This window comes from Streptomyces sediminimaris, assembly GCF_047049295.1.
Taxonomy (GTDB): Bacteria; Actinomycetota; Actinomycetes; order Streptomycetales; family Streptomycetaceae; genus Streptomyces; species Streptomyces sediminimaris.
Genome location: NZ_JBJWOT010000001.1, coordinates 3,591,010 through 3,646,780, shown reverse-complemented (window position 1 = coordinate 3,646,780; position 55,771 = coordinate 3,591,010). Strand labels below are relative to the sequence as shown.

The following is a 55,771-nucleotide window of genomic DNA, read 5'->3' as shown; positions in this document are numbered from 1 at the left end:
GCTTGGACGCCCCGGTCCAGGCCGCGAGCCCGGTCGGCGGGGCGGCCGGCCGTGCGGGCGGCACCTCGCGCAGGTCGTCCTCCATCGCCCGCACCGCCTCGCGCAGCCGCGGCAGCAGCGTGTCGCGCAGGTCCGCCGCCGTGTGCCGGCTGGTGTGGCTCACCACGTTCGCCGCGCACACGATCCGGCCGGTCCGCGGATCCCGTACCGGTACCGAGACGGCGACCAGTCCCGGTTCGATCAGCTGGTCGTCCAGCGCCCAGCCGTCCGCGGCCGCCGCGGCGGCCCGCTGAGCGAACTCCCCGTCGGCGCCGGCGCGCCGGAGCGGCGGCACGGCGGGGAAGTCCCTGTTCTCCGGGTCCGCCTCCCGCCGCTCGTGCCACGCCCGCCACTCCCGCTCCGTCCACTCCGTGGCGAACAGCGGGCCGGGCGCGGTGCGTTCGGCCGGGAGCAGGTCGCCGATGCGGAAGCTGAGGGACATCGCGCGGCGGCGGGTGGCCTGGTGGATGAAGCGGATGCCGTCGCGGTCGGCGACCGCCAGCGACACCGACTCGTCCAGCTCGTCGGCGAGGGCGTCGGCGCGCGCGTCCAGCAGCGCGGGCAGGCGCAGGGCGGAGAGGTAGGCGTTGCCCAGTTCCATCAGCCGGGGGGCCAGCACCACGTCCCGGCCGTCGAGGCGGACGTAGCCCATGCGGCCGAGGGTGGCGGCGATCCGGTCGACCGTGGAGCGGGCGAGGCCGGTGGCCCGTTCCAGCCCGCTCGGGCTCAGCGTCCCGCCCGCCTCGGTCAGCCGCAGCAGCACGGTGATCCCGCGCACGAGCGGTGTGACCGCCTCGGCCGGTACGGCGGCGGGCGAGTCGGCCGGTACGGCGGCGGACGACGCGGCGGCGGCGTCCGCCGTGGGCTTCGCGGGCATCGGATCTCCGGTACGGCGGTCGGGGCACGCCCACGGTAATGCGCGCACCGGCCCTCTCACCCCCGCCCTCTCCCTGCCCCCGCTCACTCCCGTCCGGGCCGCCCCGCTCACCGCCGTACCACCCGCACCCGGTAGTTCCCGGGCCGGTCTCCCCGCTCGACCGTGATCCGGATGCCCCGCCTGCGGTCCTCGAACGTCTCGCCCGGGGTGAAGGGGGCGTCGGAGAGTTCGGCCTGGACGTTGGGGCTGCGGGTGCAGCCGCCGCTGTCGCGCCGGGAGTCGAAGACCCGCACCGGTCCCATGCCGGTGTCCACGCCGGAGTCGACCCGGTAGATCAGCACACCGGGCCGGCAGACGACGGCGTCGTTGCCGGCCCGGACGCGCACCTCGACGGCGTAGACCGTCCGGGAGTCGACGGGGACGAAGACCAGCTTCGGGCCGCCGGCCCGCTCCAGCGGGGTCAGCGTGTAGTCCGTCGTGCCGGTGGCCGCGCAGCTGACCTGGGAGTCGTCCAGCCAGCCCAGCTTCCATTTGTGCCAGCCGAGCAGGTCGTTGTCGGCCCCCCAGTCCTCGCTCATGATGTCCCAGTGCCCGACCGCGCCGCCGCCCTGCTGGGTGTAGAGGTCGGGCAGGCCGAAGACGTGGCCGTTCTCGTGCGGCAGCACCCGGTAGCCGGTGCTGGCGTAGTTGCCGGAGCCGTCGTCCTGGCGGGAGTAGACGAAGGAGGCGTTGGCGACGGGGACGCCGTCGGCGACCGGGGCGTCCGGGTTGCCCGCGAAGGTCACCGACAGGACGGTGTCCAGGGCGGACGGGCCGGCGTTCGGCGTCACCAGCACGTTCAGGAAGTCGTACGCGCGGAAGTCGACCTGCGGGTCGGCGGCGCTCACGATGTCCTGGACGAGCTGCCGGTAGCCCTCGTCGAAGGGGGCCCCGCGTTCTATGCCGTACGCCTTGAACGGCTTCGGCATGCGCAGCCAGTGCCGGATCGGGGTCTCGGGGCGGTAGTCGAGGCGGCCGTAGGAGGCGGTGCGGAACCACTGCCGGGTCTTGGGGAAGAACTCGCGGAAGCGGTCCATGGCCTTGCCGGGACCGGGCGCGTCGGGGAAGTCGACCATCAGGGTCAGCGCGTGCACGGTGCCGGTGGAGCGGGCGTAGCCGGTGCCGGTCGGAACGCCCTCCGAGAGCTGGACCGTGCGGCCGCCGTCGATCATGCACGGGCCGAGCTTCGTGGTGCGGACCGGGGCGACCGGTCCCGCCCCGGCCGCCGTGGAGCGCGTCACCGGGTGCCCGCCGCCCGCCGAGGTGACGACCGTGAGGATCAGGGCGGCCACGGTCGCGAGGGCGGCCGCGCGGCGGGGCCGTATCCGACGACTGAGCTGCATCTCGCGGGCCCTTCGTCCTGGCAGCCGCCGGTCTCAGGCTGCGCCCTTTCGATCACCCTGGTTCGGGGGCTGTGCGGGCGCTCGCTGGATGGGCCGAACGTGGGTTTCCGGACGCGGGAGGGACCCGTCGCGGCTCATGTGAGCCAGGTCACAGGAATTCTTCGCGGGGAGGGGAAATAACCGGGGAAGGTCTCCCCGTTTAACCCTGCGTACGAGCGAAACGGGGACTTGCTCCCCGGATCGCGTCAGCCACCGAACCGAGGAGTGCGCCGTGCAGACCGCGACCCCCGTGCGGCCCAAGGTGACCCGGCCGCGTGCCGACGCCCTGCGCAACCGGGAGCGGATCGTCGCCGCCGCCCGCGAGATGTTCACCGAGTTCGGCCCCGACGTGCCGCTCGACGAGATCGCCCGCCGGGCCGGTGTCGGCAACGCCACGGTGTACCGCAACTTCCCCGACCGGGACGCACTCGTCCGCGAGGTCGTCTGCTCCGTCATGGACCGCACGTCCGAGGCGGCCGAGTTCGCGCTCGCGGAGACCGGGGACGCCTTCGAGGCACTGGAGCGCTTCGTGCACACCTCCGCCGACGAGCGGATCAGCGCCCTGTGTCCGATGATCCAGACCACCTTCGACCAGAACCACCCCGACCTGGAAGCCGCGCGCGAGCGCTGCGAGCAGCTCGTGGCGGAGCTGATGGACCGCGCCAAGCGGGCCGGGCAGCTGCGCCACGACGTGGGCGTCGGCGACCTGATGATCGTCGTGGCGCAGCTCAGCCGGCCCCCGGCCGGCACCGACTGCGTCGTCAACGACCGCTTCGTACACCGCCATCTGCAGCTGTTCCTGGACGGACTGCGGGCTCCGGCCCACTCCGTCCTGCCGGGCACAGCCGTCACCGTGGAGGATCTGCGCCGGCCCTGCACCGATTAGTTCCGGACTCCCAGCGAGTCCACCCTCAGGAAACTCACCGGCCGTCTCGGTAGGCGAGCCGTCCCCGTACGACACCTTTTTTCCGTCACGAAGTCCCGAAGTGGGTACCTCCATGTCTGAAACAGCCGCAAAGGCTCGCGGCCCGGTCGAACAGACCGGTGACGCCAACCGCTGGAAAGCGCTCGTCTTCATAGCCCTCGCCCAGCTGATGGTCGTGCTCGACGCGACCATCGTGAACATCGCCCTGCCCTCCGCCCAGGCCGACCTGGGCATCTCGGACGGCAACCGGCAGTGGGTCGTCACGGCCTACGCCCTGGCGTTCGGCGGCCTGCTCCTGTTCGGCGGCCGGATCGCCGACCTTTGGGGCCGCAAGCGCGCCTTCGTCATCGGCCTGACCGGCTTCGCCGCCGCCTCCGCGCTCGGCGGAGCGGCCCAGTCCGGCGCCATGATGTTCGGCGCCCGCGCCCTGCAGGGCGTCTTCGGCGCCATGCTCGCGCCCGCCGCGCTCTCCCTGCTCGCCGTGATGTTCACGGACGCCAAGGAGCGTGCCAAGGCGTTCGGCATCTACGGCGCGATCGCCGGTGGCGGCGGCGCCGTCGGCTTCATCCTCGGCGGCGTGCTCACCGAGTACCTGGACTGGCGCTGGACGTTCTTCGTGAACATCCCGTTCGCCGTCGTCGCCGCGCTCGGCGCGTACTTCGTCATCCGTGAGCCGGAGGGCGGCCGCAACCGCAACCCGCTCGACATCCCCGGCGTGCTGCTGTCCACCGTCGGCCTGGTCTCGCTCGTCTACGGCTTCACCCGCGCCGAGTCCGACGGCTGGGGCGACTCCCTGACGGTCGGCCTGTTCGTCGCCTCCGCGGTGTTCCTGCTGGCCTTCGTGGTCACCGAGTCCCGGGTCAAGGCGCCGCTGCTGCCCCTGCGCGTGGTCACCGACCGCAACCGCGGCGGCATCTACCTCTCGCTCGGCATCGCCATCATCGCGATGTTCGGCACGTTCCTCTTCCTGACCTACTACCTGCAGGTCATCAACGGATACTCGCCGATCAAGACCGGCTTCGCCTTCCTGCCGATGATCGCGGGCATGATGGTCGGCTCGACCCAGATCGGCGCCCGGCTGATGACCCGGGTCCCGGCCCGGGCGCTGATGGGCCCCGGCTTCCTGGTCGCCGCGGTCGGCATGCTGCTGATGACGCAGCTGGAGATCGGCTCGTCGTACGCCTCGACGATCCTGCCCTCGATGCTGCTGCTCGGTCTCGGCATGGGTACGGCGTTCATGCCGGCCATGTCCCTGGCCACCCTGGGCGTCGAGCCCCGGGACGCCGGTGTCGCCTCCGCGATGGTCAACACCTCGCAGCAGGTGGGCGGCGCCATCGGTACGGCCCTGCTGAACACGATCGCCGCCTCCGCGACGACCGCGTACATCAAGGACCACATCGCCTCCGCGACCTCCAAGTCGCAGGCGCAGCTGGTGCAGATGCAGGGCGCGGTGCACGGCTACACCAACGCCATCTGGATCGCCGTCGGCATGCTGGTGCTCGCCGCCGCGATCGTCCTGACCCTGGTCAACGCCGGCCGCCCCGGATCGGCCGCCGTGGCCGGGTCCGAGGAGGGCGTCGAGGACGAGGTGGCCGTTCCGGTGGTCGCCCACTGACCCGGCCGGTCCGGCCGTACCCCTTCGGAACCACCCGTACGCGAGAGGAAGGGGACGCCTCCCGCGTACGGTCCCGGGATCTGCCCCGGCCCGCTGAGTGAGCGGCTCAGCGCAGCCAGGGCAGATCCGCGCCCGCATCGCCGGGCTGGAGGCCCTCGGCGACGATCTGCATGATCTCGCCGAGGGCTCTCTGCTGCTCGGGGGTGAGCCGCTCGAACACCGCCTGCCGTACGGCCGCCACATGGCCCGGCGCGGTGCGGGCCAGCACCTGCGCGCCCGCGTCCGTCAGCACCGCGAACTGGCCCCGCTTGTCGGAGGGGCAGTCCTCGCGGCGCACCCAGCCGTTCTTCTCCAGCCGCGCGATCGCGTGCGAGAGCCGGGAGCGGGTGATCTTCGACCGCATCGCCAGCTCGGTCATCCGCAGCCGCCCCTCAGGGGCCTCGGCGAGCCCGACCAGCAGCCCGTAGTAGATGTGCGGCATGCCGGCGTCCCGCTGGAGCTGGCGGTCGAGGTGGTCCTCCAGGAGCGTGGTGGCGTGCAGGTACGAGCGCCAGACGCGCTGCTCGTCGTCGCTGAGCCAGCGGGCCTTCCCGGAGGGTGCTTCCCGGGCGGGCTCGGACGGGGGTGCCGTGTTCATGCGTCCACTGTAACGAGTTCCTCATTGAAACTTAAACAAATGGCGCGTAGGCTCGGCCGTACAAAGATTTAGAGTTCAAGCAACCGCTCCGGAGGGAGCCGCCGCCGTGTCCGCCGCCACCCAGGAGCGCATGCCCGCCCTCTACCTCAGCCACGGCGCCCCGCCGCTCGCGGACGACCCGGTCTGGCCCGGTGAACTCGCCGCCTGGTCCGCCGGACTGCCGCGCCCCACGGCGATCCTGATGGTCTCCGCCCACTGGGAGGAGGCCCCCCTCGCGCTGGGCGCGGTGGAGCCGGTCCCGCTCGTGTACGACTTCTGGGGCTTCCCCGAGCACTACTACCGGGTGACGTACGAGGCCCCGGGCGCCCCCGCGCTCGCCGCGTCCGTGCGCAAGCTGCTGCGCGCCCCCGGCACGCCCGTGCAGGACATCCCGGACCGGGGCCTGGACCACGGCGCCTACGTCCCGCTCGTCGAGATGTTCCCGGCCGCCGACATCCCGGTCCTGCAGATCTCCCTGCCGACGCTCGACCCGGCGCGGCTGATGGAGATCGGCCGCCGGCTCGCTCCGCTGCGCGACGAGGGCGTACTCATCGTCGGCTCCGGCTTCTTCACCCACAACCTGGCCGCGCTGCGCCACACGGGCGCCGGGGTGCCGGGCTGGTCGGCCGAGTTCGACGACTGGGGCCACCGCATGCTGGACGCCGGCGACGTGGACGCGCTGCTCGACTTCCCGCACCGCTCACCGGCCGGCCGGCTCGCCCATCCGCGCACCGAGCACTTCGCCCCGCTCTTCGTGACGCTGGGCGCCGCGGACGCGTCCGGCGACCTGGACACGCAGAGGTCGGTGATCGACGGGTTCTGGCTGGGGCTGGCGAAGCGGTCGGTGCAGTTCGGCTGAGGTGCCGCTGTCCCCGTCGGGCGTCCCGCGGACCTACAGCTCCTTCTCGTACCAGGCCACGTCCCAGTACCGTCCGAACTTGCGGCCGACCTCACGGTAGGTGCCCAGATGGCGGAAACCGAAGCGTGCGTGCAGCCGCGTGGACGCCTCGTTGGGCTGCGCGATGCCCGCGTAGGCGCGGTGCAGGTCCTCGTCCGCCAGTGCCTCGAAGAGCGCCTTGTACAGCAGTGTGCCGATGCCGCGCCGGCCCGCGTCCGGGGCGAGATAGACGGTGACCTCCACCGAGGTCCGGTAGGCGGGCTTGGCGCGATAAGGGCTGGATGTGGCGTAGCCCAGAATCTCCTGTGTGTCACCGTCCGTGGCAACCATCAGGCGGTGCGGGCCGTCTTCAGGGTGGGAGAGCAGCCAGGGGCGGCGCTCCTCGGGAGTGAAGACGGCGGTGTCGAAGGTGATGGGCGTCTCACGTACGTAGTGGTTGTAGATGTCGGTGAGGGCTTCGAGGTCCGCCTCGACTCCCGGCCTGACCTGCACCTCTGAGCGCTTCGACGTCACCGGCCCTCCTCCTGTGGCCGGACAGGGTACTGCATGATCAGAAAAATGGGGTGCCGGGTTGGGAATTCTGTCCGGATTCCAGTCGTTGTTTCCTTTGGATGCTGGGCACCCGAGAAAAGTGCTCAGAGGTACTCGACGGTGAGTGCCCGCGTCCGAAGGATCACCCGCCAGCCCACCATCGCAAGGGAGCACGCATGGCAACCCGTGCCGTCGCCCGTCGTCAGTCCGCCACCGGCGAGACCGACGCGGCAAGCAGTGTTCGCGCCCGCGCCGGCGAGATCGCCGACCGTGACCTGGTCGGGATGTATCTCGACGAGATCGCGCGCACACCGCTGCTCGACGCCGCCAAGGAGGTCGAGCTGTCCCAGGTCATCGAGGCGGGTGTGTTCGCGCGGCAGGTTCTCGACGGGTACGAGGAGTCCAAGACCGAAGCCACCCGCGAGGAGCTCGAGGCCCTCGTCGCCGAGGGCGAGCGGGCCAAGGACATCTTCATCCGCTCCAACCTCCGTCTGGTCGTGGCCGTGGCCCGCCGTTACCCCCGTAGCGGCCTGCCCCTGCTCGACCTGATCCAGGAGGGCAACGCCGGCCTGGTGCGCGCGGTCGAGAAGTTCGACTACCGCAAGGGCTTCAAGTTCTCCACGTACGCGACGTGGTGGATCCGTCAGGCCATCACCCGCTCGATAGCCGACCAGTCGCGCACCATCCGCCTGCCCGTCCACCTGGTGGAGGAGCTGGGCCGGATCCGGCGTGTGCAGCGCGAGTTCAACCGCGAGCACGGCCGCGACCCGGAGCCCGCGGAGATCGCCGCCGAGCTCGGTTCCAACGCGGACCGGGTGACCGACGTCCTGGACTGGGCCCGCGACCCGGTCTCGCTGAACATGTCGGTGGACGACGAGGGCGAGACCCAGTTCGGCGACCTGCTCGAGGACACCTCGGCGGTCTCCCCCGAGCAGTCCGTGCTGACCCTGCTGCGCAGCGAGGAGCTCGACGACCTCATCGGCCGCCTCGACCCGCGCACCGCCTCCATCATCAAGATGCGCTACGGCATCGACGACGGCCGCGAGCGGACGCTGACGGAGGTCGGCAAGGAGCACGGCCTCACCCGTGAGCGGATCCGCCAGATCGAGAAGCACGCTCTGCTGGAGCTGAAGAAGCTGGCGCGCGACACCGGCTTCGAGGCGGTGGCCTGAGTCCGCCCGGCGCCGCGTGGCCGCCGGGCGGCGCGGGACGCCCGCCGCCGCGCACGCCCGGTGGCGGAAGACCGCGCAAACATGGCTCTGCAACGCCGCTTCAAGTGTAGGAACCAAGGGAAAAAGACTTCTGGGCACAGGAGTTCGGCCCGGAACCACCCCCTGAACCACGTCCCGACGCACACCCCCCCCGGCGCCGGGACTTCCCAGAGCCGGGCCTCGGCGCCTTCCCCCCGGGCGCCGAGGCCCGGCTTCTTTCGCGCGGGCACGCCGGTGGACGGGGCACCCCGGACCTGAACCCCGGGGTGGCCCGCCGGATGGCAGATTGTGCCACAGCGGCATAGCCTGCAGGTGTGAGTAGTCCCACCCCCGCACCGAACTCCCGTTCCGCCCCGGCGGAGCGGACCTCCCTCACCGAGCGGCGCAAGGCCGCCACCCGCATGGAGATCGCCCGGGCGGCCGCGCGACTGTTCGTCGGACAGGGACTCCGCGCCACCCGCGCCGAGGACATCGCCCGGGCCGCCGGGATCGCCCCGCGCACCTTCTACCGCTATTTCGCGTCGAAGGAGGAAGCCGTCGCGCCGCTCTACGCGGCGGGCGCCCAGCGCTGGAAGGAGGCGGTCGCCGCCGCCCCCGGGGGGCTGCCCCTGCCACAGGTCCTGGAGCACGCGGCACGCCACACCCTGACCCCCGGCGCGGGGGTCTCCGCGGCCTCCTGGGAACTGGTCCGCACCCTGATCCGCCTGACCGACACCAGCCCCGCGCTGGGCAAGGTGTGGGCGGAGGTGTGCCGCGAGGCGGAGGCGGAGCTGGCCGAGGTGCTGGCGGATCGGGTCGCGGACGAGGAGCCCGGCAACGCCGGTGGGAAGGGGCCCGACAACGTTGGCAGGGAGGCGGCCGGCACCGGTGCCTCCGCCGCGCTGCGCTTCGCCGCCGCCGTGGCCGGGGCGGCCGTACGGGTGGCGGTGGAGACCTGGGCGGCCGGCACGGCACCGGCGAGCGGACCGCAGGGCCCGGCGACCCTGGCGCTGCGCAACCTGGCGGCGCTGCGGGAGTTTCCGTGGACGGAGCTGGCGGGGCGGTAGCGCGGGCGGTCCGGTGGCGGCCGGTGGCGTCAGGAGTGTGGCGCGGGCGGGTCCTGCCCGTCGGCCGCTCGCGTCAGGCGCCCGCCCAAGTCCCGTGCGCACTCCACCAGTTCCGTCGGCCGGTGGACCGTGAAGCCGAAGCCCAGCAGGGCGAGCCGCACCGCCAGCCAGTCGGCCGCGTCGCCGGTCCGGCCGCGCAGCCGGCAGGTGCCGTCGGGCAGGGCCTCCGGCACGCCCAGCCACGCCGGGACCCGGGCGGCGACCGCCTCCGCGCTCGCGGCGAACGTCACCTCGAAGCCGTAGGACTGCTGGTGACGCTGCATCGAACGCCGCAGGTACTCCGCCGCGTCCCCCGTCGGCAGCTCCCGCGGGGTGAACCGCGCACCGGTCGCGAAGGGCTCGCTCACCCGGTCGACCCGGAACGTGCGCCAGTCGGCGCGGTCGAGGTCGTAGGCGACGAGGTACCAGCGGCGGCCGGTCGAGACGAGCCGGTAGGGCTCCGTCAGGCGGCGTGACCCGGTCCCGTCACCGGCGCGGTAGGCGAAGCGCAGCCGTTCCCGGCCGGCCACCGTCGACGCCATCACGGTCAGCGTCTCGGGCGCGATGCTCGCCCCGTCCCCGCTGGTCAGCGGCGTGGTCGCGGCCTGCAGGGTGGAGACGCGGTGGCGCAGGCGCGAGGGCAGCACCTGCTCCAGCTTGGCCAGCGCCCGTACGGACGCCTCGTCCACGCCCTCCAGGGCGTGCCCGGCGCCCGCCCGCAGCCCGACCGCGATCGCCACCGCCTCCTCGTCGTCGAGCACCAGCGGCGGCATCGCCTTGCCCGCGACCAGCCGGTAGCCGCCGTCGGCGCCCATGGTCGCCTGCACCGGATAGCCCAGCTCGCGCAGCCGGTCGATGTCGCGCCGCACGGTGCGCCGGGAGACCCCGAGCCGGTCGGCGAGTTCGCCGCCGGGCCACTCGCGGGGGGTCTGGAGGAGGGAGAGGAGCTGCAGGAGCCGGGCCGGGGTGTCCGTCGTCATGAGTTCGAGAATGCCCCATGAGTAGGACATGAACTGTCCTACTGGGGTCGTAGCTTCGCTTCATGACCTCCACCCAGACCACCACAGCAACGCGTGAGACCCCTGCCGGGAACGCGGGGGATACCGCGGACCGGCGCCGCTGGTTCGCCCTCGCCATCGTGATGACCGCGGCCTTCATGGACCTGGTCGACGTCACGATCGTCAACATCGCGATCCCGTCCATCCAGCGCGAGGCCGGTGCGTCCGTCAGCCAGATCCAGTGGATCACCGCCGGCTACGCGCTCGCGTTCGCCGCCGGTCTGATCACCGGTGGGCGGCTCGGCGACATCCACGGCCGCAAGCGGCTGTTCCTCATAGGGATCGGCGGCTTCACGCTCGCGTCGGCGCTGTGCGGCTTCGCCGCCGGTCCGGAGATGCTGGTCGCCTCCCGCATCCTGCAGGGCGCGATGGCGGCGATGATGGTGCCGCAGGTCCTGTCGATCGTGCACGCCACCTTCCCGGCGCACGAGCGGGGCAAGGTCTTCGGCCTGTTCGGCGCGATCGTGGGGCTGGGAGCCGTCTCGGGACCGCTGCTCGGCGCGCTGCTGACGGAGTGGAACCTGTTCGGCCTCCAGTGGCGGCCGGTCTTCCTCATCAACCTTCCGGTCGGCATCGCGGCCCTGGTCCTGGGCGGCCGCTTCATCACCGAGTCCAAGGCACCGCGGGCGCTGAGGCTGGACCTGGTCGGCGTCGCCCTGGTCACCCTCGGCCTGACGATGCTGCTCTATCCGCTGACCCGCGGCCGTGAGCTGGGCTGGCCGCTGTGGGGGTACCTCTCGATGGCCGGCGCGCTCGTCGTCTTCGCGGCGCTGGTGAGGTACGAGCGGCGCAAGGCGGCGCGGGACGGCTCGCCGCTGGTCGAGCTCTCCCTGTTCCGGGTGAAGAGCTTCGCGGCCGGCATCGCCGTGCAGACCGTCTTCGGGGTCGCGCTCGGGGTGTTCTTCCTGGTGTGGACGCTGTACATGCAGATCGGCCTGGGCTGGAGCCCGCTGCGGGCGGGGCTGACCGGCGTGCCCTTCTCGATCGCCGTCTCCACGGCGGCCGGCCTGTCCGTGCAGCAGCTGGTGCCGCGCTTCGGCCGCCGGGTCCTCCAGGCGGGCGCGCTGCTGATGGCGGCGGGCGTCCTGCTCTACATCTGGGAGTCGGGCCGCTACGGAACCTCGATCGCCTCCTGGCAGATGGCGCTGCCACTGGTGGTGATGGGCGTCGGCATGGGCCTGATCGTGGCCCCGCTGACGGACGCGGTGCTGTCGGAGGTCCCGCGCGAGCACGCCGGGTCGGCGTCGGGGCTCATCAACACGGTGCAGCAGATGGGCAACGCGCTCGGCCTCGGGCTGGTCTCGGTGGTGTTCTTCGGCGAGATCGGGAGCCGCCTGACGCCGCAGCAGGTGGGGCCGGCCTTTGTGAACGCCTTCCAGCACGCGCTGGGCTGGGTCGCGGGCGTCATGGGCGCGATCTTCCTGCTGATGTTCGCCCTGCCGAAGCGGTCCGCACAGCATGCCGAGGGCGGCGAGGGCGGCGAGGGCGGCGAGGGCGGCGGCGGCGAGGGTGCGCAGGCGCCGGACGCCGTGCTCGCGGGCTCGGCCGGGCGTGCCGGGGCGCCCGAGACGGTGGGCTGAGCAGGGGTTCTCGGCCCGCCTCCCGCGGTGTTCGGGGGGCGGGCCTCTCGCATGTCACCTTGCCGTCCGTGTACGGCCCCGCCTTTACGGATGCCCGATTGTGTCTGTGTTGTGCCCGAACCTGTTTACTTCTCGGAAACGCGGGCGTAGTCTCCGAGCGAAACCACAAGTTCGGGCACGAGTCGGAGGCGAACGGACATGTACGCACCGGAGCGGCAGCAGGAGATCCTCCGGCTCGCCCGTGACGGCGGCAGGGTGGACGTGGTGTCCCTGGCCGAGGAGTTCCAGGTGACGGCGGAGACGATCCGCCGGGACCTGAAGGCCCTCGACCGCGCGGGGCTCGTCCGCCGGGTCCACGGCGGTGCCATACCGGTCGGGCGCCTCGACTTCGAGCCGGACCTCGCCGAGCGCGAGGGCACGGCCGCCGACGAGAAGGACCGGATCGCCAAGGCCGCCGTGGCGGAACTGCCCGTCGAGGGCACGCTGATCCTGGACGCCGGCACCACCGTGGCGCGCCTGGCGGCCGCCATCCCGCTGGAGTCCTCGCTCACCGTCGTCACGCACAGCCTGCCGATCGCGGCCCGCCTCGCGGACCACCCCGGCATCCAGCTCCACCTCGTCGGCGGCCGGGTACGGCACCGTACGCGCGCCGCCGTGGACGCCTGGGCGCTGCGGGCGTACGGCGAGATCCGGGCGGACGTGCTGTTCGTGGCGGCCAACGGCTACTCCGCCGAGCACGGCCTGACCACCCCCGACCTGGCCGAGGCCGCGGTCAAGCGCGCGGCCCTCGCGGCGGCCCGCCGCGTCGTGCTGCTCGCGGACTCCGCAAAGCACGGCCAGGAGCACTTCGCCCGCTTCGGCGACCTGGGCGACGTGGACCTGCTGATCACCGACAGCGGGCTGAGCCCGGAAGACGCCACCGCCATCGGGCGCGGCGGCACGGAAGTAGTGCGCGCATGATCCTCACCGTCACCCCCAACCCGTCCCTGGACCGTACCTACGAGGTCCCCGCACTGGAGCGCGGCGAGGTCGTCCGCGCCACCGGCGAGCGGGTGGACCCGGGGGGCAAGGGCGTCAACGTCTCGCGGGCCGTCACGGCCGCCGGGCGGCGTACGGTCGCGGTCCTGCCGCTCGGCGGCGCGCCGGGCGCCCTGGTCGCGGACCTGCTCGACGCGCAGGGCATCGAGGTCGCGCCGGTCCCGGTCGCCGGGGCCACCCGCTCCAACATCGCGCTCGCGGAGGCCGACGGCGTACTGACGAAGATCAACGCGCCGGGCCCGGAACTCACCGCCGAGGAGCAGGAGCTGCTGCTGGAGACGGTGCGCGCGCAGTCCCGCGACGCGGACTGGATCGCCTGCTGCGGCAGCCTGCCGCGCGGACTCGCCCCGGCCTGGTACGCCGACCTGGTCGCGCGGGCGCACGCCGCGGGCGTCCGGATCGCGCTGGACACCTCCGGGGCCGCCCTGCTGGAGGCGCTGCGTGAGCGGCCCGACGTGGTGAAGCCCAACGCCGAGGAACTCGCGGAGGCCGTCGGGCGCCCGCTGGCCACCGTCGGCGACGCGGCGAAGGCGGCGGAGGAACTCCGGGAGATGGGCGCGCGCGCCGTCCTCGCCAGCCTGGGCGCCGACGGGCAGCTGCTCGTGGACGACGCGGGTGTCTGGTTCGGCAGCGCGCGTGTGGACGTCGTCCGCAGCAACGTCGGCGCCGGCGACTCCTCCCTGGCCGGTTTCCTGATCGCGGGCGGCAGCGGTCCGGAGGCGCTCGCCTCCGCGGTGGCGCACGGCGCGGCGGCCGTGCGGCTGCCGGGCAGTGTGATGCCGACCCCGGCCGACCTGGACCCCGCCGCGGTGACGGTCACGGCCGACGTGCCCGTCGACCGTGCGCTGAAGGAGCCGGTGTCATGAACCCCCACACCGCGCCCGCTGCTCGTGGAGTCCCCGCTCCTCGTACGGCCCTTTCTCGTCGGACGGTCCTCGCTCGTCGGACGGTCCTCGCTCGTCGTACGGCCTCCGCTGCTCGTACGGTCCTCCCCCCTCGGGCGGCGTCCGTTCTCCGTACGGCGTCCGTTCTCCGTACGGCGTCCGTTCCCCATACGGCGCCTCTCTTACTCGCCACCGCCGACCGGCCGCGGGATCTCCCCGGACCCGCAGCCCCCGGCCCCGATGCGACCACCCCCCGAACCCCCCGCAGCACCCCCGTCCCCTTCCCCGCCCACCCGACTGACCGGGCGATACGCGTGCTAAGGAGCCCGCGATGAGTGACATGATCACCGCGGACCTGGTCGATCTCGACCTGTCCGCCGACACCAAGGAAGCGGCGGCGCGCGCCCTCGCCGAGCGCATGGCGGCCCTGGGCCGGGTGACCGACCTGGACGGCTTCCTCGCCGACGTGGCGGCCCGCGAGGCGCAGATGCCCACCGGCCTGGACGGCGGCATCGGCATCCCGCACTGCCGCAGCGAACACGTCACCGAGCCCACCCTGGCCTTCGGGCGCAGCGCCGCCGGCATCGACTTCGGCGCCGCGGACGGCCCCGCCGACCTGATCTTCCTGATCGCCGCGCCGGCCGGCGCCGACGACGCCCATCTGACGATCCTGTCGTCGCTGGCGCGGCAGCTGATGAACAGCGAGTTCACCGACGCGCTGCGCGCGGTGGCCGACCCGGCGGCGGCCGCCGCGCTGATCCGCGGGGACGAGGCACCGGCGGCGGGTCCCGAGGACTCCGCTGCGGTTTCGGAGGCGGCCTCCTCCGAAACCGCAGCGGGCAGCACGGCCCCGGCACCGGGCGCCCCGGCCGTGGCCGAGCGGCCCTTCCGGGTGGTCGCCGTCACCTCCTGCCCGACCGGCATCGCCCACACCTACATGGCGGCCGAGTCGCTGGAGAACGCGGGCCGTGAGGCGGGCGTCGAGGTCACCGTCGAGCCCCAGGGCTCGGCGGGCTTCACCCGGCTCGACCCGGCCGTCATCGCGGCGGCGGACGGCGTGATCTTCGCGCACGACGTCCCCGTGCGCGAGAAGGAGCGCTTCGCCGGCAAGCCGACCGTCGACGTCGGCGTGAAGGCGGGCATCAACCGCCCCGGCGAGCTGATCTCCGAGGTGCGCGGGAAGGCGGAGCGCGGCGAGGTCACGTCCGGCTCCGCGCCCTCCTCGCCGGTCGAGCGCGGCGGCGAGGCCGGTGAGGGCTACGGCACCAAGCTCCGCAAGTGGCTGATGTCCGGCGTGAGTTACATGGTCCCGTTCGTCGCGGCCGGCGGCCTGCTGATCGCCCTCGGCTTCGCGATCGGCGGCTACAAGATCAACAAGGCGCCGTCGGTCATGGACCACTTCGTGTGGACCCAGGGCGACAGCTGGGCCGCGCTGCTCTTCCAGATCGGCGTCGTCTCCTTCGGCTTCCTGGTCCCGGTCCTGGCCGGCTACATCGCCTACGGCATGGCGGACCGCCCCGGTCTCGTCCCCGGCTTCGTCGGCGGCTCGATCGCCCTCACCATCAACGCCGGCTTCCTCGGCGGCCTGGCCGCCGGTCTGATCGCCGGTGGTGTGGTGATGGCGATCCAGAAGGTGAGGATCCCGGCGGCGGTGCGCGGCATCATGCCCGTGGTGGTGATCCCGCTGATCTCCTCGGCGGTCGTCGGCTTCCTGATGTTCGTCGTGATCGGCAAGCCCATCGCCTCCGCCCAGAAGGGCATGACCGACTGGCTGAACGGCCTCACCGGCACCAACGCCATCCTCCTCGGCGCACTGCTCGGCCTGATGATGTGCTTCGACCTCGGCGGTCCCGTCAACAAGGTCGCGTACACCTTCGCCACCGCCGGCATCGCCGTCTCCAGCCCGAGCGACTCCGCGATGAAGATCATGGCCGCGGTCATGGCCGCCGGCATGGTCCCGCCGCTCGCGATGGCACTGGCCACCACGGTCCGCGGCAGGCTCTTCACCCAGACCGAGCGCGAGAACGGCAAGGCGGCCTGGGTCCTCGGCGCCTCCTTCATCTCCGAGGGCGCGATCCCCTTCGCCGCGGCCGACCCGCTGCGCGTCATCCCCTCCTCGATGGTGGGCGGCGCGATCACCGGCGCCCTGTCGATGGCCTTCGGCGCCACCCTGCGCGCCCCGCACGGCGGCGTCTTCGTGGTCCCGCTGATCGGCAACCCCTTCCTGTACCTGATCGCCATCGCGGTCGGCACCTGTGTCACCACGGCACTGGTGGTGGTCCTGAAGGGCATGCGCAAGCCGGCACCGGGGGCCGCTACCGCCGGCGCCGCGGACGGCACGGCCACGGCGCCGGCCGGGGCGAAGCAGCCGGTGGCGGTGTGAGGGGCAAGATCCCCCGCATGTCGCTTTGGTGCCCTGTGAGTTGATCAAGGCGGCAAAAGGGCAAGTGTGTCACCTGTACCACCTGCGAGATACATCACGGTCCGGGGTCAAAGTCCCGGACCGTGGTGTCTACTGGGGCGTATGCCTGATGAGCACGTCTCGGTCCTGCAGTCGATGGGCGTGGTGATCCTCGCCCTCGCCGCCGCGGTCTGGATCTTCGGCCTGATCAGCCTCGCGCGCCGCGGCCACTTCGGGCCGGTCCCGTGGCCCGTCCGCACCCTGCGCGCCCTTCCCCACCAGCGCATGTCGCCCCCGCCGCTGGAGCACGTCGAGCTGACCCCGGCGGAGAAGGCCGCCTTCGCCGGTCTGGTACGTCAGCTCAACGGCCGCCGCCGCTGAGCGGCAGGCCCGGGCGAAGGCCACCGCGGTCCGGCACCGCGCCCCACGGGGTGTCCTGAAAGGGACGCTCCTTCGGAGGCGGTGGACCATGTGACGACCGGCCTCGACGGCGCCGCAGTCGGCGGCCGGCGCACCACGGCTGCCGGTGGGGCGCCCGACACTTCGGTGCCGCGCCCGGCGCCTCAGACGGGTCGCCCGGCCCCGGCCCTGGCGCTCGCGGCGGGGCGCCCGCTCCACGAGGCCCGCGGGGCTGTCGCGCGGCGGCGCCACCCGTCGTCCCTCGGTCAGGAGACCCGCGCCGCCCGCCGCTCCATCGCGTCCCGGGCCGCGTCCTCACTGACGTACACCTCGCACATGTGCCGCCCGTCGGGCGTCGCCGTGTGCTCGACCTCCCAGAGGGAGACCTCCTCGCCGTCCCGCAGCAGGAAGGCGTGTTCGTAGAGCGAGAAGCACAGCCCGGCGCGGCCTGCCCGGCACGGGCGCCCGAAGGCCTGCGTGATCTGGTACGCGAACGCCGTGGTGAGCAGCGCGGAGGTCTCCGCGCCGGGCCGGTCCCGGTTCTCCGCGCGGCGCAGCAGCCGGCGCGCGTGGTCCGCCGAGTCGTCGCGCAGGTAGGCGTGCCGGGGGGCGGGGACCGGCGACAGCTGCACCGTCACCGGCAGTTCGAAGTCCGGCGCGTCCGGCGGCAGCGGCAGCCGCGCGGTCGCGCTGCGCAGCTCCTCCTCGTCGGCGTACACCTCGTGCTGGGCGGCGCCGCCCGGCGTGGTGTTGTGCACGAGCTCCCACAGTGTGAGCGCCGAACCGTCGGCGAGCAGCCAGGTGTGGCGGTAGGTCTCGCGGTGCAGCCCCGCGCTGTGGTGCGCGGAGTGCAGCGAACCGTCGTGCGCCAGCGCGCGGTCGAGCCGTCGTATGGTCTCGTCCGGCAGCTCGAAGCTGTTCAGGGCACGGCCGAGGAGTCGCGCGAGATGCTCCTCCGGAGACTCGGGCGACTCGGGTGGTTCGTACGCTGCCGTCTCGTACGGAACGCTCAAGGTTTCTCCCGGCGTTGCTGCATGTCACCTTGTGGGTGCATACCGTAGCCCCTCGGTCGGACATCATGTCCGGGAACCGAGAAAACGTGCGCACGGAAAACGCCCGGGTCGTGCGGGAGGCTCCCGCACGACCCCACGGCCCCGGAGAATCCGCAGCTCAGGCGGCGCTGCCCGCGATCCACTCGCTCCACGGCAGGTTCCATCCGTTGAGTCCGTTGTCGGGCGCGACGGTCTTGTCGGGGGAGTTCTTGACGACCACTACGTCCCCGATGAGTGAATTGTCGTAGAACCACTTGGCGGACGTGGCGCCCTGTGCGCCCTGAACGTCCGCGAGTCCGATGCAGCCGTGGCTGGTGCCCTCGCGCCCGAAGGGCGGATTGCCCCTGCTGTACCAGTAGTTGCCGTGGATGAACGTCCCCGACGCCGTCAGCCGCATCGCGTGCGGCACGTCCGGGATGTCGTACTCGCCGCCCAGGCCGACGGTCCGGCTGTTCATCCGCGTCTGCGTGAACTTCTCCGAGATCACCATCCGCCCGTTGTACGTGGTGTGCTGCGGGCTGCCCGAGGAGATCGGCACCCGCCTGAGGACCTTGCCGTCCCGCACCACGGTCATGGTCTGCGTGTTCACGTCCACGGTGGAGACCTGCGAACGTCCGACGGTGAACGTGACGGTCTTCTTCTGCACCCCGTAGACGCCGTTCGCGCCCTGCACGCCGTCCAGATCGATCTTCATCGTGACCTTGGAGCCGGCCTTCCAGTAGTCCTTGGGCCGGAAGTCGAGGCGCTGCGCCCCGAACCAGTGCCCGACCACCTGCTGCCCGCTGCTGGAGCTGACCGTGATGTGCGACTGCACGGCCTTCTTGTCGGTGATCGCCTTGTCGAAGTCGAACGACACCGGCATCCCGACGCCGACCGTGGTGCCGCCGTCCGGGGTGTACGTCCCGATGAAGCTGTTCGCCGAAGTGACCGTGGTGAAGATGGAGTTGGCGGCGGCCGTCCGCCCGCTCGGGTCCTTGGCGGTCGCGGAGATCTGGTACTTGGTCCCGCGCTCCAGCTGCTCGTTCGGCTTCCAGGCGGCGCCGTCGGCGGAGATCGAGCCCGGCACGGCCCGGCTCGACCCGGCCACCGTCATCCTCACGGCGGTCAGCCTGCCGTCGCTGACCTTGACGCCGGTCGTGTTGATCGAGGCGCTGTCCGAGCCGTCCTTCGCCGAGATGGCTATCTTCGCCGTCGACGTCTTCGCCGAACTCCCCTTCTTGGAGGGTGAGTTGGTGTCGGCGTTGGCGTTGCCGCCGCAGGCGGTGAGAGTGAGGGTGCCGACCATCAGGGCGGCACAGGCCGCCACTGCGCGCCGCGCTGCTATGTCCGGCGTTGTCACGGGCTGCTCCAGGTTCGTGTGATGTGCGTGATCCGTTCCAGTGCGTGGAGAAAGAGGGAACGGCGGGGCCGTGAGGTTCCCGCCGTGACCGGAGAACGCCATCACGTGACAAAACCCGGACAATCGCGAGCCGCCGCGCACACCGCCTGCGGCTCACCCGCCCCCGTACAACTCCTCGTACGACGGCCACACTCCGCCCGCTCCCTCCACCGACCCGGCGGCGCGCACGGCGCGGACGATCGCGCGGGTCACCATGTCCGCGCCCGCCGCGAGGACTTCGTTCAGCGCCAAGGGGTTCCCGGCGTCGAGCGGACGGGTGCCCGTCGCCAGTGTGAACACCGTGTCCCCGTCGTTGAGCAGGTGCACCGGGCGGACGGCGCGCGCGATGCCGTCGTGTGCGGTACCGGCCAGCTTCTGCGCCTGCGCCTTCGTCAGGTCGGCGTCGGTGGCGACGACGGCGAGCGTGGTGTTCATCGGGGGGCGCCCGTTCCTCGCCGCGCTCTCGGCGAGGCGTCTGCGCGCGGCCTCGTGCACACGCGCCTCCGGGCGGACCGCCCGTCCCTGGAGCAACTCCCCGTACAGCACCCCCGTTTCCGGATCCATCGCCGAACCGGCCGCGTTGGCCACCACCAGCGCGGCCACCGTGATCCCCGAGGCGAGCAGCACGCTCGCGCTGCCGACACCGCCTTTCAGCGCGCCCACGGCGGTACCCGTGCCGGCGCCCACGCACCCCTGCTCCACGGCCGCCCCGGCCGCGCTCGCCGCTGCCGCCTCCACCGCGGCCCGGCCGGTGGCGGCGTCGGGCCGGGCCGAGAACGCCCCGCCGCGGCCCAGGTCGAAGACGCAGGCGGCCGGCACCACCGGCACCACGTGCGACGGGTCCGGCCCGACCCGCACGCCCCGCCCCCGCTCCTCCAGCCAGGCCATCACACCGGAAGCCGCGTCGAGCCCGTAGGCGCTGCCGCCGGTCAGCACGACCGCCTCCACCCTGCTCACCAGGTTGCGCGGGTCGAGGGCGTCGGTCTCCTTGGTTCCGGGGCCACCGCCCCGTACGTCCACGGCGGCCACGGCGCCGCCCTCGGGGGCCAGCACGACCGTGGTGCCGGTGAGCCAACCGTCGCCGGTGCGCGTCGCGTGGCCCACCCGCACCCCGGCGACGTCCGTCAGAGCGTCCATTGTCATGCCCTCAGTCTCACCCGCCGGGGCCCTCTCACCCGCCCAGGCCGTCTCACCCGCCCAGGCCGTCTCACCCGCCGGGGCTGTCTCACTCGCCAGGGCCGTCTCCCGCTTGGGCCGCCGGGGAGCGCCTCCCAGGTCGGCGCGGAGGGCATCCAGGGATGGCGAGGAGGGCATCCTGGGGTGGCGAGGAGGGCATCCTGGGGTGGCGGGAATGGCGTCCTGAGCCGCCAGGGAACGCGTCCTGAGTCGGCGAGGGGGGCGTCCTGAGTCGGCGAGGGGGCGTCCTGAGTCGGCGAGGGGCTCCCCCGGTGGGCGGGGGTTCGCCCCGGCCGTCGAGGATGCCTCACACGACGGGAGTCGTGGCGCGCTCCCCGCTGGAACCGGTCGCCCCGCGCTCCCGGGCGACCATGCGCGCGGTCAGGGTCACCCCGGTCGCGACCGCCAGCCCGCACACCAGCCCCGCGGCGAGCACCGCCCGGTCGCCGAGGAAGGTGCAGACGATGACCAGCAGCGACGTCGTCGGCAGCACCAGCTGCTGGGCGATGCCCACCTTGTAGAAGCGGGAGTGCAGCGCCCAGACGGTGAGCAGGAACAGCGCCGTCGGGAGGGTCACGGCCGCCGACGCGGCCAGCGTGGAGAGGTGCGCCTCGCCGACGGCCTGTTCCACCGCCACCTCCAGGCCCGCCCCGATCGCGGCGCCCGACGCGAAGATCAGGTAGTGGCCGTAGCCCCAGACGAAGGACTGCCGGTTGGAGCGCAGGTGGCCGTGGATGGGAACCACGAAGTAGATCCACCAGGCGGCGAAGATGATCAGCAGTCCGCCCGCGGCGATCGGCAGCAGTTCGCCCAGCGCGTCGTGCTCGTCCAGGCCCGACTTCACGGCGACGGTGGCCGCCGCGATGGTCTCGCCGAGCACGATGATCGTGAACAGGCCGTACCGCTCGGCGATGTGGTGCGGGTGCCAGGACGTGGGGTGGGCCCGTTCGGCGTACAGCGGCACGAGCATCTCCAGCGGCGCCATCACCAGGAAGACCCAGGGCCGGGCGCCCTCCGGCAGGACCAGCAGCCCCAGCCAGCCGATCTGGCACACCAGCACGCCGACGGCGTACCGCAGCGCCATCGTCCGCTCGGCGCCCCGGCTCGAGCGCGCCACGCGCAGCCACTGCGCCGACATGGCGAGCCGCATGATCACGTAACCCAGCCAGACGACCAGGAACTCGTGCTGGTCGAACGCCCGCGAGACCCCCGCCGCCAGCACGAGCACACCGGCGATCTGCACCAGTGTGACCACCCGGTAGAGCGCGTCGTCGTTGTCGTACGCCGAGGCGAACCAGGTGAAGTTCATCCACGCCCACCAGATGGCGAAGAAGATCATCACGTAGTTGAGGATCCCCTCGGCCGCGTGGCCCTCGGCCAGGGCGTGCACCAACTGGACACCGGCCTGGGCGATGGCCACGACGAAGCACAGGTCGAAGAAAAGTTCGAGCGGGGAGGCGACGCGGTGCGCCTCCTCGCGCCCACGTGCCGTGAGCCTGCGCAGAGGTCTGTGGGCGGCCGGCGGACCGGAGGGCGCCGGCGGCGGAGTCGGACTGCTCGTCATGCGTTCCAGCACACCAGATGGGCGGCTGAAATTCCTGTGACGGGATCACCAGCGGGCCGCGGTCCGAGAGCTCGGGCCAAGGCCCCGGTGGCAGGAGACCCCGCGCCGCGCCCCACGGCGGGCCCGTCCGGTCCCCGTACCCTGGAGGCATGACTTCCGCCTCCGCCCCCGAGCCGCGCGCCCCGAAGCCCGCGCTGATCTTCGACGACCCGCTGGACCAGCAGTCCTCGGACGACACGGACCGCGGCTGGGGCGAGCGGCCCGGCCCGGACGGCGACGCGGCGGCCGACCTGAAGCGCTTCCTCGACGAGAAGCCGCCCCACCACCTCTGAGCGGCGCCGGCGGCCTTCGCTAGCGCTGGACGTGCTCGGACCCGCGCTGGGCGACCAACGCGTCGCGGATCTCCTTGAGCACCTCCAGCTCCGTCACCTCGATCACCTCCTGTGTGCCCTCCCGCGCCTTCCTGCGGGCCTCCTGGCGGGCCAGGTACTTCGACATCGGCAGCACCATCAGGAAGTAGACGACCGCCCCCGTGATCACGAAGGTCAGGGTGGCGCCGAGGACCGAGCCCCACAGGATCCGGATGCCCTCGTCGCCCTTGCAGGTCCCGGTCAGGCACGAGCTGTAGTTGTCGAGGTTCTTGGTGCCGATCGTCCCGACCAGCGGGTTGATGATCCCCTTCACCACCGAGTTCACGATGTTGGTGAAGGCGGCGCCGATGACCACCGCAACCGCCAGGTCGACGACATTGCCGCGCATCAGGAAGGCCTTGAAGCCCTGCCAGACGCTCGGATCCTTCTTCTCGCTCACTTCGGGGCCTCTCGTCGCACACGCATGTCGGGGAACAGACAGCTCCGCAACCTACGTCAACTCTCGGCCACCGTGTCCAATGGGGTAGCTGGAAGGAGGGACTTGACAGAATCAGCACACGATCACCGCCAGTCGTGCCGTCGCGCCCGCCCCGGCGAGGTGCGCCGCGGTCGGACGAGGCACCGAGAGCACGACCAGCGCCCCGCTGCCGGCCGCGTCGTCCAGGGGCTCCGGCACCTTGGTCACTCGCGCCCCCCGCGCGACCACACGGGCGTCGCCGCCCGCCGCCGTCTCCGGCGCGGCGATCACGTCCACCCGGTCGCCGGGCCGCAGCAGCCGCACCGTCGCGGCGTCGGCGATCCGCACCGGCGCGGCGACCATCTGCGCGGCCCGGTGCCGCCGTGGGGGATCCGCGACCGGGTGGCCGCGCGCCCCGCCGGCCTCTCCCGGTCCCGCCGCCACCAGGGCCGCCGCGGTCACCGCGAGGCCGGCGGCCACCGCACGCCTCCGGTGCCGTACGAGCCGTTGCAGCCGGTACCGCCCACCGCGCACCCGTACGGGAGCGAAGTGCGGGATGTCGCACGTGGCAGGGGTGTCGGTGCCGGGCGATCGCGGTGGGGCGGGGAAGGGGGAGGGGGACGGAGGGAGCGGAGAGTGCGGGGGGAGCGGAGAGTGCGGAGAGTGCGGCATGCGGGTCACCACCTGCGTCGGGAACGGGCTCGCAGACCCACGATGAGGCCTCACGCCGATCTCTGCGGGCGCCGGTGGATCACCGACGGGTTGTGGACAACTCCGCCACCCGAACGGGAGGTTCCGCTGTCTCGGTGCCCGCTGTCTCGGCGCCCTCTCCGCTCACCGCGCCTTCACCGGCCACGGCGCCTTCACCGGCCACGGCGCCTTCACCGGCCACGGCGCCTTCACCGCACCACGGCGCCTTCACCGCACCACGGGCCCCCCACCCCACTACGGCAGCCCGAACCCCGGATCCATCCCGCCCAGCGCCGTCGCGCACAGGCAGTCCCGGTCCTCGTTCGCCGGCAGTGCGGCCACCGCGTCGAAGAGCACCTCCCGCAGCCGGTCCACGTTCGCGGCGAACACCCGCAGCACCTCCTCGTGCGAGACGCCCTCGCCGGTCTCGGCGCCCGCGTCGAGGTCGGTGACCAGCGTCATCGACGTGTAGCAGAGCTCCAGTTCACGGGCGAGCGCCGCCTCGGGGTGGCCGGTCATGCCCACCACCGACCAGCCCTGCGCCTGGTGCCACAGCGACTCCGCGCGGGTCGAGAAGCGCGGCCCCTCGACCACCACCAGCGTGCCGCCGTCCACCGGCTCCCAGTCCCGTCCGCGCGCGGCCTTCAGGGCGGCCGTACGCCCGACCGGGCAGTAGGGGTCGGCCAGGGACACGTGCACCACGTTCGGCACCGTGCCGTCGGGCAGCGGCAGCCCGTCGAAGTACGACCCGGCGCGGGTCCTCGTACGGTCGACCAGCTGGTCCGGCACGAGCAGCGTGCCCGGCCCGTACTCGGCGCGCAGTCCGCCCACCGCGCACGGGCCGAGGACCTGGCGCACGCCCACCGACCGCAGGGCCCACAGGTTGGCCCGGTAGTTGATCCGGTGCGGGGGCAGGTGGTGGCCGCGGCCGTGGCGGGGCAGGAAGGCGACCCGCCGTCCGGCGACCTCACCGAGGAAGAGGGAGTCACTGGGCGGTCCGTACGGGGTGTCCACCTGGACCTCGGTCACGTCGTCGAGGAACGAGTAGAGGCCCGAGCCGCCGATTACACCGATCTCTGCGTTCGCCATGGCCCGAACAGTATCCGGCCCCCGCGGCGCACCGTGAGGGGCACCGCGCACACCGAGGACCCTGCCGTCGTACGACGGCAGGGTCCCGTGGAAGGAGTCCGGTGGGTCCGGGCGGAGGGGGCCTGGGCGAGACCTAGGCGGCGCTGCTGCCGGACGAGGCCCCGGTGCTCGACGGCTTCGAGCCGGAAGAGCCCGAGGACGAAGGCGAGGCCGAGGTCGAGGAGGACGAAGCGGTCGAGGAGGCCGACGACTCGGTGGAACTCGACGACTTCGACGCCGGCGAGCTGCTCGACGAGGAGCCGCGGCTGTCGTTGCGGTAGAAACCGGAGCCCTTGAAGACGATGCCGACCGCGGAGAACACCTTCTTGAGGCGGCCATCGCAGCTGGGGCACTCGGTCAGAGCGTCGTCGGTGAACTTCTGCACCGCCTCGAGGCCCTCGCCGCACTCGGTGCACTGGTACTGGTAGGTCGGCACTGTCTTCCTCCTGGCACTCTCACTCAGTGAGTGCTAACGACGATCCATACTGACGTATTCCTGGGAATCAGTCCACCGTCACCGGCGCGCGGTGACCGACGCCACGTGCGACGGTCAGGTTGCGCGGCCGCGGCGTCAGCCGGGAGCGCAGGGCGAGGAGGGTCGCGAGCGCGAGCACCGTGCCGCCCGCCGGCACCAGGAATCCGGCGCCGGTGCGGAAGTGGTCCTCCAGCTGTCCGGCGATCGTGACGGCCGCCGCCTGGCCGAGCGCGACCGCGCCGGTCAGCCAGGTGAACGCCTCCGTGCGGGCGCCTGCCGGGACCAGGCCCTCGACCAGCGTGTAGCCGGTGATCAGCGCGGGCGCGACGCACATGCCGACCAGCAGGCCGAGTCCGGCCAGCAGTGGCACCGAGTGCGCGCTCCACAGCCCGGAGGCGGCCAGCGCCAGGGCGCCGTAGCCCACGAGGAGCCGCCGCTGCGGGGCCGCCTTCCAGGCGACGGCACCGCAGACGATCCCGGAGAGCATGTTGCCCGCGGCGAAGACGCCGTACAGGACGCCGTTCAGGCCGGGCTCGCCGATCGACTCGGTGAACGCCGCCAGCGAGACCTGCATGCCGCCGAAGACGGAGCCGATGCCGAGGAAGGTCACGACCAGTACCCGCACTCCGGGGGCGCGCAGCGCGGAGACGTGCTGCACGCGCGCGTGCCGGGCGGCGGCGACGGCGGGCTGGGTGCTCTTGCGCGCCGCGAACAGCAGCCCGCCGAGCAGAGTCAGCGAGGCCTCCGTCACCAGGCCCGCGGCCGGCGCGACGGCGGTGCACAGCGCGGTGGCCAGCAGCGGGCCGAAGACGAACGTCAGCTCGTCCGTGACGGACTCGAAGGCGGCCGCGGTGTTCATCAGCGGTGAGCCCTGCAGCTTCACGCCCCAGCGGGCGCGCACCATGGGGCCGATCTGCGGCACCGAGGCGCCCGTCGGCACGGCCGCGGCGAACAGCGCCCACAGGGGCGCGTGGGCCAGCGCGAGCACCGTCAGGGCCAGACCGGACAGCGCGTGCAGCAGGACGCCGGGGATCAGCACGGCGCGCTGTCCGTAGCGGTCGGCGAGCCGGCCGCCGTAGGGCGCGAACAGCGCCATGGAGACACCGGTGACGGCCGCCGCGGCGCCCGCGGCACCGTAGGAGCCGGTGGTGTGCCGCACGAGCAGCACGATCGAGAGGGTGAGCATCGCGAACGGCTGGCGCGCCGCGAAGCCGGGGACCAGGAACGTCCAGGCGCCGCGCGTGCGCAGCAGCTGTCCGTAGCCCGGTCGTCGGGTGACCGTGGATGCCACGGCCCGTGCCTTTCCGCCGCCTGGTGGCGCGGCCCCCTCGTGGGCGGCGGCGCCGAGAGCTGTCCTCTTGCGCGGACTGCGGTGGATACCGGAGGCCGCCCACTCGAAAGGGCGCCACGGCCGCCATACGGTCGCGCCAGCTCTGCGTCAGGCAGAGTTGGTTCGATCAGGGATGCGCCTTCATCGTACAGGCGGCATGGTCTGCCTCCCTGTGAAAATGCGCACCGTGCGCATTCTCACCTGTGATTGCCGATGCCGTCCGTTCCCAGCCACCCGGCCAGCTTGCCTCCGTGCCCGACCGAGCGCAGCCGCCGCTCCGCGGCGTCGCGTACCGGGTCGGTGGCGACGACGAGCAGTTCGTCGCCGCGCCGCAGCACCGTCGAGGGCTGGGGGACAAACGATTTTCCCTCGCGGACGACGAGGGTGACGGCCGACCCGGCCGGCAGCCGCAGCTCGGCCACCTCGACGCCGTGCATCTTCGATCCCTCGGGGATCGCGACGGAGAGCAGGTGCCCGCGCAGCCGCTCCAGCGGTGCGGACTCGATGCCGAGGTCGGCCGCCTCGCCGCTCTCGCCCAGGCGCAGCACGCGCGCGAGCCAGGGCAGCGTCGGCCCCTGCACCACGGTGTAGGCGACGACCAGGACGAAGACCATGTTGAAGATGCGGTGGCTGGCGTCGACGCCCTCCACCATCGGGATCGTCGCCAGGATGATGGGGACCGCGCCGCGCAGCCCCGCCCAGGACATCAGGATCCGCTCCGGCCACGGCACCCGGAAGGGTGCCAGGCACAGCACCACGCTCAGCGGGCGCGCCACCATGGTCAGCACCAGGCCGATGACGAGCGCGGGCACGATGTCGTCACCGAGCTCGTGCGGGGTGACCAGCAGGCCGAGCAGGACGAACATGCCGATCTGGGCGATCCAGCCGAGCCCTTCGGCGAATCCGCGGGTGGCGGGCCAGTGCGGCAGTTTCGCGTTGCCCAGCACCATCGAGGCGAGATAGACGCCCAGGAAGCCGCTGCCGTGCGCCAGCGCACCCCCCGCGTACGCCATGACGGCGATCGCCATGACGGCGATGGGGTAGAGGCCGGAGGCGGGCAGGGCCACATGCCTGAGGCCCCAGGCGCCGAGCCAGCCCACCGCGAGCCCGACGGCCGCACCGATGGCCAGCTCCAGGGCTATCTCGCCCAGCAGCACCCACCAGTGGGGGGCCGGGCCCGCGGTGGACAAGGCGACGACCAGGATGACGACCGGGGCGTCGTTGAAACCGGACTCCGCCTCCAAGGTGCCCGCCACGCGCGTGGGGAGGGGGATTCTGCGCAGGACCGAGAAGACCGCCGCCGCGTCCGTCGAGGAGACGACCGCCCCGATGATGAGCGCCTGCCGCCACTCCAGCCCGACCAGGTAGTGCGCGCCCGTCGCGGTGATCCCGACGCTCACCGCGACACCGGCCAGTGCCAGGGCGGAGGCGGCCGGCAGGGCCGGCCTGATCTCTCTCCACTTCGTGCCGAGACCGCCCTCGGCGAGGATCACCACGAGGGCCGCGTATCCGATGACCTGGGTGAGTTCGGCGTTGTCGAACCGGATGTCGCCGATGCCGTCCTGGCCCATGGCGACGCCTATCCCCAGGTACACGAGCAGGCTGGGGAGCCCGCTGCGCGAGGAGATCCGGACCGCTGCCACGGCGACGAGCAGGACGAGCGAGCAGACGAGCAGAAGCTGGTTGAGGTGGTGGACTGTCAGCGGCCGTTCCCTTCCCTGGCCCGCACGCGTCCCGCGTGTGGGCTCACGTTCATGGGACACGAAGCGATGGAACTCCGCACCCGGGTACTTCGTTACCTTACCTAAGTCTTGACGATTTCTTGACGCTCCGGGTGGCGGGATCGCGCACCCGTCCTCGTGCGTTGCGGACTCCGCGTCAAGGGCCCCAAGGCCCTGCGCCTATGGTTGCTCCAGCGCTCATTCAGCGTCATAGCCCGCCTGCCGCTCGCGTGAGGACAGCAAGGACAGCGATGCCCCCGAACATCACCGCCACAACGGGTGACAAGCCCGCCAAGTCCGGTAGGAAGAAGGGGCGCAAAGCCCGATTGGTCGTGCTGGTCCTGGTCCTGGCACTGATCGCCGGCATCGCCTACGGGGCATACTGGTCCATCAGCACCGTCCGTGCGTCGTTCCCGCAGACGAAGGGCTCCCTCACACTGCACGGCCTGTCGGGCCCCGTCGACGTCAAGCGCGACGGCTACGGCATCCCGCAGATCTACGCCTCCTCCGACGAGGACCTGTTCATGGCGCAGGGCTACGTCCAGGCGCAGGACCGGTTCTACGAGATGGACGTGCGCCGGCACATGACCTCCGGGCGCCTGTCGGAGATGTTCGGCAAGAGCCAGGTCAAGAACGACGAGTTCCTGCGCACCCTGGGCTGGGACCGCGTGGCCCGGAAGGAGTACGACACCAAGCTGTCGGCCTCCACCAAGAAGTACCTCCGGGCGTACTCGGCGGGCGTCAACGCCTATCTGCAGGGCAAGGACGGCAAGGACATCTCCCTGGAGTACGCGGCGCTGGGCTTCACCAACGACTACAAGCCCGCGAAGTGGACCCCCGTCGACTCGGTCTCCTGGCTGAAGGCGATGGCCTGGGACCTGCGCGGCAACATGCAGGACGAGATCGACCGTGCCCTGATGACCAGCCGCCTGGACGCCAAGCAGATCGCCCAGCTGTACCCGGCCTACCCCTACAGCCGCAACAAGGCGATCGTCCAGGAGGGCCAGTACAGCGAGATCGCCGGGGCGTTCCAGCAGAACGGCTCGTCGTCCACCAGCGGCACTTCCACGAGCGGCACGTCGACGAGCGGCACGTCCGGTACCTCCACCAGCGGCACGACGGGCACGTCCACCGCGTCCACCGCGTCCGCGTCGGGCTCGGCCCTGACCAGCCAGCTGACGAGCCTGTACAAGGTCCTGGACGACGTGCCCACGGCCGTCGGCGTGAACGGCCACGGCATCGGCTCCAACTCCTGGGTGGTGGCCGGGAGCCACACCATCACCGGCCACCCGCTGCTCGCCAACGACCCGCACCTGTCGGCCTCGTTGCCGTCCGTCTGGTACCAGATGGGCCTGCACTGCCGCTCCGTCTCCAGCAAGTGCCCGTACGACGTCACCGGTTACACCTTCGCGGGCATGCCCGGCGTGATCATCGGCCACAACCAGGACATCGCCTGGGGCATGACCAACTCCGGCGTCGACGTCACCGACCTCTACCTGGAGAAGCTCAGCGGCGACGGCTACCTCTACGACGGCGCCACCAAGGCCTTCAAGACCCGCGAGGAGACCATCAAGGTCGCGGGCGGCAAGTCCAAGACGATCGTGGTGCGCCAGACCGCCGACGGGATGCCTCTGCTCTCCGACCGCGACGACGAACTCGTCAAGGTCGGAAAGAAGGCCACCGTGGACACCGCCGCGCCCGACCGCGGCGACGGCTACGGCGTCGCGCTGCGCTGGACCGCGCTCGATCCGGGCACCACCATGGACGCCGTCTTCGCCATGGACAAGGCCTCCGACTGGAGCGAATTCCGTTCGGCGGCCGCCGAGTTCGACGTGCCCTCGCAGAACCTGGTCTACGCCGACAAGGACAACATCGGCTACACGCTGCCCGGAAAGATCCCCACCCGCGGGAAGAAGGACGACGGCTCGATCCCCGCGCCGGGCTGGGACCCCGACTACAAGTGGACCGGGTACATCCCCAGGGACGCGCTGCCGTACGAGTACAACCCGAAGCGCGGGTACATCGTCACCGCCAACCAGGCCGTGATCGACCCGGACAAGTACCCCTACACGCTGACCACGGACTGGGACTACGGCACCCGCAGCCAGCGCATCACCGACCTGATCGAGTCGAAGATCAAGGGCGGCGGCAAGATGTCCACCGACGACATGCGGCAGATCCAGCTGGACAACAGCAGTGAGATCGCCAAGCTGCTCGTGCCCACCCTGCTGAAGATCGACGTCGGCGACAAGGACGTACGGGACGCACAGGATCTGCTCGAGGGCTGGGACTACACCCAGGACGCCGACTCGGCGGCGGCGGCCTACTTCAACGCGGTCTGGCGCAACATCCTCAAGCTCGCCTTCGGCAACAAGCTGCCCAAGGAGCTGCGGGTCAAGGGCCAGTGCCTGTGGGTCGACCCCGTCGACGCCACCGCGCCGGCGGACGACACGCAGAAGGTGCGCGAGTGCGGACTGCGCGACGCCGACCAGGCCCAGCCGGACGGCGGCGACCGCTGGTTCGAGGTGGTCCGCAAGCTCATGAACGACCCGAAGAGCACGTGGTGGACCACGCCCGAGGCGGGCACCCGGCCCGGCGCGAAGGACAACCGCGACGATCTGTTCAAGCGCGCGATGATCGACGCCCGCTGGGAGCTGACCGCCAAGCTCGGCAAGGACATCGACACCTGGAGCTGGGGCCGGCTGCACCGCCTGTTCCTGAAGAACCAGACGCTCGGCACCGACGGCCCGGGCTTCCTGCAGTACATCCTCAACCGCGGCCCCTGGAAGCTCAGCGGCGGCGAGGCGGCGGTCGACGCCACCGGCTGGAACGCGGCCGGCGGCTACGGCGTCGTATGGGTGCCGTCGATGCGCATGGTGGTCAACCTCGGCGACCTCGACAAGTCGAAGTGGATCAACCTCACCGGCGCCTCGGGACACGCCTACAGCGCCCACTACGTCGACCAGACGGGCAAGTGGGCCAAGGGCGAACTGCTCGACTGGAACTTCTCGTCCAAGGCCGTCGACAACAGCACGAGCGACACCCTGGTGCTGAAACCGTGAGCACCTGAGAGCACCTGGAAGCACCCGGAACCGGAACCGGAACCGGAAGCACCTGGAAGAGGAAAAGGCCCTCCCCCGCGCGTGGGAGGGCCTTTTCGTCATACGCCGTATCCGGATACGCCGTCTCCCGATGTGCCACCGCGGAATGCGCTTCCGCGGAATGCGCCTCCGCGGAATGTGCCTCCGCGGGATGCGTCGCCGGGGAAGCGGCGCACCCCCGACGGTGTCACCGCCGCGTGCACCGGCCGGTCATGGGCCTCCACGGGGACGCGTTCGACGACCTCGCGGCCGTACAGCAGCACCACGAGCGCGGGACGCGCGCCCGCCCGGTCCAGACGCGCGAGGACGCGGTCGTACGACCCTCCGCCCCGCCCCAGCCGCATCCCGCGGCCGTCGACCGCCAGTCCCGGCAGCAGCACGACGTCCGCCCCGGTCACGGCGTGCGGGCCGAGGCGTTCCCCGGTGGGCTCGAGAAGGGCCGTCCTTCCGCCGTGCCGGACCCGCGTGAGGGAGCGCTCACCGGTGTACTCGCCCCAGTCGAGGTCGTTGTCCGGGAGCAACGCGGGCAGCAGCACCCGCACACCCCGCGCGCGCAGCGCCTCCAGCAGCGCGAGGGTGCCCGGCTCGCTGCCCACGGAGACGTACGCCGCCACCGTGCGGGCGCGCGCCAGTTCGGGCAGTTCCAGCGCGCGCACGGCCAGCGCGGCCGCGGCCTCCTGGACGTCATCCGCCGTCAATCCGCTCCTCGCCGCGAGGAGCTCTCGCCGCAACATTCGCTTGTCAGGCTCGGCCGGACGTCCGAGGTGACTCATTGGCAGCACCCGTACCCTTTCCAATGCGCTCATATGAGAGCCAATTAACCGGAGCCGCAAATTCCGAGCAAAGGCACCGGATAGGGTGCCGGTATGACCCAGTCGCACCCCAGGATCAGCAAGGCTGTCATTCCCGCAGCAGGCCTCGGCACCCGGTTCCTGCCGGCCACCAAGGCCACTCCCAAGGAGATGCTGCCGGTCGTCGACAAGCCGGCGATCCAGTACGTGGTCGAGGAGGCCGTGTCCGCGGGCCTCGACGACGTCCTCATGATCACGGGCCGCAACAAGCGCCCCCTCGAGGACCACTTCGACCGCAACTACGAGCTCGAGTCCGCCCTCCAGAAGAAGGGCGACGCGGGCCGGCTCGCCAAGGTCCAGGAGTCCAGCGACCTGGCGACCATGCACTACGTGCGGCAGGGCGACCCCAGGGGACTCGGTCACGCGGTGCTGTGCGCGGCCCCGCACGTCGGCCAGGAGCCCTTCGCGGTCCTGCTCGGCGACGACCTGATCGACCCGCGCGACCCGCTGCTGAAGCGGATGGTGGAGGTGCAGGAGCAGCGCGGCGGCAGCGTCGTCGCGCTCATGGAGGTCGCGCCCGAGCAGATCCACCTCTACGGCTGCGCGGCCGCCGACCCCACCGAGGACGGCGACGTCGTGAAGGTGCACGACCTGGTCGAGAAGCCGGCCGCGGCGGACGCGCCCTCCAACTACGCGATCATCGGCCGCTACGTCCTCGATCCCGCCGTCTTCGACATACTGCGCAAGACCGAGCCGGGCCGCGGCGGCGAGATCCAGCTGACCGACGCCCTGCAGCAGCTCTCGCAGGACGAGAAGGCGGGCGGCCCGGTGCACGGCGTCATCTTCAAGGGCCGCCGCTATGACACCGGCGACCGGGGCGACTACCTGCGTGCCATTGTCAGACTCGCGTGCGAACGTGAAGACCTGGGCCCGGACTTCCGGACCTGGCTTCGCAGTTACGTAGCCGAGGAGATGCAGGAACGTTGAGCAGCGCCGCGCCCCGCACCGCCGGCCAGGACCGCCTCTGGTCGGTGGACGAGCACCTGGAGGACATCCTCGCCGCCGTCCGTCCCCTGGAACCCATCGATCTGCAGCTCCTCGACGCGCTGGGCTGCGTCCTGGTCGAGGACGTCACGGTGCCGCTCTCGCTGCCGCCGTTCGACAACAGCTCCATGGACGGGTACGCGGTGCGGGTCGCGGACGTGGCGGGCGTGAGCGAGGAGTTCCCCGCCGTCCTGGACGTCGTCGGCGACGTCGCGGCCGGCGAGGCCGACCTGGTCCGGGTGGGTCCCGGCCAGGCCGCCCGCATCATGACCGGCGCCCCGCTGCCGCCCGGCGCCGAGACCGTCGTCCCCGTGGAGTGGACCGACGGGGGCCTCGGCGAGGGGCCGGCCAGCGGGATGCGCGCCCGCAGCCTGGCCCCCGAGGGCGCCGAGGGCCAGGTGCACGTGTACCGGCAGGCCGAGGCACGCGCGCACGTCCGCGCCAAGGGCAGCGACGTGAAGGCCGGCGACCGCGCCCTGGAGGCCGGCACGGTCCTCGGGCCGCCGCAGATCGCGCTGCTCGCCGCGATCGGCCGCGGCACGGTGCGGGTGCGCCCGCGCCCGCGCGTGGTCGTCGTCTCCACCGGCAGCGAACTCGTCCAGCCCGGCGAGGAGCTGGGCAGCGGCCAGATCTACGACTCCAACAGCTTCGCCCTCACCGCCGCCGCCCGTGACGCAGGCGCCATCGCCTACCGCGTGGGTGCCGTCGCCGACGACGCCGACACCCTCCGCTCCACCATCGAGGACCAGCTGGTGCGCGCCGACCTCATGGTCACCACGGGCGGAGTGAGCGTCGGGGCCTACGACGTCGTCAAGGAGGCCCTGTCGCACGTCGGCGACGAGGACGTGGCGGGCAGCGGCATCGAGTTCCGCAAGCTCGCCATGCAGCCCGGCAAGCCGCAGGGCTTCGGCTCCATCGGCCCCGACCACATCCCGCTGCTGGCCCTGCCGGGCAACCCCGTGTCCTCGTACGTCTCCTTCGAGCTGTTCGTGCGCCCGGCGATCCGCGCCCTCATGGGGCTCGGCGACGTCCACCGGCCCAGGACCCGCGCGACCCTGACCACCGCGAAGGCGCTGACCTCCCCGAAGGGGCGCAGGCAGTTCCTGCGGGGGACGTACGCCGACGGCTCGGTGACCCCGGTCGGCGGCGCCGGATCCCACCTGATCGCGGCCCTGGCGCACGCCGACGCGCTGATCGTGGTCCCCGAGGAGGTGGCGTCCGTCGAACCCGGCGCCGAGGTCGAGGTGGTCCTGCTCGGCTGAGCGCTCCTGGTTGGCGGTACCGTGTCGCGCACAACAGGCCCGCGCGCCGCACCGCGCCGGGGGCCGTGACCGGGAGCGCCGCACAGCATGACTGAGCCTTCCCGGGGGGAGACCCCCGGACCCCCTGCGCAGGACCGACTGACGCACCTCGACGAGGCGGGCGCCGCCCGCATGGTCGACGTGTCCGAGAAGGACGTGACCGCGCGCACCGCCCGCGCGAGCGGACGGGTCCTCGTCTCGCCGCGGGTGATCGAGTTGCTGCGCGGCGAGGGGATGCCCAAGGGCGACGCCCTCGCGACCGCGCGCATCGCGGGCATCATGGGAGCCAAACGCACTCCGGACCTCATTCCGCTGTGCCACCCGTTGTCGGTGTCCGGTGTGAAACTGGATCTGTCGGTCGCGGACGACGCCGTGGAGATCCTGGCCACCGTGCGGACCACGGACCGCACGGGCGTCGAGATGGAGGCGCTCACCGCGGTCTCCGTCGCCGCGCTCACCGTGATCGACATGGTCAAGGCGGTCGACAAGGGGGCGGTCATCACGGACGTGCGGGTGGAGCAGAAGACGGGCGGCAAGTCGGGCGACTGGAGCCGGACATGACACTCAATCCGCCGGCGGGCGGCGCTCTCGCCGCGCCGTACAGCGCCCTCGTCGTCACGGCCTCCAACCGGGCCGCCGCCGGGGTCTACGAGGACAAGGGCGGCCCCGTCATCGTCACGGGCCTCGAAGGCCTCGGATTCGCCGTCGACGGGCCGGAGGTCGTCCCCGACGGCGACCCGGTGGAGGCCGCGCTGCGGGCGGGCGTCGAGGCCGGGTACGACGTGATCGTCACCACGGGCGGCACCGGCGTCTCGCCCACCGACCGTACCCCCGAGGCGACCCGCGCGGTGATCGACCGCGAGGTGCCGGGCATCGCGGAGGCCATCCGGGCGTTCGGGCGTCAGAAGGTCCCGGCCGCGGCGCTCTCCCGGGGGCTGGCCGGGGTGGCGGGCGGCACGCTGATCGTCAATCTGCCGGGTTCCACCGGCGGGGTGCGGGACGGCCTGGCCGTCCTGGAGCACCTGCTGGTGCACGCCGTGGACCAGATCCGCGGCGGCGATCACCCCAGACCCGCGGCCACCGGTGGGGGTGCGAGCTGAACAGCCCATCCTGGCCCGTCGTGCTGGCGGACGGAGACATCGTCCTCCGGCCGATAAAGCTGCGCGACCAGCGGGCCTGGCGCGAGGTCAACCGGCGCAACCGGGAGTGGCTGCGGCCCTGGGAGGCGACGATTCCGCCGCCCACGCCGAGCGGTCCGATCGCGCACCGCCCGACCTTCCGCCAGATGGTCCGCCACCTTCGCTCCGAGGCGAACTCGGGCCGGATGCTGCCGTTCGTCATCGAGTACCAGGGCCGTCTGGTCGGGCAGTTGACGGTCGCGGGAATCACCTGGGGCTCCATGTGTTCCGGGCATATCGGCTACTGGGTGGACGAGGGCGTGGCGGGGCGCGGCGTGATGCCGACGTCCGTGGCGCTGGCCGTGGACCACTGTTTCCGCACCGTCGGACTGCACCGCATCGAGGTCTGCATTCGCCCCGAGAACGGGCCCAGCCGGCGGGTGGTGGAGAAACTCGGATTCCGCGAGGAGGGCCTGCGGCCGCGTTATCTCCACATCGACGGCGCCTGGCGTGACCACCTCGTCTTCGCGCTCACGGCGGAAGAGGTCCCCGACGGGTTGCTCAACCGCTGGCGGCGGGCACGCTCCCAGCAGAATCCCGCGAAGGCCCGGGAAATTGAATAGATGTTCGAAATTGATCGGACGGCGACCGCCTCAAGGCTTTAAATTCACGGCCTCGGTGGCGTGCTGATCGCATCGGTCACAAAAAAAGTTCGAAATATCAGCCAGATCGTGCGACACACCGGCTCAATTGGCAGATGGCCTCACGCAAACCCCTCTACCGTGTGAGGCGTGAGCAGCAGCGGCCTCATCTACGCAGTCATTGTCGGGGCCTGGGCCGCCTACTTGGTGCCGATGTGGCTCCGTAGGCAGGACGAGCTGAACGAAGCCCGTCCGACGGAACGCTTCAGCACCGCCATCCGGCTGCTGTCCGGACGGGCGGGGATGGAGCGCCGGTACGCCAAGGACCTGCGGGCGCGCTCCACCGAGGAGGGGGAGTCCGGCGCCGACGCTCCGGGCGCGGTCACCGACTCGGTGGACGTCCGGGCCTTCGCCATGCCCCCGGCCCGCAAACAGACGCGCGCCGAAGCGCCCGCGCCCCCGTCCACGCCGGCACCGAACCCGACGCCCGCCCCGGCCCCGGCGCGCAAGCGCGTCCCGCCGGCCCGGCGCACGGCCTCGGACGAAGCGGCCGCGGCGCGCGCCCGGCGTTCCAAGGTGCTCGCGCGCCGGCGCCGCACCACCGTGATGCTGTTCGTCGCCTTCACGCTCGGCGCGGTCGTCGCCGCGGTCGGCGGGCTCGCCTTCCTCTGGGCGCCCGGCGTACCCGCCGTGCTGCTCAGCGCCTACATCGCTTACCTGCGCTCGCAGGAGCGGCGGCGGTTCGCCTACCAGATGGACCGGCGCCGCGCCGAGGCCGCGGCCCAGCGGCTGCACGAGCGCGCCCGCCAGCCGCGCCGGCGCCCGGCCGGCGCCGAGGCTGACTCCGGCGAGACCGACGAAGGACCCGAGCAGGAGGCCGACCCCGGGCTGTCCGCGCTGGCCGCCGACCGGCGCGCCCTGGTCGAGCAGACCGACCACGCCGAGTGGGTGGACCAGCAGCGCGAGCGGCAGCGGCGGCCCGGGCACGGCGACAGCTGGGACCCCGTGCCGGTGCCCCTGCCGACCTACGTGACCGCGCCGGTCGCTCCGCGGGCCACCTCCGACGTGGACCTCGGGGCGCCGGACGCGTGGAGTTCCGCGCGGTCGGGCCCGGTCGCCCGGGACCAGGAGGCGCGGCCCGAAGCCGGTGCCGAACGGCAGGCCCCCGCGGAGCCGGCCGCCCCCGCGGAGGAGAGGGCGGACGACGACGGGCGCAGTGACGCCCGCCGGGCGGCTTCCGCACGGCGGGCGCGCGAGCGGGGCCGTACGCCGCTGTTCGACCAGTACGAGGACGGCGACCGGCCGAAGGCCGCCAACGAGTAGACCACCGGTCCGACCTGTACCGCTGCCGCCGGCCCGGCGCGGAACGGATTTCCAGGCACCCGGATCGGGATGCTAGAGTTTCACTCGTTGCAAGGGCCTGTGGCGCAGTCCGGTAGCGCACCTCGTTCGCATCGAGGGGGCCAGGGGTTCAAATCCCCTCAGGTCCACCGCAACAACTGTTCAGGGAGACCTGGAGCAGTTGACGAGATCCCGTCCGATCGGCAGATCGGACGGGATCTTCGCTTTGCTGACACCCGGTCAGGGGCGGCGGCCGCGACCGCTACAGCGGCTTGGCGAAGCAGCGGCTTTCCTCGTGGAAGCGGTAGTAGCCGAACTTCTCGCAGGGCTCGTAGCCGCTGGAGGTGTACAGGGCGATGGCCTCCGGCTGCTTGGTGCCGGTCTCCAGGACCATGCGGACGCGGCCGGCCGCGCGGGCGTCGTCCTCCAGGGCGGCCAGGATGCGCCGGGCGAGGCCGCGGCCGCGCGCCGTCCCGACGACGAACATCCGCTTGAGCTCCGCGTCGCCGTCGAGGTTGCCCTCGCCGTTGGAGTCCCGGGTGCGCCAGCCGCCGGTGGCGACGGGGCTGTCGCCGCCGTCGTAGGCGATGAGGAACACGCCGTTCGGCGGGTCGAAGTCCGCCGGGTCCAGGGGGGTGGCGTCTCCGCCGTCGCCGTAGCGGACGTGGTACTCCGCCTGGACCTCGTCGTTCAGCTTGACGGCGTCGGGGTGGTCGAAGGCGACGCGACGTATCTGCATTCTGCCCACCGTATACCTGTGCGATCCCGGGATCCGGACTGCGTCCGGTGTGCCGGTATCGTTCCCGCGTGCTCACTGTGACCTCCGTCAACGTCAATGGCCTGCGCGCCGCCGCGAAGAAGGGCTTCGTGGAGTGGCTCGCCGCGACCTCCGCCGATGTGCTCTGCCTGCAGGAGGTGCGCGCCGAGCCGCAGCAGCTGCCCGAACACGTGCGCACGCCCGACGGCTGGCACGTGGTGCACGCGCCGGCCGCCGCGAAGGGCCGCGCCGGCGTCTCCCTCTACACCCGCCGCGAGCCCGACCGCATCCAGGTGGGCTTCGCCTCCGCGGAGTTCGACACCAGCGGCCGCTACGTCGAGGTCGACCTGCCGGGTGTCACGGTCGCCTCCCTCTACCTGCCCTCGGGGGAGGTCGGCACCGGGCGCCAGGACGAGAAGGTCCGCTTCATGGGCGAGTTCCTCGCCCATCTGAAGTCCCTGCGCGAGCGCGCCGCCGCCGACGGCCGCGAGGTCGTCGTCTGCGGCGACTGGAACATCGCCCACCAGCGCGCCGACCTCAAGAACTGGCGCGGCAACACCGGGAACTCCGGCTTCCTGCCGGAGGAGCGGGAGTGGCTGAGCCGGGTCTTCGACCCGGCGGACGGCGGCTACGTCGACGTCGTACGGGCGCTGCACCCCGGGGCCGAGGGACCGTACACCTGGTGGTCCTACCGGGGGCGGGCCTTCGACAACGACTCGGGGTGGAGGATCGACTACCACGTCTCGACGCCCGGTCTCGCCGCCAGGGCCGTCAAGGCCTGCGTCGAGCGGGCGGCCACGCACGAGCAGCGGTGGTCGGACCACGCGCCGGTGACCGTGGTGTACGACCTCCAGTACGCCAGCCGTGTTCCTGACCTCACGGGGCAATACACCTAGGCCTGATCCGTCTCCTCGACGCGCTGCTGCAGCCGGCGGTCCAGCGCCAGGGACATCTCCGCCTCCACCACGCTGCGGGCCAGCGGCCGCAGGCGCTGGAGGTCCTTCTCGTCGGTGTGGCGCAGGACCAGGTCGGCGAACATCCGCGCCAGTTCGTCCACGTGCTCCCGGACCCGGGCGCCCGCCGTCAGGACCTCCGCCAGGGGGATGCCCTCGCGGACCAGGGCCGAGGAGACGTCCAGGAGGCGGCGGCTGATGTGGACGATCTCGTCGCCGTCGGTGCCGAGGTAGCCGAGGTCCAGCGCGGCGGCGAGGTTCTCCGGGGTCACCTCGCCCTCGAAGTGCGCGGCGAGCTCCTCGGGGGTGAGGCGGACCGGTTCCTCCTCGGTGGGGGCGATGCCCACCAGGTCGGCGACGTCCCGGCCGTGGTCCAGGGCCTCCGCCAGCTCCGCGATGCCGGTGAGGGTGTGGCCGCGTTCCAGCAGCGCCGCGATGGTGCGCAGGCGGGCCAGGTGATGGTCGTCGTACCAGGCGATACGGCCCTCGCGGCGGGGCGGCGGGATCAGCTTGCGTTCGCGGTAGAACCGCAGGGTGCGCACCGTGATGCCGGCCAGCCCGGCCAGCTCCTCCATGCGGTACTCACGCTTGTCGCCCACGACCGCACCCTATGTCGTACCGCCGGTAACTTTCCCCGCCGACCCCCTACCCATGAGTACGTCCCTGTTCTACTCTCCCCATTGTGCCAGTATTCACTGGCGGAGTCGTGCAGGAAAGGGCATCGGCATGGCCGAACACGAGCATGTGCGGGTGGCGGTGATCGGGTCCGGGTTCGGGGGACTGGGGGCCGCGGTACGGCTGCGGCGCGAAGGGATCACCGACTTCGTCGTGCTGGAACGGGCCGGCAGCGTGGGCGGCACCTGGCGGGACAACAGCTACCCCGGGTGCGCCTGCGACGTGCCCTCCCACCTCTACTCCTTCTCCTTCGCACCCCACCCCGACTGGCCGCGCACCTTCTCCGGGCAGGAGCACATCCGCGCCTACCTGGAGCACGTCACGGACGTCTTCCACCTGCGCCCGCACATCCGCTTCGACTCCGAGGTGAAGCTGATGACCTGGGACGCCGAGCGGCTGCGGTGGGACATCGAGACCAGCGGCGGGCGGCTGTCGGCGGACATCGTCGTCTCCGCCACCGGGCCGCTGTCCGACCCCAAGATCCCCGAGATCCCGGGCCTGGACTCCTTCCCCGGCAAGGTCTTCCACTCGGCCCGCTGGGACCACGACTACGACCTGCGGGGCAAGCGTGTCGCGATGGTGGGCACGGGCGCCTCGGCGATCCAGATCGTGCCCGCCATCCAGCCGGAGGTCGGCCGCCTCACCCTCTTCCAGCGCACCCCGGCCTGGGTCATGCCCCGCGTCGACCGCGCCATCAGCGGCGCCGAGCGGGCCCTGCACCGGGCGCTGCCCTTCACCACGCAGGCCCGGCGCGGACTGCTGTGGGGCATCAGGGAGTTGCAGGTCCAGGCCTTCACCAAGCACCCCGACGAGCTCGGGTTCGTGGAGCGGCTGGCGAAGCGGAACATGGCGCGGGCCGTCAAGGACCCGGCCCTGCGCGCCAAGCTCACCCCCGACTACCGCATCGGCTGCAAGCGGATCCTGCTGAGCAGCACCTACTACCCCGCGCTCGCGCAGCCCAACGTCGACGTCGTGGCCGGCGGGCTGAGCGAGATCCGCGGCTCGACGGTGGTCGGCGCCGACGGCACCGAGGCCGAGGTCGACGCGATCATCTTCGGAACCGGCTTCCACGTCACCGACATGCCGATCGCCGAGCGGGTGGTGGGCGCCGAGGGCAAGACGCTCGCCGAGGCATGGAAGGGCGGGATGCAGGCCCTGCGCGGCGCCTCCGCGGCCGGCTTCCCCAACTGGATGACGATCATCGGGCCCAACACCGGCCTCGGCAACTCGTCGATGATCCTGATGATCGAGTCCCAGCTCAACTACCTGGCGGACTTCGTACGGCAGCTGGACGTCCTCGGCGGCCGCGCCGCCCTGGACGCCCGCCCGAGCGCGGTCTCCGCGTGGAACCACCGGGTGCAGGAGCGCATGCAGCGCACCGTGTGGAACACGGGCGGCTGCACCAGCTGGTACCTCGACGCGAGCGGCCGCAACACCACCATCTGGCCCGGTACGACGACCGAGTTCCGGCGGGCCACGCGGCGCGTTGACCTCGCGGAGTACGAGGTGCTGCGCGCGCCCGCGAGGCCCGCCGGGCACGCGCCCGCGAAGGACGTCCCCGCCGGTCCGGCGACCAGGGCCGCCAAGAAGGCCGCGGAGGTGGAGGCATGAGCCGTCCGGCGCACGTATCGTCCGGCCCGTACGCCCCGCCCGCCCCCGGCCGCGAGCTCACGGTCGTCTCCGCCGACGGCGCCCGGCTCCACGTCGAGGTGCACGGACCCGAGGGCGCCCCCGCCGTCGTCCTGGCCCACGGCTGGACCTGCTCCACCGCGTTCTGGGCGGCCCAGATCCGGGACCTGGCCACCGACCACCGCGTCATCGCCTACGACCAGCGCGGGCACGGACGCAGCCCGGCGAGCCGGATCTGCAGCACGGACGCCCTCGCCGACGACCTCGAAGCCGTGCTCAAGGCCACCCTGGCACCGGGTGAGCGGGTGGTGATCGCCGGCCACTCGATGGGCGGCATGACGGTGATGGCGGCGGCCGAGCGGGCCGTCTTCCGGGAGCACGCGGCGGCCGTCCTGCTGTGCAGCACCGGATCGTCGCGGCTGGTCGCGCAGTCGACGGTCGTACCGATCAGGGCGGGCCGGCTGCGGACCTGGCTGACCAGGCACATCCTCGGCGCGCGGGCACCGCTCGGGCCGGTCACGCCCGTGGCCCGCAGGGTCCTCAAGTACGGGACGATGGGCCCGGGTTCGGCGCCGCACATGGTGGAGGCCTGCGCGCGGATCGTGCACGCCTGCCCGGCCAGGGTGCGGTACGCCTGGTCACAGGTGCTCGGTCTGCTCGATCTCGACCACGCGGTACGGGAGTTGAGGGTGCCCGCGGCCGTCGTCGTCGGGACCGCCGACCGGCTCACCCCACCGGTGCAGGCGCGGGCGCTGGCCGCCGCGCTGCCGAACTGCGTGGGCACCACCGAGCTGCCCGGGCTCGGCCACATGACGCCCGTCGAGGCGCCGGAACTGGTGACCGGCCGGATCCGGGAGCTCGTCGTGACGTACGCAACGATCAAGGAGGGCGCATGAGCAGGGTCGGTCTGGAGGGACAGGTCGCCGTCGTCACCGGCGCGGCGCGCGGGGTCGGGGAGCTGCTCGCCCGCAAGCTGTCCGCGCGCGGCGCCAAGGTCGCGCTGGTCGGGCTGGAGCCGGACGCCCTCAAGCGGGTCTCCGAGCGGCTGCACAGCGAGAGCGATCACTGGCACGCCGACGTGACGGACCACGTGGCGATGGACCGGGTGGCGCGGGAGGTCAAGGAGCGCTTCGGGAAGGTCGACATCGTGGTCGCCAACGCCGGTGTGGCGACCGGCGGTCCCTTCGCCGACTCCGACCCCGAGGCATGGCGGCGGGTGATCGAGGTCAACCTCATCGGCTCGGCGGTGACCGCCCGCGCCTTCCTGCCCGTGCTGGTCGAGAGCCGGGGATATCTGCTGCAGATCGCCTCGCTCGCGGCCATCACGCCGGCGCCCATGATGACCGCCTACTGCGCCTCCAAGTCCGGGGTGGAGGCGTACGCGCACAGTCTGCGGGCCGAGGTCGGGTACCGGGGCGTGCGGGTCGGAGTCGGCTATCTGTCCTGGACCGACACCGACATGGTGCGCGGCGCCGACCAGGAGGAGGTCATGCGCGAGCTGCGGCAGCGGCTGCCGTGGCCGTCGAACAAGACGTATCCGCTGGGCCCGGCGGTCGACCGGATCGTGGCGGGCATCGAGCGCCGCGCGGCGCATGTATACGGGCAGTGGTGGCTGCGCGGGATGCAGGGCGTCCGCGGCTATCTGCCCGGGCTCATCGGGACCGTCGGCCAGCGCGAGATGAAGCGGTTCGCGCCCCGGCTGGCGGGGATGCGGACGGGGCTCGTCGGCGCAGGTGGGGCGGCGGACGAGGAGTCCCGCGCTACGCACCGTAGTTGATCGAAATGCGCACTGTGGCCGCCCGTGTGAATCTGGTCGAGGCCCGATCAAGGGCCTGACCCCCCACCCACTACGGGAGTGAACCCACATGGGTATGAAGGACCAGTTCCAGGACAAGGCGCAGCGGATGCAGGAGCAGGCCAAGCAGCGCGGCCAGCAGGGCCGCGAGCAGGGCCACGAGCAGGGCCACGAGCGTGGCCGGCCGGACCAGCAGCGCGGTCAGCAGGGCCGTGAGCGCATGCGTGACGAGGAGACGGAGCGCCTCCGGCAGGAGGAGCAGGACCGCTTCGACCAGGACTACGACGTGTAGCCACGCTCGGCCCCGGCCGACCGGAATGGGGTGCCCTGTGGTGTCGGGGCGCCCCATTCGCCGGTTCTGCGCGGCTCCGGAGTCCCGCGGGCGGCTGCCGGCGCCCTCAAGTGCCGGTCCGCGGCGGCAGCTTCGGGCGTGAGCGGTCCGGGACGTCGCTGTAGTCCGGGGGCGTGGCCGGGGGATTGGACTCCAGCAGGTCGAGGGCGAGTCGGACCGCGTCGTCCATCTGTGCGTGCCGGCCCTCGGCCCAGTCCAGCGGGGTGCGCAGGATATCCAGGTCCGGTGCGACGCCCTTGTTCTCCACGCCCCAGCCGTAGGCGTCGAACCAGGCCGCGTTCATCGGGACGGTGATCACCGTGCCGTCGCCCAGGCGGTGGCGGCCGGTCATGCCGACGACTCCGCCCCAGGTGCGCTGGCCGATCACCGGGCCGAGGCCGAGGAGTTTGAAGGCCGCGGTGATCATGTCGCCGTCGGAGGACGTCGCCTCGTCGGCGAGGGCGACCACCGGCCCCCTCGGGGCGTTGGAGGCGTACGACACCGGCTGGGCGTTGCGGGTGAGGTCCCAGCCGAGGATCCTGCGCGTCAGCTTCTCCACCACCAGCTCGCTGATGTGGCCGCCCGCGTTGCCGCGCACGTCGACGATCAGGGCGGGCCGCGACATCTCCATCCGCAGGTCCCGGTTGAACTGGGCCCAGCCGGAGCCGCCCATGTCGGGGATGTGCAGATAGCCGCAGCGGCCGCCGCTCAACTCCCGTACCACCGCCCGGCGTTTGGCCACCCAGTCCTGGTAGCGCAGCGGCCGTTCGTCGATGAGCGGGACGACGGCCACCCGGCGCGCGCGGCCGGTGGCGTCCTCCGCGGGACGGAACGTCAGCTCCACCGTCGTGCCGCCCGATCCGGCCAGCAGCGGGTAGGGGCCCGTCACCGGGTCCACCGGACGCCCGTCGACGTGGGTGAGCACGGCGCCCGCCCTGATGCCCGTGCCCGCGAGCGGCGAGCGCGCCTTGGAGTCCGAGGAGTCGCCCGGCAGGATCCGCCTGACCACCCAGCCCTCGTCCCGGCGTACGAAGTTGGCGCCGAGGAGGCCCTGCCAGCGCTGGTAGTGCGGCGGGCCCTCGTTGCGTCGGGCGGCGGTGACGTAGGCGTGGGAGGTGCCCAGTTCGCCGAGCACTTCGCGCAGCAGGTCGGCGAAGTCGTCCGGGGACGCGACCCGTTCGACCAGCGGACGGTACTGGTCGAGGATCGCCGCCCAGTCCACACCGCCCATCCCCGGCTCCCAGAAGTAGGCGCGGATGAGACGGCCGGCCTCCTCGTACGACTGGCGCCACTCGGCGGCCGGGTCGACCTCGTGCAGGATGCGGCGCGCGTCGATCCAGACCGTCGTGTCGCCGTCGCCCGACTCGGTGGCGGGGGTGGCCCGCAGGTCGCCCTCGTCGACCACGACCAGCCGGCTGCCGTCGCCGCTGACCGCGAACCAGTCCAGGTGGTCGACGAGTTCGGACTTCTTCGCCTTGCTGATGCTGAAGTGCTCCAGGGTCGGCCGGCCGGTGGTGTCGTCGGGGTTGGCGAAGGTCTCGCCGAGCGCGCCCGAGATCGGCCAGCGCAGCCAGACCAGCCCGCCGCCCGCGACCGGGTGCAGCGCCGAGTACTTGGAGGCGGTGACCGGGAAGGGGGTGACCCGGCTCTCCAGACCCTCGGCCTCGACGGTCACCGTGCCGTCCCCGCCGCCCTCGTCCTGCACCGGGTCCAGGCCACCGGCGGCCGGGCGGCCCTCCGGGTTCAGGGCGAAGGGGGAGGGGGTGGCCGAGTTCAGCGGCACCAGGTAGGGGCGGCAGCCCAGCGGGAAGGAGAGGTCGCCGGTGTGGACGTCGTAGACGGGGTCGAAGCCGCGCCAGGACAGGAAGGCGAGGTAGCGGCCGTCCCGGGTGAACACCGGGTTCTCGTCCTCGAAGCGGCCGTCGGTGACGTCGACGACCGGCCGCTCGCCGGAGCCGGAGATCCGGGCCATCTTGATCTGCCTGAGCGACCTGCCGACCCCCGGGTGCGACCAGGTCAGCCAGGCACCGTCCGGCGAGAACGCGAGGTCGCGCACCGGGCCGTTGACCGACCGGATCAGCTCGGTCACCTCACCGTCCGCTTCCTGTGCCGCCCCGGTGACGGCGGCCGGGTCCCGCTCCGGGGTGACGGCCGGGTCCGGGTTCCGGGTGGCGGCCGGGTCCGGGTGCCGGGTGGCGGCTGTGCCCTCGTCCTCGTGCCCGGTAGCGGCCGGGGCAGCGGCAGCGTCCTGGGCCTCGGCAGCGGCCTCGGCAGCGGCAGTGTCCGGGTCCCGGGCGACGGTCGTGTCCGGGTCCGCGTCCCCGGTGACGGTCGTGTCCGGGTCTGCGTCCCCGCTGGCGGACGAGTCCGGGTCCGCGTCCTCGACGGCCGCCGGGTCCGCGTCCCCGGTGGCGGCCGGGTCGGCGGACACGGTGATCAGCAGCAGCCGTCCGTCGTGGGAGGCGATCGCGAGGCGCCTGCCCTCCGGGTCGGAGGCCAGTTCCAGGACCCGGCCGAGCTTGCCGGAGGCCAGCCGGCGCGGCTCGCGGTGGCCCGTGGCCCGCGGCAGATGGGCGATCTCGATCGCGTCCTCGCCCTCCGCGTCGGTCACGTACGCGACCTGGCCCGAGGAGCCGAGCATCTCCGGCAGCCGGACCCGTACGCCCGGGGTGTCGGTGATGGTGCGGGCCGGGCCGTCGCGGTGGGTGAGCCAGTACAGGCTGCCGCGGACGACGACGGCGCTCGCCCGGCCCGTCTCGTCCACCGAGACGCCGTCCACGTGCTGGGCGGCCGGTACCTGGTACGTCCGCCTTCCCGCGCGCGGCCCGCTGAGGCGTACGTCCAGCCGGCGCGGCTCGGAGTCGGCCGCGAGGTCGTCCACGATCCACAGGTCGCCGGCGCACTGGTACACCACACGGCTGCCGTCGCTGGAGGCGTGGCGGGCGTAGAAGGCGTCGTGGTCGGTGTGCCGGCGCAGGTCGGAGCCGTCGTGGGCGCAGGAGTAGAGGTTGCCGATGCCCTCGTGGTCGGAGAGGAAGGCGAGCCGGCCGCCGACGTACATGGGGGAGGACAGATGGCCCTCCAGGTCGGCCAGCAGGCGCTCGCCGTGCAGCCACAGGCGGCCCATGGCACCGCCCCGGTAGCGCTTCCAGGAGGCCGGTTCATGCGGCGGGGTGCCGGTGAGCAGGAGCGTTCTGCGCTCCCCGCCGATGTCGGCGACCTGGATGTCGGAGACCGGGCCCCAGGGCAGCTTGCGGCCGGGGGCGCCGTCGAGGGAGACCTTGTAGGCCCAGGTGAAGTAGGAGAAGGGCTCGCCGTGGGAGGTGACGGCGAGGATGGTGCCGCCGCCCTCCGGGCCGCCGGGGGTCCAGCCGCACACCCGCGTGTCCGGCGATCCCCAGTACGTGAGCTGCCGGCCCGGCCCGCCCTCGACGGGCACCAGGTGGATCTCGGGATCCAGGCTCCACCAGCTCGTGTACGCGATGTGGCTGCCGTCCGGCGAGAAGCGGGGGTGACCGATCTTCGTACGGTCGACGGTCAGGCGCCAGGCGCGGCCCGGTCCGTCGAGGGGGGACAGCCAGAGGTCGTCCTCGGCCACGAAGCACAACAGGTCACCGCTCAGGTGCGGCAGGCGCAGATAGCTCACCTCCCCATGCTTTTCCGCCGGATGGGGCCGGGCAACTCGTGTGACGGGTTCTTGTCCTTGTTTCTTCTGAGCCGTATCTTCCGGACCCCTCTCGCACGGGCCCTTCGCGCACGTGAGACACCACACGTACGAAACTGTTTCGTTTCGCTACCTTTGGGGGTATCTTCGAGGCAGTAGGACCATGACACACCCGAGCCGGAAGGTTGAGCGGCATGACTGAGGTCGCGACGACGCGTCGCAGTCGGATCACGCCCGAGCGAGAGGCCGAGCTGTACGCGGCCGTGCTCGACCTGCTCAGGGAGGTCGGCTACGACGCCCTCACCATGGACGCCGTGGCGGCCCGCACCCGCTCCAGCAAGGCGACGCTCTACCGCCAGTGGGGCGGCAAGGCCGAGCTGGTCGCGAAGGCGGTGCGGCACGAGAAGCCGGGCGGTTTCGCCGGCATCGACACCGGCTCGCTCAAGGGCGACCTGCACGCCCTCACGCTGCGCTCGGACGACTGCCAGATGGAGCAGAACTCCGCGCTGATGCGGGGCCTGGCGATGGCGGTGCACGGCAACCCGGATCTGCTGAAGGCGTTCAAGGAGCACCTGATCGAGCCCGAGATGGCGGAGTTCCGCAGCATGCTCCAACGGGCGGTCGACCGGGGCGAGGTCCGTGCCGACAACCCGGCGATCGACTTCGTGATGCACATGATGATCGGCGGGTTCGCCGCGCGCAGCCTGATCGACGAGCAGCCGCCCACGCAGGAGTTCCTGCTGTCGTACATCGACGCCGTGGTGCTTCCCGCCCTCGGCGCCTGAACTGCGGAAGCGGGAGCCGCCGAGGGGCCCGGACCCGGATCCGGACGGGGAGCGGGGACCGGCGGGGGCCCCGCGCGCTCGCCCGGCGTACGGGCCGGCGGCCGTAACCCGGTCGCCCGTGCCGTACGCGGACCGCTAGCGTGCCCCGCATGACGAGCGCCGACGCCTTCGACAGTTCCGGAGCCCATCCCCGTTTCGCCGCCGCCCTGCGAGAGCTGGGGCTCGACGAACTGCACAGCCGCATCCGGCGCTTCCCGGACGCGACCCGTACCGCCGTGGAGGCCGCCGCCGCGGTCGGCTGCGAGCTGAGTGAGATCTGCAAGTCGCTGATCTTCGCGGCGGACGGGGTTCCGGTGCTGGTGCTGATGGACGGGGCCTCGCGGGTGGACGTCGAGCGGGTGCGCGAGGAGCTCGGCGCGCAGAAGGTGACGCGGGCCAAGGCGGAGGTCGTCCGGGAGACGACCGGGTACGCCATCGGCGGCGTGCCGCCCTTCGGGCACCGTACGAGGACGCGGGTCCTCGCGGACCGTTCGCTGCTGGAGCACGACGTCGTGTGGGCCGCCGCGGGCAACCCGCACGCCGTGTTCCCCATGGAACCCAAGGACCTGGTCGCCCACGCCGGTGCCGCCCTCGTGGACGTGCGTGAGCGCACCTCGTGACCCCGCTGGTCGCCACGGCCGTCCTGTTCGCCGCGGTCACACACGCCGGCTGGAACGCCATCGCCCACCGGATCACCGACAAGCTGGTGGGGTTCACGCTGATCGCCGGCGGCGGCATGCTCATCGGGCTGCTGCTGGTGCCGTTCGCGCCGTTCCCGGCCTCCGGTGCCTGGCCCTGCCTCGGCGCCTCCGCCGTCATCCACCTCGCGTACTACGTCCTGCTGATGCGCTCCTTCCGGCTCGGTGACTTCGGGCAGGCGTACCCGATCGCCCGCGGCACCGCGCCGCTCGTGGTCACGCTCCTCGCCGCCCTGTTCGCCCACGAGGTGCCGGACGGCTGGGCGGCCGCGGGGATCGCCCTCTCCTGCGCGGGGCTGACCGGCGTGGCCGTATGGGGGCTGCGCGGGCGCCGACCGGACCGGGCGGCGGTCGGCGCGGCCCTCGCCACCGGCCTGACCATCGCCGGCTACACGGTCGTGGACGGCCTGGGCGTACGCGCCTCCGGCTCCTCTCTCGGCTACGTCGCCTGGCTGATGGCCCTGGAGGGGATCGCGCTCCCGGCGTACGCACTGCACCGGTGGCGCGGCGAACTCATCGCAGTCCTCCGCCCGTTCGCGGTCCACGGCCTGCTCGGCGCCGCCCTGTCCGTACTCGCGTACGGCCTCGTCCTGTGGGCCCAGACCAGAGCGGAACTGGCGCCGGTGGCGGCCCTGCGCGAATCCTCGATCATCGTCGGCGCCGCCATCGGCGCCGTCTTCTTCAAGGAGCGGTTCGGGGCGCCGAGGGTCGCGGCGGCGGGGCTGCTGGTCGCCGGGATCGGGCTGATGCTGCATGCCGGGTAGGCGCCGCGGCCCGGCGAGAGGCACCCTGGAAGCAGGTCTTCCGGAGGTGATCGTCATGATGCACACCGCAGTGGGATGGCATGTCGAACTGGAATTCCAGGAGGACGACCAGCACACCAGGGCGGTCGCGATGGTGCGTCTGTCCGACGGGAGCGAGATACGGGCCCACGGTCACGCGAGCCGGCACAGCTCCGACGCGAATCAGCCGAGGGTGGGCGAGGAGATCGCCGGCGCACGGGCGCTCAACGAACTCGCGATGCAGCTGCTGACCAAGGCGCACGGGGAGATCGACTCGGCGTCGGGACGGTCCTCGCACTCGATCAACGTGTGAACCGGCATCTGTGCACGGACGTCCGAACCGACGTGTGAACAGGCACCCGAATCGGCGTCTGGACCGGCGTCTGGGCCGGCGTCTGTATCGGCGTCCGGAGCGCGCCCGTGCCTGCCGGGCTCACGCCGATCGGACGACGTCCCGTACCGCCCGTACCAGCGCCTGCGCCCGCGGGTCCGCCGTCACGCTCTTGCGGAAGCCGTTCGTGACGTAGCCGAAGGCGATGCCCGAGGCGGGGTCCGCGAAGCCCAGGGAGCCGCCGCGGCCCGGGTGGCCGAAGGAGGTGGGGGAGAGCAGGGGGGACGCCGCTCCGTGCAGCATGTACCCGAGACCGAAGCGGGTGTTCACGACGAGCACGCGGTCCGGTCCGGCGCTGCGTTCGCCGCGGGCCAGCTCGGCCGTCTCCGGTGTGAACAGCCGTGTGCCGCCGTCCACTTCGCCGATCAGGGAGGCGTAGAAACGGGCCAGGCCCTCGGCCGTGGCGACGCCGTTGGAGGCGGGGAGGGCGGCGGCGCGGTAGCCGGGGTCGTTCTCGTCGGGCAGCGGGGTGATCGCGGCGAAGGCGCGGCAGGTCAGGGACGCCGGGTCCGCGTAGGCCTCGGCGACCGCGCGCTTGGGGCGGGTCTTCAGGCCGTGCGGGTCCGCGGGCGGCTCCACCCCGCCCACCCGGCCCGCGCGCGCCGCCTCGGCCGCGGGCAGTCCCAGCCACAGGTCCGCCCCGGCCGGCCCGGCGATCTCGTCGGCGATCCACGCGCCGATCCCGCGGCCGGTGACCCGCCGCACCAGCTCGCCCGTCAGCCAGCTGTACGTCTGCGCGTGGTACCCGTGGTCGGTACCCGGCTCCCACGCCGGTGCCTGCGCGGCGACGGCCTCGGCGCCGAGGCGGGGATCGGCGGCCTGCGCGGGCGTCAGCGGACGGTCGAGGGCGGGGACGCCCGCGCGGTGCGCGAGCAGGTGCCAGACACGCGTCCGCTCCTTTCCCGCCGCCTTGAACTCCGGCCAGTACTCGCCCACCGGCGCGTCCAGGTCCAGCTCCCCGCGCTGCCGGAGCAGCAGGAGCGCGGCGGCGGCCACGCCCTTGGTCGCCGAGCGCACGATCTGGGCGGTGTCCCGGTCCCAGGGCTCGGCGCCGCCTGTGCCGTCCGCGCCGCCGGCCCCGTCTGCGTCGCCCGCGCCGTCCGCGCCGTCTGCGCCGTCTGCGCCATCCACGTTCTTCGTGCCGGCCCACAGGTCGACGACCTTGTGCCCGTCGCGGTAGACGGCGACGGCCGCGCCCCGGTCGCCCAGCCTCTCGAAGTTACGGGCGAACGCCTCCCGGACCGGCTCGAAGCCCTCGGCCACCGCACCGTTCACGTCCACGCGTACTTCCCTCCGGCTCACCTGCGACTGTGGGGGCAACATCCGCACACGGCCTGCGATTCCCCGGTGTCCAGCCTGCCCATGCCGACCTGCGTGAGCGCCCGCGCCAGCGAGTCAGGCGCAGGAGCGAGAAGTCCGTGATCGGGCCGTGCATGTGAGATACGCCGCTGTCAACAGGCGTGATCGGGAAAATATGGGACATTGGGAGGGGGTGGACGGACAGCTTCCACAGGGATCACGCAGCGTGAGAGGGCCGTCACGATGTCTGTAGTCGAACAGTACGCACGAGCCCACATCGTCACGGACGCGGTCGCACCCGAGGACGAGGCCGTCCCCGTCGTCCTGCGCTACGACCCCGAGGCCGACCCGCGCTCGGTGCGCATCGGCCTTCCCGGGACGCACGAGTGGACGTTCTCGCGCTCGCTCCTCGAGCAGGGCCTGCGCGCCCCGGCCGGCGCGGGAGACGTCCGGGTCTGGCCGTGCGGGCGGGTGCAGGCGGTGCTCGAACTCCACTCGGCGCAGGGTGTCTCGGTGGTACAGCTCGAGAGCAGGACGCTGCTGCGGTTCCTGCGCCGCACCTACACGGCCACGGCGCCGGTCAGCCGCTGATCAGCCGCCCATCTTCAGCAGCGCCGCCACCATCGGCCCGGCGGTGTCGCCGCCGTGGCCGCCCGCCTGGACCACGCCCGACGCGGCGAGGTCGCCGCAGTACGCGGTGAACCAGCCGTTCGGCTTCTGCTGCCCGTCCACCTCGGCCGAGCCGGTCTTGGCGCCGCAGCCCGAGCCCAGGCCCGCCATCGCCTTGGCCGCCGTACCGTACGAGGCCGTGTAGGACATGACGTCCTTCAGCTCGGCCTGCGTCCTCGACGACATCGTGCGCGCGGCCTTCGCCAGCGTGCGGTGGTCCACCGACGGGGAGACCAGGTACGGCTGGTGGAAGGTGCCGGACGCCACCGTCGACGACACCGACGCCATGTTCAGCGGGTTCATGCGCACCCCGCCCTGCCCGATGAGCGAGGCGCCCATCTGCGCGCCGCTCTGCACCGGGACCGAGCCGTCGAAGGAGGGGACGCCGATGGCCCAGTTGTTCAGGCCGAGGCCGTAGACCTGCTGGGCCTCCTTGGTCAGGTCGCTGTCGGACAGCTTCGGCGCGAAGTCGATGAAGGCGTTGTTGCAGGAGGCGCCGAAGCTCAGCTTGAACGTGCCCTTCTTGATCTCCGAGCCGGCGTCGTTGTGGAACGTCCAGCCCGCGAGCTTGTACGTCTTGGGGCAGGGGTGCGAGACGTTCGGGTGGACCAGGTCCTTCTCGAAGAGCATCGTCGACGTCACGATCTTCATCGTGGAGCCGGGCGCCAGGGAGCCCTGGAAGCCGACGTTGAAGCCGTGGCCGTGGTTGGCCACGGCCAGGATCTCGCCCGTCGAGGGCCGCATCACGACGACCGACGACTTCGCCTGGGCGGCGACCTGCCGCTCCGCCGCCGCCTGCAGGGACGGGCTCAGGGTCGTCTCGACCTTGCCCGGCGTGCCCTCGCTGAGGGTCAGCAGCGTCTTGTCGGAGAGCTTGGCCTTGGCGGACTCCTTGCCGCGCACCACGCGCAGCTCGACGCCCGCCCTGCCGCCGGCGATCTTGCCGTACTTCTCGCGCAGCCCGTCCAGCACCGGGCCGAGCGAGGGGTACTTGGCCGTCGTCAGCTCGCCGCCGGCCCGGTCGTAGGCCTTGATCGGCGGGGTGCCCGACGCGCCGGTGACCAGGGTGTCCCCGTCCTTGAGGTCGGGGTGCACGACGGCGGGGTGCCAGTCGACCCGCGGGGCGCCGGTCGCCTTGTCGCGCACGACCGTCAGCGAACTGCCGTACGCGAGCGGCTTGGTGGTGCCCTTGTACGACACCGTGCCCTTGACGGAGAAGGGGACCTTGTCGCCGGTGGGTGTGCCCTCGGTGAGCGTGACGCCCGTGATGTGGGCGTCCTTGGTGTAGCCGGTCAGCAGGGCGGTGGCCGCCGGCGCGTCGTTCGTGACCGCGGCGGCCCTGGTCACCGCGCCCTGCTGCCAGGCCGTGAGGAAGCCCCGTGCGGCCGTGTCGACCTCGGTCGCGGACAGCGGACCGGTCTTGACGGCCTTGTGGCCGGACGCGGACGTCGACGTCCTGTCGTCCGCCGCCGCTCCCTTGCCGTACAGGGCATAGGCGCCGAAGCCGGCGCCGACGACCACCACGGCGATCATCCCGCCGACCACGGCGGGTTTGGTCTTCCGTCGCTCGACGACGCGCCTTCTGTTGCCCACTGCCTTCGATCCTCCGCGAATCCCCAGGGTCCCCGTTGCCCTCGTGCATTCATTCCAACGACGGCCCCTACCCTAGAGTCCCGTCCTCATCGGGTGACTTCAGCCGCCACTCCGTAGCACAGCTGCGACAATCGGGCCCGCCGCGTCGATGCCGTGGCCGCCGTCCTGGGTCATGGCCGCGGCCGCCACGTCGTCGCGGTACCCCGCGAACCAGCTGTTGGACTTCGACTGGCCGTCGACCTCGGCGGAGCCCGTCTTCGCGCCGATGCTGCCGCCGAGGCCCGCCATCACGCCGGCCGCGGTGCCGCTGGTCGCGGTGCGGTTCATCATCGCGCGCAGCTGGGCGACCGTGCTCGCGGGGAGGCCCCGGGCGGTGGCGATCTCCCGGTCGTCGAGCTTCGGGGAGACGACGACCGGCTGGCGGAAGCGGCCCGTCATCGCTGTCGCCGTGACCGACGCCATGTTCAGCGGGCTCATCTGGACCTGGCCCTGGCCGATCAGGTTGGCCGCCGTGTCCGGGCCGCCGGAGGCCGGGACCGAGCCGTCGAAGGACGGGATGCCGGTCTTCCAGTTGTCCCGGCCCAGGCCGAAGCGGTTCTCGGCCTCCCGGGTGAGGGAGTCCACCTCGACCTCGTCGGCGTACTTCACGAAGGCCGTGTTGCAGGAGCGGGCGAAGCTCTCGGAGAGGGTGGCCTTCTCGTTCGGGGCCATGCCCGTGAGGTTGTGGAAGGTCTGGCTCTGCCACACCGCCTTGTTCGGGCAGGGGGCCGGGCCGTTCATGCTGGTGATGCCGTCGTCGATGAGCGTGGCGGCGCTGATGATCTTCATGGTGGAGCCGGGCGCCAGCTTGCCCAGGAAGGCCGCGTTGAAGCCGTCGTCGCGGTGGTTGGCGACCGCCAGCACCTCCCCGGTGCTCGGCTGCACGGCCACCACGGACGACTCGGCGTACTTCTTCACCGCCCGCTCGGCCGCCGCCTGCGCGTGCGCGCTGAGCGTGGTCCGCAGCCTGCCCGGCCTGCCCTCGGCGAGCGTCAGGAGGGTGGTGTCGGCCGAGTCCTCCGCGGCGTGCCGGACGGCGAGCTCGACGCCCGGGCTGCCGCCCGCGTCGTGGCCGTACCTGGCCCGCAGCTCGTCCAGGATCGGGCCGAGCGAGGGGTACTCGTCCTTGGTCAGGACGGCGCCGCCGCGGTCCACGGCCTCGATCTCGGGGTTCGCCGACTCCCCGGTGACCAGGGTGTCGCCCTTCCGCAGCCGTGGGTGGACGACGGACGGCCGCCAGTCGACCAGGGCCCGGCCGGTGGTCCTCCCGCGCACCACCGTCAGCTCGCTCCTGTACGTCAGCGGCTTGGACCTGCCGTCGTACGACACCGTCGCCCTGACCGTGAACGGGACCGTCGCGCCGCGCGCGGTGCCCGGGGTGATGTGCACGCCGGTGATGTGCGCGTCCTCGCCGTATGCGGTCAGCAGCGGTTCGGCGGCGGCGTCGTTGTTCGTGTACGTCGCCGCCTGGGCGGGCTGTCCCTTCTCCCAGGCCGCGAAGAACTTCCCGGAGGTCTCCTTGACCTCGCTGCCGCTCGGCGGCCCGGTCCGCACCGAGCCCCCGCTCGCCCCCGGCCCGCCGGTGTCGGCGTTCAGCGCGGAGACGATGTTGTAGCCGCCGTAGCCGGCTCCCCCGACCATCACGGCGAAGACGCCGCCGATGACGGCGGCCTTTGCCCCCTTGCCCATGAAATGGGCCCCCTCCCCGTTCCCCAGTGGTGTGCGGGATGCTTTCTGAACGTGTTCAAGAAACATCCCGCACCGCACCCTACGCGGTGCGGGTGACGCGTGGGGAGGGTGTTCCCCGATCGTTAGCGCCGGGCCGCCGCTACACCCACGTATCCAGCCACATCCGCGAGCGCCACTGGTCGATCGGGATCGCGGTGCCGGTGTACAGGGGCCAGAAGAAGATGAAGTTCCAGGCGATCAGCAGGACCAGGACGCCCGCGCCGGTCGCTCCCGCCACGCGGCGGGTGTCGCTGGAGCCGGGCGGGCCGATGATCGCGCCGAGGAGCATCGCCACCGCCAGGCACAGGAACGGCAGGAAGACGATGGCGTAGAAGTAGAAGATCGTCCGTTCCTGGTAGTGGAACCACGGGAGGTAGCCGGCCGCGATGCCGCAGGCGATCGCGCCCGCGCGCCAGTCCCGGCGGAAGAACCAGCGCCACAGGATGTACAGGACCGCGAAGCAGGCCACCCACCACAGCAGCGGCGTGCCGATCGCCAGGACCTCGCGGGCGCACTTCCCGCCCGCGTCGGCGGGGCAGCCGTCCGTGCCGGGCGAGGGGGACTCGTAGAAGTACGACACCGGGCGGCCGTCGATCAGCCAGCTCCACGGGTTGGACATGTACGTGT

Annotated in this window: 50 protein-coding genes, 1 tRNA gene and 1 pseudogene (2 of these 52 running past the window's edge); 29 read left to right on the top strand and 23 right to left on the bottom strand. The window is 72.3% G+C overall.

The annotated features are described in order from the left end of the window. Both ACJ9NR_RS16780 and ACJ9NR_RS16775 read right to left on the bottom strand, forming a co-directional pair. Nucleotides 1–916, bottom strand: the 5' portion of a protein-coding gene (locus tag ACJ9NR_RS16780; protein WP_412488369.1) for an IclR family transcriptional regulator domain-containing protein. Its footprint begins 782 nt before the window's first position; only the first 916 of its 1,698 coding nucleotides appear in the window; it begins with the start codon at nt 914–916; the stop codon falls past the left edge of the window. A gap of 107 nt (nt 917–1,023) precedes the next feature. Continuing rightward, nucleotides 1,024–2,298 (bottom strand): M6 family metalloprotease domain-containing protein, encoded by a 1,275-nt coding sequence (locus ACJ9NR_RS16775; protein WP_412488368.1) that lies wholly within the window; start codon nt 2,296–2,298, stop codon nt 1,024–1,026. Nucleotides 2,299–2,569: 271 nt separating this feature from the next. Between ACJ9NR_RS16775 and ACJ9NR_RS16770 the strand changes: the two genes are divergently transcribed. Both ACJ9NR_RS16770 and ACJ9NR_RS16765 read left to right on the top strand, forming a co-directional pair. Beyond that, nucleotides 2,570–3,223 (top strand): TetR/AcrR family transcriptional regulator, encoded by a 654-nt coding sequence (locus ACJ9NR_RS16770; RefSeq protein ID WP_412488367.1) that lies wholly within the window; start codon nt 2,570–2,572, stop codon nt 3,221–3,223. Nucleotides 3,224–3,335: 112 nt separating this feature from the next. Further along, entirely contained in the window at nt 3,336–4,877 is a 1,542-nt protein-coding gene (locus tag ACJ9NR_RS16765) for an MFS transporter (RefSeq protein WP_412488366.1), read from the top strand. A gap of 106 nt (nt 4,878–4,983) precedes the next feature. Here the strand turns inward: ACJ9NR_RS16765 and ACJ9NR_RS16760 are convergent, their stop codons facing one another. Beyond that, entirely contained in the window at nt 4,984–5,514 is a 531-nt protein-coding gene (locus tag ACJ9NR_RS16760) for a MarR family winged helix-turn-helix transcriptional regulator (RefSeq protein WP_412488365.1), read from the bottom strand. 130 nt (nt 5,515–5,644) lie between these two features. Here ACJ9NR_RS16760 and ACJ9NR_RS16755 point away from each other — a divergent pair, with 130 nt between their 5' ends. Continuing rightward, on the top strand, nt 5,645–6,412 hold the full coding sequence (locus tag ACJ9NR_RS16755) for a dioxygenase family protein (RefSeq protein ID WP_412488856.1): 768 nt from the start codon (nt 5,645–5,647) through the stop codon (nt 6,410–6,412). Nucleotides 6,413–6,445: 33 nt separating this feature from the next. On the opposite strand, the gene ACJ9NR_RS16750 is transcribed toward ACJ9NR_RS16755, so the two are convergent. Further along, a complete protein-coding gene (locus ACJ9NR_RS16750; RefSeq protein ID WP_412488364.1) occupies nt 6,446–6,964 on the bottom strand; it encodes a GNAT family N-acetyltransferase in 519 nt (172 codons plus the stop codon). Between the two features lie 194 nt (nt 6,965–7,158). On the opposite strand from ACJ9NR_RS16750, the gene ACJ9NR_RS16745 reads away from it, so the two are divergent. After that, nucleotides 7,159–8,154, top strand: coding sequence for a sigma-70 family RNA polymerase sigma factor (locus ACJ9NR_RS16745; RefSeq protein WP_412488363.1), 996 nt, complete (start codon nt 7,159–7,161; stop codon nt 8,152–8,154). Nucleotides 8,155–8,507: 353 nt separating this feature from the next. Next, a complete protein-coding gene (locus tag ACJ9NR_RS16740; protein WP_412488362.1) occupies nt 8,508–9,239 on the top strand; it encodes a TetR/AcrR family transcriptional regulator in 732 nt (243 codons plus the stop codon). 29 nt (nt 9,240–9,268) lie between these two features. On the opposite strand, the gene ACJ9NR_RS16735 is transcribed toward ACJ9NR_RS16740, so the two are convergent. Continuing rightward, nucleotides 9,269–10,258: a helix-turn-helix transcriptional regulator gene (locus tag ACJ9NR_RS16735; protein WP_412488855.1), complete on the bottom strand. Its 990-nt coding sequence runs from the start codon at nt 10,256–10,258 to the stop codon at nt 9,269–9,271. Between the two features lie 62 nt (nt 10,259–10,320). Here ACJ9NR_RS16735 and ACJ9NR_RS16730 point away from each other — a divergent pair, with 62 nt between their 5' ends. From ACJ9NR_RS16730 to ACJ9NR_RS16710, 5 genes are all read left to right on the top strand, one after another. Next, nucleotides 10,321–11,916 carry an MFS transporter gene (locus ACJ9NR_RS16730; RefSeq protein ID WP_412488361.1) on the top strand — a complete coding sequence of 532 codons (1,596 nt, stop codon included), beginning with the start codon at nt 10,321–10,323 and terminating at the stop codon, nt 11,914–11,916. Between the two features lie 198 nt (nt 11,917–12,114). Next, entirely contained in the window at nt 12,115–12,876 is a 762-nt protein-coding gene (locus ACJ9NR_RS16725; RefSeq protein WP_412488360.1) for a DeoR/GlpR family DNA-binding transcription regulator, read from the top strand. After that, a complete protein-coding gene (gene pfkB / locus ACJ9NR_RS16720) occupies nt 12,873–13,820 on the top strand; it encodes a 1-phosphofructokinase (RefSeq protein ID WP_412488359.1) in 948 nt (315 codons plus the stop codon). The genes ACJ9NR_RS16725 and pfkB overlap by 4 nt, the downstream gene beginning before the upstream one ends. Nucleotides 13,821–14,169: 349 nt before the next feature. Continuing rightward, a complete protein-coding gene (locus ACJ9NR_RS16715; RefSeq protein ID WP_412488358.1) occupies nt 14,170–16,221 on the top strand; it encodes a PTS fructose transporter subunit IIABC in 2,052 nt (683 codons plus the stop codon). Between the two features lie 141 nt (nt 16,222–16,362). Beyond that, nucleotides 16,363–16,620 (top strand): hypothetical protein, encoded by a 258-nt coding sequence (locus ACJ9NR_RS16710; RefSeq protein WP_412488357.1) that lies wholly within the window; start codon nt 16,363–16,365, stop codon nt 16,618–16,620. A 284-nt stretch (nt 16,621–16,904) separates the two neighbouring features. Here the strand turns inward: ACJ9NR_RS16710 and ACJ9NR_RS16705 are convergent, their stop codons facing one another. The 4 genes from ACJ9NR_RS16705 to ACJ9NR_RS16690 all read right to left on the bottom strand — a co-directional run bounded on the left by ACJ9NR_RS16705 (nt 16,905) and on the right by ACJ9NR_RS16690 (nt 21,808). Next, a complete protein-coding gene (locus ACJ9NR_RS16705; protein ID WP_412488356.1) occupies nt 16,905–17,651 on the bottom strand; it encodes a DUF6227 family protein in 747 nt (248 codons plus the stop codon). Nucleotides 17,652–17,808: 157 nt separating this feature from the next. Beyond that, on the bottom strand, nt 17,809–19,029 hold the full coding sequence (locus tag ACJ9NR_RS16700; RefSeq protein WP_412488355.1) for a L,D-transpeptidase: 1,221 nt from the start codon (nt 19,027–19,029) through the stop codon (nt 17,809–17,811). A gap of 153 nt (nt 19,030–19,182) precedes the next feature. Continuing rightward, the gene (locus tag ACJ9NR_RS16695) at nt 19,183–20,211 is read right to left on the bottom strand and encodes a P1 family peptidase (protein WP_412488354.1); all 1,029 of its coding nucleotides are present in this window, start codon (nt 20,209–20,211) and stop codon (nt 19,183–19,185) included. A gap of 340 nt (nt 20,212–20,551) precedes the next feature. Continuing rightward, a complete protein-coding gene (locus ACJ9NR_RS16690; protein ID WP_412488353.1) occupies nt 20,552–21,808 on the bottom strand; it encodes a low temperature requirement protein A in 1,257 nt (418 codons plus the stop codon). A 149-nt stretch (nt 21,809–21,957) separates the two neighbouring features. Between ACJ9NR_RS16690 and ACJ9NR_RS16685 the strand changes: the two genes are divergently transcribed. Next, nucleotides 21,958–22,140: a hypothetical protein gene (locus ACJ9NR_RS16685; protein ID WP_412488352.1), complete on the top strand. Its 183-nt coding sequence runs from the start codon at nt 21,958–21,960 to the stop codon at nt 22,138–22,140. 19 nt (nt 22,141–22,159) lie between these two features. On the opposite strand, the gene mscL is transcribed toward ACJ9NR_RS16685, so the two are convergent. The 6 genes from mscL to ACJ9NR_RS16655 form a co-directional block, all read right to left on the bottom strand. Then, nucleotides 22,160–22,618: a large conductance mechanosensitive channel protein MscL gene (mscL, locus tag ACJ9NR_RS16680; RefSeq protein ID WP_412488351.1), complete on the bottom strand. Its 459-nt coding sequence runs from the start codon at nt 22,616–22,618 to the stop codon at nt 22,160–22,162. Nucleotides 22,619–22,729: 111 nt separating this feature from the next. Beyond that, nucleotides 22,730–23,308 (bottom strand): CpaB family protein, encoded by a 579-nt coding sequence (locus ACJ9NR_RS16675; protein WP_412488350.1) that lies wholly within the window; start codon nt 23,306–23,308, stop codon nt 22,730–22,732. A 273-nt stretch (nt 23,309–23,581) separates the two neighbouring features. Beyond that, nucleotides 23,582–24,415 (bottom strand): S-methyl-5'-thioadenosine phosphorylase, encoded by an 834-nt coding sequence (locus ACJ9NR_RS16670; protein ID WP_412488349.1) that lies wholly within the window; start codon nt 24,413–24,415, stop codon nt 23,582–23,584. 133 nt (nt 24,416–24,548) lie between these two features. Continuing rightward, nucleotides 24,549–24,890, bottom strand: a complete 342-nt coding sequence (locus tag ACJ9NR_RS16665; RefSeq protein ID WP_412488348.1) for an FmdB family zinc ribbon protein — start codon at nt 24,888–24,890, stop codon at nt 24,549–24,551. Nucleotides 24,891–24,957: 67 nt separating this feature from the next. Then, nucleotides 24,958–26,220 (bottom strand): MFS transporter, encoded by a 1,263-nt coding sequence (locus ACJ9NR_RS16660; protein ID WP_412488347.1) that lies wholly within the window; start codon nt 26,218–26,220, stop codon nt 24,958–24,960. A gap of 236 nt (nt 26,221–26,456) precedes the next feature. Next, nucleotides 26,457–28,022 carry a potassium/proton antiporter gene (locus ACJ9NR_RS16655; protein ID WP_412488346.1) on the bottom strand — a complete coding sequence of 522 codons (1,566 nt, stop codon included), beginning with the start codon at nt 28,020–28,022 and terminating at the stop codon, nt 26,457–26,459. Between the two features lie 209 nt (nt 28,023–28,231). On the opposite strand from ACJ9NR_RS16655, the gene ACJ9NR_RS16650 reads away from it, so the two are divergent. Then, nucleotides 28,232–31,042, top strand: a complete 2,811-nt coding sequence (locus tag ACJ9NR_RS16650; protein WP_412488345.1) for a penicillin acylase family protein — start codon at nt 28,232–28,234, stop codon at nt 31,040–31,042. A gap of 203 nt (nt 31,043–31,245) precedes the next feature. On the opposite strand, the pseudogene ACJ9NR_RS16645 reads toward ACJ9NR_RS16650, so the two are convergent. Then, nucleotides 31,246–31,854 (bottom strand): annotated as a pseudogene (locus ACJ9NR_RS16645) (5-formyltetrahydrofolate cyclo-ligase); the annotation flags it as partial. Between the two features lie 93 nt (nt 31,855–31,947). Here ACJ9NR_RS16645 and galU point away from each other — a divergent pair. The 7 genes from galU (at nt 31,948) to ACJ9NR_RS16610 (ending at nt 37,466) form a co-directional block, all read left to right on the top strand. After that, the gene (gene galU / locus ACJ9NR_RS16640) at nt 31,948–32,859 is read left to right on the top strand and encodes a UTP--glucose-1-phosphate uridylyltransferase GalU (protein ID WP_412488344.1); all 912 of its coding nucleotides are present in this window, start codon (nt 31,948–31,950) and stop codon (nt 32,857–32,859) included. After that, entirely contained in the window at nt 32,856–34,178 is a 1,323-nt protein-coding gene (glp, locus tag ACJ9NR_RS16635; RefSeq protein ID WP_412488343.1) for a molybdotransferase-like divisome protein Glp, read from the top strand. Before galU ends, glp begins: the two co-directional genes overlap by 4 nt. Before the next feature lie 87 nt (nt 34,179–34,265). Continuing rightward, nucleotides 34,266–34,778, top strand: a complete 513-nt coding sequence (moaC, locus tag ACJ9NR_RS16630; RefSeq protein ID WP_412488342.1) for a cyclic pyranopterin monophosphate synthase MoaC — start codon at nt 34,266–34,268, stop codon at nt 34,776–34,778. Further along, complete coding sequence (locus tag ACJ9NR_RS16625; RefSeq protein WP_412488341.1) at nt 34,775–35,317, top strand: MogA/MoaB family molybdenum cofactor biosynthesis protein; 543 nt, start codon at nt 34,775–34,777, stop codon at nt 35,315–35,317. The genes moaC and ACJ9NR_RS16625 overlap by 4 nt, the downstream gene beginning before the upstream one ends. 20 nt (nt 35,318–35,337) lie before the next feature. Continuing rightward, the gene (locus ACJ9NR_RS16620) at nt 35,338–35,958 is read left to right on the top strand and encodes a GNAT family N-acetyltransferase (protein WP_412488340.1); all 621 of its coding nucleotides are present in this window, start codon (nt 35,338–35,340) and stop codon (nt 35,956–35,958) included. A 168-nt stretch (nt 35,959–36,126) separates the two neighbouring features. Continuing rightward, a complete protein-coding gene (sepX, locus tag ACJ9NR_RS16615) occupies nt 36,127–37,299 on the top strand; it encodes a divisome protein SepX/GlpR (protein WP_412488339.1) in 1,173 nt (390 codons plus the stop codon). 93 nt (nt 37,300–37,392) lie between these two features. Further along, nucleotides 37,393–37,466: transfer RNA gene (locus ACJ9NR_RS16610), tRNA-Ala, on the top strand. 113 nt (nt 37,467–37,579) lie between these two features. Here ACJ9NR_RS16610 and ACJ9NR_RS16605 read toward each other — a convergent pair. Continuing rightward, nucleotides 37,580–38,056 (bottom strand): GNAT family N-acetyltransferase, encoded by a 477-nt coding sequence (locus tag ACJ9NR_RS16605; protein WP_412488338.1) that lies wholly within the window; start codon nt 38,054–38,056, stop codon nt 37,580–37,582. 68 nt (nt 38,057–38,124) lie between these two features. Here ACJ9NR_RS16605 and ACJ9NR_RS16600 point away from each other — a divergent pair, with 68 nt between their 5' ends. Then, the gene (locus ACJ9NR_RS16600; protein ID WP_412488337.1) at nt 38,125–38,970 is read left to right on the top strand and encodes an exodeoxyribonuclease III; all 846 of its coding nucleotides are present in this window, start codon (nt 38,125–38,127) and stop codon (nt 38,968–38,970) included. Here ACJ9NR_RS16600 and ACJ9NR_RS16595 read toward each other — a convergent pair. Then, a complete protein-coding gene (locus ACJ9NR_RS16595; protein WP_412488336.1) occupies nt 38,967–39,626 on the bottom strand; it encodes a MerR family transcriptional regulator in 660 nt (219 codons plus the stop codon). The two genes, ACJ9NR_RS16600 and ACJ9NR_RS16595, sit on opposite strands and share 4 nt — an antisense overlap. 127 nt (nt 39,627–39,753) lie before the next feature. On the opposite strand from ACJ9NR_RS16595, the gene ACJ9NR_RS16590 reads away from it, so the two are divergent. The 4 genes from ACJ9NR_RS16590 to ACJ9NR_RS16575 all read left to right on the top strand — a co-directional run bounded on the left by ACJ9NR_RS16590 (nt 39,754) and on the right by ACJ9NR_RS16575 (nt 43,418). Beyond that, the gene (locus ACJ9NR_RS16590; RefSeq protein WP_412488335.1) at nt 39,754–41,313 is read left to right on the top strand and encodes a flavin-containing monooxygenase; all 1,560 of its coding nucleotides are present in this window, start codon (nt 39,754–39,756) and stop codon (nt 41,311–41,313) included. Then, entirely contained in the window at nt 41,310–42,227 is a 918-nt protein-coding gene (locus ACJ9NR_RS16585) for an alpha/beta fold hydrolase (RefSeq protein WP_412488334.1), read from the top strand. The genes ACJ9NR_RS16590 and ACJ9NR_RS16585 overlap by 4 nt, the downstream gene beginning before the upstream one ends. Then, nucleotides 42,224–43,108, top strand: a complete 885-nt coding sequence (locus tag ACJ9NR_RS16580) for an SDR family oxidoreductase (RefSeq protein ID WP_412488333.1) — start codon at nt 42,224–42,226, stop codon at nt 43,106–43,108. Before ACJ9NR_RS16585 ends, ACJ9NR_RS16580 begins: the two co-directional genes overlap by 4 nt. Nucleotides 43,109–43,196: 88 nt before the next feature. Next, nucleotides 43,197–43,418: a hypothetical protein gene (locus ACJ9NR_RS16575; RefSeq protein ID WP_412488332.1), complete on the top strand. Its 222-nt coding sequence runs from the start codon at nt 43,197–43,199 to the stop codon at nt 43,416–43,418. Nucleotides 43,419–43,524: 106 nt separating this feature from the next. On the opposite strand, the gene ACJ9NR_RS16570 is transcribed toward ACJ9NR_RS16575, so the two are convergent. Further along, entirely contained in the window at nt 43,525–47,103 is a 3,579-nt protein-coding gene (locus ACJ9NR_RS16570; protein ID WP_412488331.1) for a S41 family peptidase, read from the bottom strand. A gap of 212 nt (nt 47,104–47,315) precedes the next feature. Here ACJ9NR_RS16570 and ACJ9NR_RS16565 point away from each other — a divergent pair, with 212 nt between their 5' ends. The 4 genes from ACJ9NR_RS16565 (at nt 47,316) to ACJ9NR_RS16550 (ending at nt 49,738) form a co-directional block, all read left to right on the top strand. Next, nucleotides 47,316–47,906 (top strand): TetR/AcrR family transcriptional regulator, encoded by a 591-nt coding sequence (locus ACJ9NR_RS16565; protein WP_412488330.1) that lies wholly within the window; start codon nt 47,316–47,318, stop codon nt 47,904–47,906. Between the two features lie 149 nt (nt 47,907–48,055). Then, on the top strand, nt 48,056–48,565 hold the full coding sequence (locus ACJ9NR_RS16560) for a YbaK/EbsC family protein (protein ID WP_412488329.1): 510 nt from the start codon (nt 48,056–48,058) through the stop codon (nt 48,563–48,565). Continuing rightward, nucleotides 48,562–49,407: an EamA family transporter gene (locus ACJ9NR_RS16555; protein ID WP_412488328.1), complete on the top strand. Its 846-nt coding sequence runs from the start codon at nt 48,562–48,564 to the stop codon at nt 49,405–49,407. Before ACJ9NR_RS16560 ends, ACJ9NR_RS16555 begins: the two co-directional genes overlap by 4 nt. A 55-nt stretch (nt 49,408–49,462) precedes the next feature. Beyond that, nucleotides 49,463–49,738, top strand: coding sequence for a DUF1876 domain-containing protein (locus tag ACJ9NR_RS16550; protein ID WP_412488327.1), 276 nt, complete (start codon nt 49,463–49,465; stop codon nt 49,736–49,738). A gap of 120 nt (nt 49,739–49,858) precedes the next feature. Here the strand turns inward: ACJ9NR_RS16550 and ACJ9NR_RS16545 are convergent, their stop codons facing one another. Beyond that, the gene (locus tag ACJ9NR_RS16545) at nt 49,859–51,097 is read right to left on the bottom strand and encodes a serine hydrolase domain-containing protein (RefSeq protein ID WP_412488326.1); all 1,239 of its coding nucleotides are present in this window, start codon (nt 51,095–51,097) and stop codon (nt 49,859–49,861) included. 261 nt (nt 51,098–51,358) lie between these two features. On the opposite strand from ACJ9NR_RS16545, the gene ACJ9NR_RS16540 reads away from it, so the two are divergent. Further along, the gene (locus ACJ9NR_RS16540; RefSeq protein ID WP_412488325.1) at nt 51,359–51,706 is read left to right on the top strand and encodes an SsgA family sporulation/cell division regulator; all 348 of its coding nucleotides are present in this window, start codon (nt 51,359–51,361) and stop codon (nt 51,704–51,706) included. On the opposite strand, the gene ACJ9NR_RS16535 is transcribed toward ACJ9NR_RS16540, so the two are convergent. The 3 genes from ACJ9NR_RS16535 to ACJ9NR_RS16525 form a co-directional block, all read right to left on the bottom strand. Next, nucleotides 51,707–53,377 (bottom strand): penicillin-binding transpeptidase domain-containing protein, encoded by a 1,671-nt coding sequence (locus ACJ9NR_RS16535; protein WP_412488324.1) that lies wholly within the window; start codon nt 53,375–53,377, stop codon nt 51,707–51,709. Between the two features lie 99 nt (nt 53,378–53,476). Beyond that, on the bottom strand, nt 53,477–55,105 hold the full coding sequence (locus ACJ9NR_RS16530; protein WP_412488323.1) for a penicillin-binding transpeptidase domain-containing protein: 1,629 nt from the start codon (nt 55,103–55,105) through the stop codon (nt 53,477–53,479). Nucleotides 55,106–55,244: 139 nt separating this feature from the next. Further along, on the bottom strand, nt 55,245–55,771 hold the 3' end of the coding sequence (locus ACJ9NR_RS16525; protein WP_412488322.1) for a dolichyl-phosphate-mannose--protein mannosyltransferase. It continues 1,216 nt past the right edge of the window; only the last 527 of its 1,743 coding nucleotides appear in the window; its start codon lies off the right edge, out of view; it ends in the stop codon at nt 55,245–55,247.

Coding starts and splice junctions, on each gene's coding strand:
- ACJ9NR_RS16560 (WP_412488329.1), top strand. CDS start 48,056: ATGACGAGCGCCGACGCCTTCGACAGTTCCGGAGCCCATCCCCGTTTC.
- ACJ9NR_RS16530 (WP_412488323.1), bottom strand. CDS start 55,105: ATGGGCAAGGGGGCAAAGGCCGCCGTCATCGGCGGCGTCTTCGCCGTG.
- ACJ9NR_RS16550 (WP_412488327.1), top strand. CDS start 49,463: ATGATGCACACCGCAGTGGGATGGCATGTCGAACTGGAATTCCAGGAG.
- ACJ9NR_RS16590 (WP_412488335.1), top strand. CDS start 39,754: ATGGCCGAACACGAGCATGTGCGGGTGGCGGTGATCGGGTCCGGGTTC.
- ACJ9NR_RS16685 (WP_412488352.1), top strand. CDS start 21,958: ATGACTTCCGCCTCCGCCCCCGAGCCGCGCGCCCCGAAGCCCGCGCTG.
- ACJ9NR_RS16745 (WP_412488363.1), top strand. CDS start 7,159: ATGGCAACCCGTGCCGTCGCCCGTCGTCAGTCCGCCACCGGCGAGACC.
- ACJ9NR_RS16540 (WP_412488325.1), top strand. CDS start 51,359: ATGTCTGTAGTCGAACAGTACGCACGAGCCCACATCGTCACGGACGCG.
- ACJ9NR_RS16760 (WP_412488365.1), bottom strand. CDS start 5,514: ATGAACACGGCACCCCCGTCCGAGCCCGCCCGGGAAGCACCCTCCGGG.
- ACJ9NR_RS16625 (WP_412488341.1), top strand. CDS start 34,775: ATGACACTCAATCCGCCGGCGGGCGGCGCTCTCGCCGCGCCGTACAGC.
- ACJ9NR_RS16675 (WP_412488350.1), bottom strand. CDS start 23,308: ATGCCGCACTCTCCGCACTCTCCGCTCCCCCCGCACTCTCCGCTCCCT.
- ACJ9NR_RS16715 (WP_412488358.1), top strand. CDS start 14,170: ATGAGTGACATGATCACCGCGGACCTGGTCGATCTCGACCTGTCCGCC.
- ACJ9NR_RS16755 (WP_412488856.1), top strand. CDS start 5,645: ATGCCCGCCCTCTACCTCAGCCACGGCGCCCCGCCGCTCGCGGACGAC.
- ACJ9NR_RS16730 (WP_412488361.1), top strand. CDS start 10,321: ATGACCTCCACCCAGACCACCACAGCAACGCGTGAGACCCCTGCCGGG.
- pfkB (WP_412488359.1), top strand. CDS start 12,873: ATGATCCTCACCGTCACCCCCAACCCGTCCCTGGACCGTACCTACGAG.
- ACJ9NR_RS16670 (WP_412488349.1), bottom strand. CDS start 24,415: ATGGCGAACGCAGAGATCGGTGTAATCGGCGGCTCGGGCCTCTACTCG.
- ACJ9NR_RS16585 (WP_412488334.1), top strand. CDS start 41,310: ATGAGCCGTCCGGCGCACGTATCGTCCGGCCCGTACGCCCCGCCCGCC.
- ACJ9NR_RS16735 (WP_412488855.1), bottom strand. CDS start 10,258: ATGACGACGGACACCCCGGCCCGGCTCCTGCAGCTCCTCTCCCTCCTC.
- ACJ9NR_RS16650 (WP_412488345.1), top strand. CDS start 28,232: ATGCCCCCGAACATCACCGCCACAACGGGTGACAAGCCCGCCAAGTCC.
- ACJ9NR_RS16580 (WP_412488333.1), top strand. CDS start 42,224: ATGAGCAGGGTCGGTCTGGAGGGACAGGTCGCCGTCGTCACCGGCGCG.
- ACJ9NR_RS16565 (WP_412488330.1), top strand. CDS start 47,316: ATGACTGAGGTCGCGACGACGCGTCGCAGTCGGATCACGCCCGAGCGA.
- ACJ9NR_RS16775 (WP_412488368.1), bottom strand. CDS start 2,298: ATGCAGCTCAGTCGTCGGATACGGCCCCGCCGCGCGGCCGCCCTCGCG.
- ACJ9NR_RS16765 (WP_412488366.1), top strand. CDS start 3,336: ATGTCTGAAACAGCCGCAAAGGCTCGCGGCCCGGTCGAACAGACCGGT.
- ACJ9NR_RS16690 (WP_412488353.1), bottom strand. CDS start 21,808: ATGACGAGCAGTCCGACTCCGCCGCCGGCGCCCTCCGGTCCGCCGGCC.
- ACJ9NR_RS16725 (WP_412488360.1), top strand. CDS start 12,115: ATGTACGCACCGGAGCGGCAGCAGGAGATCCTCCGGCTCGCCCGTGAC.
- ACJ9NR_RS16575 (WP_412488332.1), top strand. CDS start 43,197: ATGGGTATGAAGGACCAGTTCCAGGACAAGGCGCAGCGGATGCAGGAG.
- ACJ9NR_RS16605 (WP_412488338.1), bottom strand. CDS start 38,056: ATGCAGATACGTCGCGTCGCCTTCGACCACCCCGACGCCGTCAAGCTG.
- moaC (WP_412488342.1), top strand. CDS start 34,266: ATGACTGAGCCTTCCCGGGGGGAGACCCCCGGACCCCCTGCGCAGGAC.
- ACJ9NR_RS16710 (WP_412488357.1), top strand. CDS start 16,363: ATGCCTGATGAGCACGTCTCGGTCCTGCAGTCGATGGGCGTGGTGATC.
- ACJ9NR_RS16695 (WP_412488354.1), bottom strand. CDS start 20,211: ATGACAATGGACGCTCTGACGGACGTCGCCGGGGTGCGGGTGGGCCAC.
- galU (WP_412488344.1), top strand. CDS start 31,948: ATGACCCAGTCGCACCCCAGGATCAGCAAGGCTGTCATTCCCGCAGCA.